The organism is Actinoplanes palleronii, assembly GCF_016862315.1.
Taxonomy (GTDB): Bacteria; Actinomycetota; Actinomycetes; order Mycobacteriales; family Micromonosporaceae; genus Actinoplanes; species Actinoplanes palleronii.
In genome coordinates this window covers 1-52,292 of record NZ_BOMS01000166.1, presented here as the reverse complement: position 1 = coordinate 52,292, position 52,292 = coordinate 1, and the positions used below count along the sequence as shown (strand labels likewise).

Annotated in this window: 46 protein-coding genes; 29 read left to right on the top strand and 17 right to left on the bottom strand. The window is 71.8% G+C overall.

Going from position 1 to position 52,292, the window contains the following annotated elements:
* Positions 1–49 precede the first annotated feature (49 nt).
* The 4 genes from Apa02nite_RS46410 to Apa02nite_RS46395 form a co-directional block, all read right to left on the bottom strand.
* Positions 50–832 carry an ABC transporter ATP-binding protein gene (locus Apa02nite_RS46410; RefSeq protein WP_203830847.1) on the bottom strand — a complete coding sequence of 261 codons (783 nt, stop codon included), beginning with the start codon at positions 830–832 and terminating at the stop codon, positions 50–52.
* Between the two features lie 10 nt (positions 833–842).
* Positions 843–1,574, bottom strand: coding sequence for an ABC transporter permease (locus Apa02nite_RS46405; RefSeq protein ID WP_239165048.1), 732 nt, complete (start codon positions 1,572–1,574; stop codon positions 843–845).
* 133 nt (positions 1,575–1,707) lie between these two features.
* Positions 1,708–2,493: an ABC transporter permease gene (locus Apa02nite_RS46400; protein ID WP_067699009.1), complete on the bottom strand. Its 786-nt coding sequence runs from the start codon at positions 2,491–2,493 to the stop codon at positions 1,708–1,710.
* The gene (locus Apa02nite_RS46395; protein WP_203830845.1) at positions 2,490–3,458 is read right to left on the bottom strand and encodes an ABC transporter substrate-binding protein; all 969 of its coding nucleotides are present in this window, start codon (positions 3,456–3,458) and stop codon (positions 2,490–2,492) included. The genes Apa02nite_RS46400 and Apa02nite_RS46395 overlap by 4 nt, the downstream gene beginning before the upstream one ends.
* A 102-nt stretch (positions 3,459–3,560) precedes the next feature.
* On the opposite strand from Apa02nite_RS46395, the gene Apa02nite_RS46390 reads away from it, so the two are divergent.
* From Apa02nite_RS46390 to Apa02nite_RS46375, 5 genes are all read left to right on the top strand, one after another.
* Positions 3,561–4,343, top strand: a complete 783-nt coding sequence (locus Apa02nite_RS46390) for an IclR family transcriptional regulator domain-containing protein (RefSeq protein ID WP_203830844.1) — start codon at positions 3,561–3,563, stop codon at positions 4,341–4,343.
* Between the two features lie 32 nt (positions 4,344–4,375).
* The gene (locus Apa02nite_RS46385) at positions 4,376–5,572 is read left to right on the top strand and encodes a hypothetical protein (RefSeq protein WP_203830843.1); all 1,197 of its coding nucleotides are present in this window, start codon (positions 4,376–4,378) and stop codon (positions 5,570–5,572) included.
* A gap of 72 nt (positions 5,573–5,644) precedes the next feature.
* A complete protein-coding gene (locus tag Apa02nite_RS46380; protein WP_203830842.1) occupies positions 5,645–7,039 on the top strand; it encodes an OFA family MFS transporter in 1,395 nt (464 codons plus the stop codon).
* The gene (locus Apa02nite_RS52575; RefSeq protein WP_425548456.1) at positions 7,036–7,131 is read left to right on the top strand and encodes an MFS transporter small subunit; all 96 of its coding nucleotides are present in this window, start codon (positions 7,036–7,038) and stop codon (positions 7,129–7,131) included. The genes Apa02nite_RS46380 and Apa02nite_RS52575 overlap by 4 nt, the downstream gene beginning before the upstream one ends.
* 811 nt (positions 7,132–7,942) lie before the next feature.
* Entirely contained in the window at positions 7,943–8,740 is a 798-nt protein-coding gene (locus Apa02nite_RS46375; RefSeq protein ID WP_203830841.1) for a CPBP family intramembrane glutamic endopeptidase, read from the top strand.
* Here Apa02nite_RS46375 and Apa02nite_RS46370 read toward each other — a convergent pair.
* Entirely contained in the window at positions 8,703–9,386 is a 684-nt protein-coding gene (locus tag Apa02nite_RS46370; protein WP_275412911.1) for a response regulator, read from the bottom strand. The genes Apa02nite_RS46375 and Apa02nite_RS46370 overlap by 38 nt on opposite strands.
* On the bottom strand, positions 9,383–10,690 hold the full coding sequence (locus Apa02nite_RS46365) for a sensor histidine kinase (RefSeq protein WP_203830840.1): 1,308 nt from the start codon (positions 10,688–10,690) through the stop codon (positions 9,383–9,385). The genes Apa02nite_RS46370 and Apa02nite_RS46365 overlap by 4 nt, the downstream gene beginning before the upstream one ends.
* 203 nt (positions 10,691–10,893) lie before the next feature.
* Here Apa02nite_RS46365 and Apa02nite_RS46360 point away from each other — a divergent pair, with 203 nt between their 5' ends.
* From Apa02nite_RS46360 to Apa02nite_RS46340, 5 genes are all read left to right on the top strand, one after another.
* Positions 10,894–16,296 (top strand): GH92 family glycosyl hydrolase, encoded by a 5,403-nt coding sequence (locus Apa02nite_RS46360; RefSeq protein WP_203830839.1) that lies wholly within the window; start codon positions 10,894–10,896, stop codon positions 16,294–16,296.
* A gap of 112 nt (positions 16,297–16,408) precedes the next feature.
* On the top strand, positions 16,409–16,978 hold the full coding sequence (locus Apa02nite_RS46355; protein WP_203830838.1) for a carboxymuconolactone decarboxylase family protein: 570 nt from the start codon (positions 16,409–16,411) through the stop codon (positions 16,976–16,978).
* Positions 16,979–17,102: 124 nt separating this feature from the next.
* Positions 17,103–19,172, top strand: a complete 2,070-nt coding sequence (locus Apa02nite_RS46350) for a DUF4153 domain-containing protein (protein WP_239165046.1) — start codon at positions 17,103–17,105, stop codon at positions 19,170–19,172.
* A gap of 194 nt (positions 19,173–19,366) precedes the next feature.
* Positions 19,367–20,134 (top strand): DUF3152 domain-containing protein, encoded by a 768-nt coding sequence (locus Apa02nite_RS46345; protein WP_203830837.1) that lies wholly within the window; start codon positions 19,367–19,369, stop codon positions 20,132–20,134.
* A gap of 68 nt (positions 20,135–20,202) precedes the next feature.
* Positions 20,203–20,955, top strand: a complete 753-nt coding sequence (locus Apa02nite_RS46340; RefSeq protein WP_203830836.1) for a hypothetical protein — start codon at positions 20,203–20,205, stop codon at positions 20,953–20,955.
* On the opposite strand, the gene Apa02nite_RS46335 is transcribed toward Apa02nite_RS46340, so the two are convergent.
* Both Apa02nite_RS46335 and Apa02nite_RS46330 read right to left on the bottom strand, forming a co-directional pair.
* Positions 20,945–22,114: a 4-hydroxybenzoate 3-monooxygenase gene (locus Apa02nite_RS46335; protein WP_203830835.1), complete on the bottom strand. Its 1,170-nt coding sequence runs from the start codon at positions 22,112–22,114 to the stop codon at positions 20,945–20,947. The two genes, Apa02nite_RS46340 and Apa02nite_RS46335, sit on opposite strands and share 11 nt — an antisense overlap.
* Positions 22,115–22,135: 21 nt before the next feature.
* Positions 22,136–22,894 (bottom strand): IclR family transcriptional regulator, encoded by a 759-nt coding sequence (locus Apa02nite_RS46330; protein WP_203830834.1) that lies wholly within the window; start codon positions 22,892–22,894, stop codon positions 22,136–22,138.
* A 76-nt stretch (positions 22,895–22,970) separates the two neighbouring features.
* Between Apa02nite_RS46330 and pcaH the strand changes: the two genes are divergently transcribed.
* From pcaH to pcaDC, 4 genes are read left to right on the top strand one after another with little or no spacing between them, the layout of a single operon-like run.
* On the top strand, positions 22,971–23,711 hold the full coding sequence (gene pcaH / locus Apa02nite_RS46325) for a protocatechuate 3,4-dioxygenase subunit beta (protein ID WP_203830833.1): 741 nt from the start codon (positions 22,971–22,973) through the stop codon (positions 23,709–23,711).
* Positions 23,708–24,271 carry a protocatechuate 3,4-dioxygenase subunit alpha gene (gene pcaG, locus Apa02nite_RS46320; RefSeq protein WP_203830832.1) on the top strand — a complete coding sequence of 188 codons (564 nt, stop codon included), beginning with the start codon at positions 23,708–23,710 and terminating at the stop codon, positions 24,269–24,271. Before pcaH ends, pcaG begins: the two co-directional genes overlap by 4 nt.
* Entirely contained in the window at positions 24,268–25,485 is a 1,218-nt protein-coding gene (locus Apa02nite_RS46315; protein ID WP_203830831.1) for a lyase family protein, read from the top strand. The genes pcaG and Apa02nite_RS46315 overlap by 4 nt, the downstream gene beginning before the upstream one ends.
* Positions 25,470–26,600: a bifunctional 3-oxoadipate enol-lactonase/4-carboxymuconolactone decarboxylase PcaDC gene (pcaDC, locus tag Apa02nite_RS52570; protein ID WP_239165045.1), complete on the top strand. Its 1,131-nt coding sequence runs from the start codon at positions 25,470–25,472 to the stop codon at positions 26,598–26,600. Before Apa02nite_RS46315 ends, pcaDC begins: the two co-directional genes overlap by 16 nt.
* Positions 26,601–26,654: 54 nt before the next feature.
* Here pcaDC and Apa02nite_RS46305 read toward each other — a convergent pair whose 3' ends face one another.
* From Apa02nite_RS46305 to Apa02nite_RS46295, 3 genes are all read right to left on the bottom strand, one after another.
* Positions 26,655–27,290 (bottom strand): DUF3159 domain-containing protein, encoded by a 636-nt coding sequence (locus Apa02nite_RS46305; RefSeq protein WP_203830848.1) that lies wholly within the window; start codon positions 27,288–27,290, stop codon positions 26,655–26,657.
* A 21-nt stretch (positions 27,291–27,311) separates the two neighbouring features.
* Entirely contained in the window at positions 27,312–29,126 is a 1,815-nt protein-coding gene (locus tag Apa02nite_RS46300; RefSeq protein ID WP_203830830.1) for a putative bifunctional diguanylate cyclase/phosphodiesterase, read from the bottom strand.
* Between the two features lie 186 nt (positions 29,127–29,312).
* Positions 29,313–30,404, bottom strand: coding sequence for a lytic polysaccharide monooxygenase auxiliary activity family 9 protein (locus tag Apa02nite_RS46295; protein WP_203830829.1), 1,092 nt, complete (start codon positions 30,402–30,404; stop codon positions 29,313–29,315).
* Positions 30,405–30,609: 205 nt separating this feature from the next.
* On the opposite strand from Apa02nite_RS46295, the gene Apa02nite_RS46290 reads away from it, so the two are divergent.
* Together Apa02nite_RS46290 and Apa02nite_RS46285 are read left to right on the top strand one after the other, a co-directional pair.
* The gene (locus Apa02nite_RS46290) at positions 30,610–31,167 is read left to right on the top strand and encodes a DUF2087 domain-containing protein (protein ID WP_203830828.1); all 558 of its coding nucleotides are present in this window, start codon (positions 30,610–30,612) and stop codon (positions 31,165–31,167) included.
* A gap of 10 nt (positions 31,168–31,177) precedes the next feature.
* On the top strand, positions 31,178–32,047 hold the full coding sequence (locus Apa02nite_RS46285; RefSeq protein ID WP_203830827.1) for a helix-turn-helix transcriptional regulator: 870 nt from the start codon (positions 31,178–31,180) through the stop codon (positions 32,045–32,047).
* Between the two features lie 1,352 nt (positions 32,048–33,399).
* Here Apa02nite_RS46285 and Apa02nite_RS51705 read toward each other — a convergent pair.
* Positions 33,400–34,791 (bottom strand): MFS transporter, encoded by a 1,392-nt coding sequence (locus tag Apa02nite_RS51705; RefSeq protein ID WP_239165044.1) that lies wholly within the window; start codon positions 34,789–34,791, stop codon positions 33,400–33,402.
* A 115-nt stretch (positions 34,792–34,906) separates the two neighbouring features.
* Entirely contained in the window at positions 34,907–35,839 is a 933-nt protein-coding gene (locus Apa02nite_RS46270; RefSeq protein ID WP_203830826.1) for a LysR family transcriptional regulator, read from the bottom strand.
* A 110-nt stretch (positions 35,840–35,949) separates the two neighbouring features.
* On the opposite strand from Apa02nite_RS46270, the gene Apa02nite_RS46265 reads away from it, so the two are divergent.
* The 6 genes from Apa02nite_RS46265 (at position 35,950) to Apa02nite_RS46240 (ending at position 41,764) form a co-directional block, all read left to right on the top strand.
* Positions 35,950–37,080, top strand: a complete 1,131-nt coding sequence (locus Apa02nite_RS46265) for an FAD-dependent monooxygenase (RefSeq protein ID WP_203830825.1) — start codon at positions 35,950–35,952, stop codon at positions 37,078–37,080.
* Positions 37,081–37,168: 88 nt separating this feature from the next.
* Positions 37,169–38,110, top strand: a complete 942-nt coding sequence (locus tag Apa02nite_RS46260) for a VOC family protein (RefSeq protein ID WP_203830824.1) — start codon at positions 37,169–37,171, stop codon at positions 38,108–38,110.
* A complete protein-coding gene (locus Apa02nite_RS46255) occupies positions 38,110–39,030 on the top strand; it encodes a fumarylacetoacetate hydrolase family protein (protein WP_203830823.1) in 921 nt (306 codons plus the stop codon). Before Apa02nite_RS46260 ends, Apa02nite_RS46255 begins: the two co-directional genes overlap by 1 nt.
* Complete coding sequence (locus Apa02nite_RS46250; RefSeq protein ID WP_203830822.1) at positions 39,031–40,173, top strand: alpha/beta hydrolase family protein; 1,143 nt, start codon at positions 39,031–39,033, stop codon at positions 40,171–40,173. It abuts the gene before it with no gap.
* Positions 40,170–41,126: a cyclase family protein gene (locus tag Apa02nite_RS46245; protein ID WP_203830821.1), complete on the top strand. Its 957-nt coding sequence runs from the start codon at positions 40,170–40,172 to the stop codon at positions 41,124–41,126. The genes Apa02nite_RS46250 and Apa02nite_RS46245 overlap by 4 nt, the downstream gene beginning before the upstream one ends.
* A 77-nt stretch (positions 41,127–41,203) precedes the next feature.
* Positions 41,204–41,764 carry a hypothetical protein gene (locus Apa02nite_RS46240; protein WP_203830820.1) on the top strand — a complete coding sequence of 187 codons (561 nt, stop codon included), beginning with the start codon at positions 41,204–41,206 and terminating at the stop codon, positions 41,762–41,764.
* Positions 41,765–41,771: 7 nt separating this feature from the next.
* On the opposite strand, the gene Apa02nite_RS46235 is transcribed toward Apa02nite_RS46240, so the two are convergent.
* Positions 41,772–42,083: a DUF3817 domain-containing protein gene (locus tag Apa02nite_RS46235; protein WP_203830819.1), complete on the bottom strand. Its 312-nt coding sequence runs from the start codon at positions 42,081–42,083 to the stop codon at positions 41,772–41,774.
* A gap of 132 nt (positions 42,084–42,215) precedes the next feature.
* Here Apa02nite_RS46235 and Apa02nite_RS46230 point away from each other — a divergent pair, with 132 nt between their 5' ends.
* A complete protein-coding gene (locus tag Apa02nite_RS46230) occupies positions 42,216–42,785 on the top strand; it encodes a helix-turn-helix domain-containing protein (protein ID WP_067686226.1) in 570 nt (189 codons plus the stop codon).
* Between the two features lie 79 nt (positions 42,786–42,864).
* Positions 42,865–43,047, top strand: a complete 183-nt coding sequence (locus Apa02nite_RS46225) for a hypothetical protein (protein ID WP_232343946.1) — start codon at positions 42,865–42,867, stop codon at positions 43,045–43,047.
* Here the strand turns inward: Apa02nite_RS46225 and Apa02nite_RS46220 are convergent.
* Positions 43,019–43,807 (bottom strand): SAM-dependent methyltransferase, encoded by a 789-nt coding sequence (locus Apa02nite_RS46220; RefSeq protein WP_203830818.1) that lies wholly within the window; start codon positions 43,805–43,807, stop codon positions 43,019–43,021. The two genes, Apa02nite_RS46225 and Apa02nite_RS46220, sit on opposite strands and share 29 nt — an antisense overlap.
* Before the next feature lie 80 nt (positions 43,808–43,887).
* On the opposite strand from Apa02nite_RS46220, the gene Apa02nite_RS46215 reads away from it, so the two are divergent.
* The 3 genes from Apa02nite_RS46215 to Apa02nite_RS46200 all read left to right on the top strand — a co-directional run bounded on the left by Apa02nite_RS46215 (position 43,888) and on the right by Apa02nite_RS46200 (position 48,624).
* Complete coding sequence (locus Apa02nite_RS46215; protein WP_203830817.1) at positions 43,888–46,206, top strand: PAS domain S-box protein; 2,319 nt, start codon at positions 43,888–43,890, stop codon at positions 46,204–46,206.
* A 553-nt stretch (positions 46,207–46,759) separates the two neighbouring features.
* A complete protein-coding gene (locus Apa02nite_RS46205; RefSeq protein ID WP_239165043.1) occupies positions 46,760–47,557 on the top strand; it encodes an SAM-dependent methyltransferase in 798 nt (265 codons plus the stop codon).
* Between the two features lie 80 nt (positions 47,558–47,637).
* The gene (locus tag Apa02nite_RS46200) at positions 47,638–48,624 is read left to right on the top strand and encodes a malate dehydrogenase (RefSeq protein WP_067686213.1); all 987 of its coding nucleotides are present in this window, start codon (positions 47,638–47,640) and stop codon (positions 48,622–48,624) included.
* A gap of 54 nt (positions 48,625–48,678) precedes the next feature.
* Here the strand turns inward: Apa02nite_RS46200 and Apa02nite_RS46195 are convergent, their stop codons facing one another.
* Positions 48,679–49,020 carry a cupin domain-containing protein gene (locus tag Apa02nite_RS46195; RefSeq protein WP_203830815.1) on the bottom strand — a complete coding sequence of 114 codons (342 nt, stop codon included), beginning with the start codon at positions 49,018–49,020 and terminating at the stop codon, positions 48,679–48,681.
* Positions 49,021–49,142: 122 nt separating this feature from the next.
* On the opposite strand from Apa02nite_RS46195, the gene Apa02nite_RS46190 reads away from it, so the two are divergent.
* Positions 49,143–50,213, top strand: a complete 1,071-nt coding sequence (locus Apa02nite_RS46190; RefSeq protein WP_067686208.1) for a sporulation protein — start codon at positions 49,143–49,145, stop codon at positions 50,211–50,213.
* Between the two features lie 124 nt (positions 50,214–50,337).
* Positions 50,338–51,234: a TauD/TfdA dioxygenase family protein gene (locus tag Apa02nite_RS46185; RefSeq protein WP_203830814.1), complete on the top strand. Its 897-nt coding sequence runs from the start codon at positions 50,338–50,340 to the stop codon at positions 51,232–51,234.
* Between the two features lie 73 nt (positions 51,235–51,307).
* Here Apa02nite_RS46185 and Apa02nite_RS46180 read toward each other — a convergent pair whose 3' ends face one another.
* A complete protein-coding gene (locus Apa02nite_RS46180) occupies positions 51,308–51,925 on the bottom strand; it encodes a hypothetical protein (protein WP_067686250.1) in 618 nt (205 codons plus the stop codon).
* Between the last annotated feature and the right edge of the window lie 367 nt (positions 51,926–52,292).

Genomic DNA, 52,292 nt, shown 5'->3' with positions numbered 1-52,292 from the left:
TCAACGACGTGGGGAGTTCGGGTGCGCAGTGCACCCGAACTCCCCACCGTCATTTCTGGACCGCAGCGCCCTTCTTGGCCAGCTGGATCTGCTCGTAGACCCGGGTCCGCAACGCGACGAACTTCGGATCCGCCCGGGTGTGCAGCTGGTCCCGCTCGGCCGGCAGGTCCACCACCAGCTCGTCCTGCACCACGGTCGGCGACGACGACAGCATCACCACCCGCCGGCCCAGGTACACCGCCTCGTCGATGTCGTGCGTCACGAACAGCACGGTCACCTTGAGCCGCTGCCACAGCGACCGGACCAGGTCCTCCAGGTCGGCCCGGGTCTGCGCGTCGACGGCCGCGAACGGCTCGTCCATCAGCAGGGTCTCCGGTTCGTACGCCACCGCGCGGGCGATCGCCACCCGCTGCTGCATGCCACCGGAGAGCTGCCACGGGTACGCCTTGCCGGTGCCGGTCAGCCCGACCGCGTCGAGTGCCTCCTCGACCAGCTGGGTGCGGCGCGCCTTCGGCACCTTCTTCTGCTTGAGCGGCAGCTCCACGTTGTCCCAGACGCTGGCCCACGGGAACAGGCTGCGGCCGTACTCCTGGAAGACCACCGCCATCCCCGGCGGCGGACCGGTGACCGCGTTGCCGTTGACCTTGACCGAGCCCCCGGTCGGCGTCAGCAGACCGGAGATGCACCGCAACAGCGTGGTCTTGCCGCAACCGGACGGGCCGACCAGGCAGACCAGGTCGCCGTTGTCGACGGTGAAGGTGAGGTCGCGCAGCGCCTCCACCTCCCGGTTGCCTGAGCTGTAGACCTTGCGCAGGCCTTTCACTTCGAGCATCGTGGCCCTCCTAGCCGGCCCGGCGCTGCGCCGCGCGCAGCCCCTCGTACCACCGCAGCGCCCGCCGTTCGGCGAGCCGGAACAACAGCGAGAGAGCGAAACCGAGCAGGCCGAGCAGGATGATCCCGCTCCACATCTCCGGGATCGCGAAGCTGCGCTGGAACTGCACGATGGTGAAGCCCAGCCCGTTGCTGGACGCGAACATCTCGCTGATCACCATCAGGATGATCGCGATGGAGAGCGCCTGCCGCAGGCCCGCCGCGATCCGCGGTGAGGCCGACGGGAGGATCACCCGGGTCAGCCGGGCGGGCCCGGTCAGCCCGTAGGCGCGGGCGGTGTCCAGCACCACGCTGTCCACCGCGCGCACCCCCTCCACCGTGTTGAGCAGCACCGGCCAGACGCAGCCGAACACGATCACGATCACCTTCATGCCGTCGCCGATCCCGGCGAACAGCATGATCACCGGAACCAGCACCGGCGGCGGGATGGCCCGGAAGAACTCCAGGACCGGTTCCATGACCGCGCGCAGATTCCGGTTCAGGCCGATCGCCACGCCCAGGGCGATGCCGATCAGCGAGGCCAGCAGGAAACCGGCGAACAGCCGGAGCAGGCTGGGCACCACGTCGGCGAGCAACCGGTCCGGCTTCCAGGTGTCGCCGAACGCGGTGAGGATGGTCCGCAGCGGCGGCGAGTAGAAGCTCTCACTGCCCTCGCTGAGGAAGAACCATCCGGCGAACAACACCGCAGGCAGCCCGACAACAAACAAGATCCTTTTTAGTACGACCATCAGGCTGTGCCTCCTTGGGCATGCCCTCGTGGCCCTCGCCTGCGAGCCCGTGGGGGCGCTCCACGCGGGTGCCGCTCGGTGCAGTCGGTCATACCGCTACCTCGCCCCTGATCGACTGGTGCCAGGCGAGCAGGCGGCGCTCGCCGGTACGAGTCAGCAGGTTGATCACGACACCCAGGGCGCCGGTCACCACGATCAGGGCGTACATGGTCGCCACCGCGTCGGAGTTCTGCGCGGTCGCGATCTCCTTGCCCAGCCCCGGCGCGCCGATCACCAGCTCGGCGGTGACCGCCAGGACCAGGGCCACCGAGGCCGCCAGCCGCACGCCGGTGAAGACGTACGGCAGGGCGGTCGGCCAGAGCACGTGGCGAACCCGGCCCCAGGTGGAGAACCGGTAGCTGCGCGCGGTCTCCTCGGCGACCGGGTCGACGTCCGCGACGCCGTACAGGACCTGGACCAGGACCTGCCAGAACGCGGCGTAACAGACCAGGATCAGGGTGGAGCCCAGCTCGGTCCCGTAGAGCAGCACGGCGAGCGGGATCAGCGCCACCGACGGGATCGGCCGCAGGAACTCGACGGTCGAGGCGGTCAGCGCGCGCAGCACCGGCACCGACCCGATCACCAGGCCGGCCAGCACGCCGGCGACCACCGCGATGAGCAGGCCGATCGCCCAGGCGTACAGGGTGTCGCCGAGCGACTGCCAGAACGTCGCGGTGGCCGCCTCGTCGGCGAGCGCGGCCGCGATCCGGCTGGTCGGCGGCAGGTACCGCTCGTTCACCAGGCCGAGTCGCGGCAGCAGTTCCACAATGAGGAGCAACCCGGCCAGCCCGGCGGAGCCGAGCAGGACCGGGTTGCCACGGTGAGCCGTCGTCACGGCAGCAGCTTGTCCAGGTCCGGAGCGCTGGCGAAGATGCCGTCGGTGGTACCGAGTTCGGCCAGCTTCTGCACCGACGCCTTGTTGATCTCGGTGGGCCACTTCGGCAGGACCACCTGCGCGCGGGCCTTGTCGTCGATCTTGGTGTAGGTGGACAGGATCTGCCGCACCTCGTCCGGGTGGGCGTCCGCGTAGGTCAGCGACTCGTTCATCGCCTCGGTGAAGCGCTTGACCAGGTCGGGCTTGTCGGCGAGCAGCTTCTGCGAGGTGAAGTACGCCGCGATGGTCAGCTTCGGGTCGGTGTCCACGAACGTCGAGGCCACCTCCCGGCCGCCGGCCGCCTTGATCGTGCTGAGCTGCGGCTCGACCACCCAGGCCGCGTCGATGTCGCCCTTGTCCAGCGCCGCCGGCATGTTCGGGAACGGCATCTCGACGAACTCGATCTTGCTGGGGTCGCCGCCGGCCACCCGCACCGACTCGCGGGTCACGGTGTCACCGATGTTCTTCAGCGTGTTCACCGAGATCTTCTTGCCGGCCAGGTCCTTGGCGGTCTTGATCGGGCTGGCGCCCTTGACCACCACGGCGCCGAAGTCCTTGCCCTGCACGCCGGTCGTGGAGACGCCGGCCGCGACGGCCTTGATCGGCACGTTCTTGGTCTGCGCGATCATCAGCGAGGTCAGGTTGCTGAACCCGAACTGGAACTGGTTGCTGACCACACCGGGCACGATGGCCGCGCCGCCCTGGCCGGCCTCCATCTTCAGCTCGATGTTGCGGGTCTTGAAGAAGCCCTTGGACTGGCCCAGGTAGATCGGCGCGACGTCGATGATCGGGATGACCCCGACCGTCACGTTGTCCACGCCACCCGACGAACCGCCGGAATCGCCTGAGCCCTTGTCCGAACCACAGGCCGTGACCGTGCTGGCCACCATGGCCAGTGCCACGCCCGCGATCAAACGCCGCCGCATATCCCATCCTCCAGTAAATGTGTGCGCATAACGAACGGAAGTTCTCATGCAGAACGCTAAGATGTGGCTCGTGTCACGTCAATCATTTGTGTCGATCATCCGATGACGCGGGAACCGTACTACGTCCAATCGCTCGAGCGGGGGCTCGCGGTGATCCGTGCATTTGACGCGGAACACCGCGAATTGACCCTCAGTGACGTGGCTCGGCAGTGCGGTCTGACCCGGGCGGCGGCCCGCCGGTTCCTGCTCACGCTGACCGATCTCGGCTATGTCCAGACCGACGGCAAGCTGTTCTCGCTGACCCCTCGGGTGCTCGAGCTCGGGTACGCGTTCCTCGGTGGCCTGACCCTGCCCGAGGTGGCCGAGCCGCACATGGAACGCCTGGTCGGCGAGGTGCGCGAGTCGTGCTCGCTCTCCGTGCTGGACGGCGACGACATCGTCTACGTGAGCCGGGTGCCGACCAGCCGGATCATGCGAGTGGCGATCAACGTGGGCACCCGGTTCCCGGCGTACGCCACCTCGATGGGCCGGGTGCTGCTCGCCGCGTTGCCCGCGCCGGAGCTCGAGGCGTACCTGGCCCGGGCGAAACTGGAGCAGCTCACCGACCGCACCGTCTGCTCAGCCGCCGAGCTGCGCGCCGAGCTGGACCGGGTCCGGGCGACCGGCCACGCGGTGGTCGACCAGGAGCTGGAGGAGGGGCTGCGGGCGATCGCCGCGCCGATCCGGGACCGCTCCGGCGCGGCCGCGGGGGCGCTGAACATCTCGGTGCACGCGGCCCGGGCGACGATCGAGACCGTACGCGAGCGCCTGCTCCCGCCGCTGCTCGCCGCGGCCGCCGCGATCGAGGCTGACCTGCGGATCGCGTCACCGCGCCGCTCCGGGTAGTCACCTTGCGGAGCGCCACGATGATCATGGCCATGCGGAAGACCCTGGCAGCCCTGATATTCACAGGTGTGGTTTTCGCCACCGTGGTCCGGCTGGTGGACGGCGGGCCCGCGCCCGGCGACACCGTCCCGGACGGGCTGACCCTGCCGTGGATGTGGCAGGCGACCGTGCAGCAGGACCCACCCGGGCCGGCCTCGATGCTGGCCGGCGGGGACAGCCTGGGCTTCCGTGGCGTCGAGGACTACGACGCCGAGGGCAAGGTGGCCGCGGTCGGGCGCGGCGGCGACTACCGGATGCTGCTCTACGCCGGCTGGAGCACCGTCACCCCCGGCCAGGACGTGCTGCTCTCCCCGGACGGCCGGTCCGCGGCACAGGGGTACCTGGCCGGCTCGACCGCCGGCGAGTACGCCGAGGGCCTCGACGTCGTCGACCTGACCACCGGCCGCAGCACCAAGTACACCGGCGGGCTGCCGGCGGTCGCCATCGGGTACGGCCTCACCGCCGCGGGCTGCTGCGCGCCGGCCGCCTGGGCGCCGGACGGCCGGTCGCTGCTGGTCGAGACGACCGCCGCGGACGTCCGGAAACCGGGCACCGCCACGCTCGAGTCCCGCAGCCGCCTCGGGCTGCTCGACCTGGCCACGAACACGGTGCTGCCGATCGGTGCGGAGCGCCCGGCCGACCCGGTCCGCCAGGCGTCGCGCGGGGCGTTCGCCCCGGACGGGCAGCACCTGGTGGTCAGCGAGGGTGACCGGCTGCGGCTGATCGACCGTACCGGAAAGGAGAGCTGGACCACGACGCTCGGTGACCGGAGGTATCTCGCCGGCGCCGGCGCGTTCAGCGCGGACGGCGCCCGGATCGCGATCGCCGAGCTGACCGGCTGCCTGGACCGGTGCGACCGGGACGCCCTGGCGGCCCGGACCTGGGAAGTCTCCTATCTGGACGCCGCCACCGGGCAGCCGGCCACCGGCCCGGACCTGCCCGCCGTGACCGCGATGGCGATCCGCGCGCTCGGCTGGACCCGGTCCGGCGACGTGACCACCATGGACGTCGCCGCCGACCTGGTCCGGGCCGGCAGCTTCGGCGGGCCGGCGCCGCGAGCCGCGGCCTTCCCAGCGCGCCCGGTCGTCTGGTGGGTGGTGGCGCCGGCCGCGGTCCTGACCGCCGTGGCGCTGCTGACGGTGTGGCTGGTCATCCGCCGGCACCGACGTCCGGTTTTGATCAGCGATTGACGTTGCGTTGTCAATAGTTGCTTTGTAGATCGAATCTGTTCGATGATGGGCGCCTGAGGGGAGGCGTCCATCATGTCGCTTATGACCGCGCTCGACCGCGAGCACACCGTGGCCCCACCGGGGTTCAACCGCTGGCTGATCCCGCCCGCGGCGCTCGCCGTGCACCTGTGCATCGGCCAGGTCTACGCCACCAGCGTCTACAAGAACTCGTTCATCGCGCACTTCGGCGTCAGCCAGACCGCGATCGGGATCATCTTCAGCATCGCGATCGTGATGCTGGGGCTGTCCGCCGCGTTCGGTGGCACCTGGGTGGAGAAGAACGGGCCGCGCAAGGCCATGTTCGTCTCCGCGAGCTTCTGGACCACCGGCTTCCTGGTCGGCGCGCTCGGCATCGGCACCGGCCAGCTCTGGCTGGTCTACCTCGGGTACGGCGTGCTCGGCGGGATCGGCCTGGGCATCGGCTACATCTCGCCGGTCTCCACGCTGATCAAATGGTTCCCGGATCGGCCAGGCCTGGCCACCGGCCTGGCGATCATGGGGTTCGGCGGCGGCGCGCTGATCGCCAGCCCGGCCTCCCGGCAGCTGCTGTCGTTCTACGACGCGGATTACGACCCGAGCGTCTCCACCTCGGTCGCCGACGGCCACGCCCTGGTCCTGCTCTTCCTCACGCTGGGCGCCGGTTACTTCCTGATCATGATGTTCGGCGTCGCCAACATCCGGGTGCCCGCCCCCGGCTGGCGGCCCGAGGGCTGGGACCCGGCCACCGTCGCGGCCAAGCCACTGGTCACCACCGCGCAGGTGTCCGCCGCCAACGCGATCAAGACGCGCTCGTTCTGGCTGCTCTGGGTGGTGCTGTTCTGCAACGTGACCGCCGGGATCGGCATCCTCGAGCAGGCCAGCCCGATGATCCAGGACTTCTTCCGGACGTCGTCGGGCTCCGCGGTCACCGTGGTCGCGGCCGGCGGTTTCGTCGGGGTGCTGTCGCTGTTCAACATGGCCGGCCGGTTCGCCTGGTCGTCGACGTCCGACCTGATCGGGCGCAAGCCCATCTACCTGCTCTACCTGGGCGTCGGCATGGTCACGTACCTGCTGCTGGCCACCGTCGGTGACTCCGCGATCCCGCTGTTCGTGCTGCTGGCCGGGGTGATCCTGTCGTTCTACGGCGGCGGGTTCGCGACCGTGCCGGCATACCTGCGGGACCTGTTCGGCACGTACCAGGTCGGCGCGATCCACGGCCGGCTGCTGACCGCCTGGTCGGCAGCCGGCATCGCCGGACCGCTGATCGTCAACGGCTTCCTCGACAACGAGGGCAAACCCGGAACGCTGACGTCGTCGGCCTACCAGCCGGCGCTGCTCACCATGGTCGGCGTGCTGGCCGTCGGCTTCGTCGCCAACCTGCTGATCCGCCCGGTCCCGGTCCACCATCACGAGGCCACCGCCCCGTCCGAGAAGGAGAGCGTCGGATGAACGCCCGCCTGGCCGTCTCCTGGCTCCTGATCGCCGTCCTGCTCGGCTACGGCATCATCCAAACCGCCATCACCGCCGCCAAACTGTTCTGAGTCCCGGCGACCGGCGTGTGCGGTGGGGTTGCTCCCCGCGACGCCGGTCGCGACCGGCTCCCGGCCGCCGGCTTCCGATCGTCGGCTCCCACAAAGCGGACAATCGATCCCGGCAAGTGGTCCAGCGACAGCACGCACCCGACCCGGCTGGTGCTCAGGGGTGTCTCCGAGCGGTCGAGGCACCCCTCACTGCCAGCCGCGCGGTCTCGGCTGGTGCTCAGGGTTGTCTCAACGCCTTTGAGGCACCCCTCACTGCCAGCCGCGCGGTCTCGGCTGGTGCTCAGGGTTGTCTCGGCGGGCTTGAGGCAGCCGCCAGCGCCAGCCGAGGCCGGGACGCGGAACGGCTCGTGCTCACCGTCGTACCGTAGAAGTGTTCTGGTCTGAGGAGACCTCGCGCCGGATCGCCTGCCGGGACCGGACGCCTGCCTTCTGGGAAGCCGGCGACCAGAAGCGGTCAGCGCCGGGCGCAGCGGCCGTGACCGGCCGCGATCAGGCAGCGGACCGGCGCGCCAGAGCCGCCAGTACCGGGTCAGCCGTGCCCGCCGTCGGTGGCCGTCTCGGCACGAAGGATCGCCACGTCGACCGGTTCGTCCCGGTCGGCGCGGTTCAGCAGGGTCTGCGTCACGAACGCTGCCTCCTCGTCGTCGCTCCACCGACCCATCGGGAACTACCGGCTGGGCAAAAGCGGTCCCGGCCCCCGGTCCTAGTCCCGGGGGCGGAGAGCCGCCCGGAAGATCCGATCACAGGGGGAAGGCGGCGCGCCGCGACGTGCGAACACTGAGCGGACCGCTGACGAGGAAAGCAGGTTCCGTTGTTCCCCCATCTCTCCGGCCGTGCCACCGCGGTCACCTTCGTCGTGCTGGTCCTCGCGGTCTCCGCGGGCACCGCGACGATCGCCGAAGGTCTGGTCCTGGCGTTCTCCCCGCTGCTCGTCACGCTGCTGATGATGCTGGTGGTGACCCGCGAGGGGTATTCCCGGGCCGGGTGGCGCCGGCTCGGTCTGGCTCGGCTCGGGCTGCGCCACTGGCCGCTGGTGCTGCTCACGACCGCGGGCGTCTCGCTGGCCGCGGTCGCCACGACCGTTCTTCTGGGGTACGCCCAATGGACCGCCCCGGGCGCCGGCTGGTGGCGCGACCTGCTCGCGCTCGGCATCACCGGGCCGGTGCTCGCCCTGGGCGAGGAACTCGGCTGGCGCGGCTATCTGCAGCCCCGGCTGAGCTTCCTCGGCGAGCGGGCCGCGATGCTGGTCGTCGGCCTGGTCTGGGTCGCCTGGCACGTGCCGTACATCGTGTTCACGCCGTACTACGACGCGGACGGGAACCGATGGCTGGTGTTCGCGCTGTTCACCGGCTCGGTGCTGGCCTTCTCGGTCCTGTTCGGCCGGTTCCGTGCCGTGTCCGGCAGTGTCTGGCCGGCCGTGCTGGCCCACGTCGCGCACAACGTCACGTTCGCGGTGCTGAGCACGTACGCGATCAGCACCGACCGTCCGGTGCTGGTCAACGAGTACCTGGCCGGCGACACCGGGCTGCTGGTGCTGCTCGGCACCGCGGGGTGCGCGGCGCTGATCGGGCTCAGGGCGCGGGCCGGTGCATCGTCTGCGCCACGATGACCGCCTGCACCCGGTCACGCAGCGCGAGTTTGCGCAGCACCGATCCCAGATGGGTCTTGACGGTCGACTCGGCGACGCCCAGCCGGGCCGCGATCTCGGTGTTGGTCAGGCCCAGCCCGACCGCGGCCAGGATCTCCCGTTCCCGGGCGGTGAGCCGGTCCAGACCGGCCGGGAGCGCCGGGCGGGGGACCGGCTCCGGCGGCGGCGCGGCCAGGAACGAGTCGATCAGCCGGCGCACCAGCCGGGGTGAGACCGGCGCGTCACCGGCCGCGGCGGCCCGGATCGCGGCCACCAGCTCGGCCGGCCCGGCGTCCTTGAGCAGATAGCCGGCCGCACCGGCGCGCAGCGCGGCGACCAGCAGGTGGTCCGCGTCGAACGTGGTCAGCATGACCACCCGCGGCGGGTCCGGCAGGGCGAGCACCTGCCGGGTGGCCGCCACCCCGTCCAGGCCCGGCATCCGGATGTCCATCAGGACGACGTCGGCCCGGGTGCCGGGTTCGCGCAGGCGGGTGATCGCGGTGTGCGCGTCCCCGGCCGAGCCGGTGACGAGCAGGCCGGGGGTGGCCCGCAGGATCATCTCGAAGCCGGCGCGGACCAGTTCCTGGTCGTCGACCAGGAACACCCGGACGGGCTCGCCGCCGCTCACCGGTCACCGCCGCCCGGCTGGCTGTCGGGGGTGCCTCGAAGGTCTCGAGGCACCCCCGACGACCAGCCGGGGTCCGGACCGAACACGCCGGGGAGGGTGAGCGAGACCCGGAATCCGCGGTCCGGCGCCGGGCCGGTCTCCAGCACGCCGTCGAGCGCACCCAGCCGCTCACGCAGGCCGGCCAGCCCGTGGCCGGGGGCTGCCGGTCCGTGATCGGGGCCGGTGAGCTCGGAGCCGGGCACGGAGCGGCCGGGTGGTGGCGTGGCGTCGGGTCCTCGGCCGTCGTCCTCGACGGTGGCCCGGACGGCGTCGCCGTGGCGTTCGACCGTGAGCCGGGCGGTGGCGTCCCGGCCGGCGTGCTTGAGGACGTTCGTCAGTGCCTCGCGGACCGTGCGGAAGACCGCGAGCCGGACCGCGGCCGGCACCTCGTCGAACCAGGCGGGCGGGCCGGTCACCACGACCGGCAGCCCGGCGGCGCGCACCGCGTCGACCAGCCGCCGGAGGTCGTCGCGGTGCACCGCGTCACCGGGCGGCTCCTCGGCGGCGTCCGGCTCGTGCAGCATCGTGATCACCCCGCGCACCTCGGCGAGCGCGGTGCGCGCGGCGCCCGCGATGGTGTTGAGCACCGCCCCGGCGTCGGCCGGCCGCCACGACGGGGTGGTGCCGGCGGCGTACCCGCCCGCGTCGGCCTGCACGATCACGACGGTGAGCGAGTGCGCCACGATGTCGTGGATCTCCGCGGCCGCGAGCATCCGCCGCCGCTGCTCGGTCAGCCGGTCCCGCTGGCGCCGGGCCTCGTGCAGCTCCCGGACGTTGGCCCGGCCGCCGCGCACCAGCTCGCCGATCACCGCGATCAGTACCGAGCAGACCGCGAGCGTCACGCCGATGACCAGGGCATTGCGGGTCTGGTCCGGCGGGGTGCTCCAGCGGAGTCCGCCGGCCAGGCAGCCGGTCACGGCAAGAGCAAGAGCCAGCATGCGTACGACCGGCGAACCGACGTGCGCGGCCACCGTGTAGACGACGATCGCCTGCGCCGCGTTGGCCGGCAGCGGGATCGGCACGAGCAGCAGCTGACCGGCGAACGCGGCCGCCGACCAGCACAGCACGACGACCGGGAACCGCCGCCGGAGCACCAGCGGGGCGATCGTGACCGTGGCGACGAGCAGCCCGGTGACACCGGCCAGGGCGGCACCGGGCAGGCCCAGGACCAGCCAGGTCAGGGCGGTGAGCAGCAGGTCGAGGCGTACCGGGCGGGCTCGGAACCACCGGTCGGCGCGGGCCGCGAGGAACGTGCGCTGGTCCACTGTCCCCCTCGTCGCCGTACCCTCGCCCGGACCGTGCCCCGAGCGGCGCAGCCAGCCTAATGTCCGCCGAAATCCGCGATTCGGCACCCAAACCTTTGTTTCCAGTTGATTTCGATTCGGTCCTTGACAACGTTGTCATAGCGGGGTGAGGCTGACGATCTCTGATCCAGGTGTCCACTGTGCCTGCCTCCTTTGGAGTACGCATGACGTTGATCGGCGGCCCCCTCGCTGCCTCCCACCCGCCTCGACGATGGATCTCCGTCGCCGGTGCGCTGCTGCTGCCGCTCGGACTGCTCGCCGTCCCCTCGGCGGCCACCGCGGCGCCCCGGCCCGGCGACTTCCGCTCCTCGTTCGAGTCCACCGACCCGCAACCCGCGGCCAGCACCGCCGAGCTCGACGCGAAGGGCGCGCCGCTGCAGGGCAACCTGACCGGCTCGATCCGCACCGGGCTGCCCGGCAGCGTGCTCGACAAGGTCACCGCGGTGACCGCGAGCGCCGAGAACGCGCCGAACGAGACCGCGGTCAAGCTCAAGGACGGTGACAGCTCGACCAAGTGGCTGGTGTTCAGCCGGACCGGCTGGGCCGCCTACCAGCTGGCCGCGCCGACCACCGTGGTGAAGTACTCGCTGACCTCGGCGAACGACGCCGCCAGCCGCGACCCCAAGGACTTCGCGCTGCAGGGCTCGGCGAACGGCGCGGACTGGACCGACCTGGACAAGCGCACCGGCGAGAGCTTCAGCGGCCGGTTCGCGACGAACACCTACACGTTCACCAACACCACGGCGTACGCGTACTACCGGCTGAACATCACCGCGAACTCCGGTGACTCGCTGATCCAGCTCGCCGATTGGGACATCAGCGACGGTACGGACGTCCGCCCGCCGGCCACCCCGATGGTCAGCACGGTCGGCGCCGGACCGGTGCGGGGCTCCAACATGCTGCCGAGCGCCGGGTTCAGCGGCGTCGCGTCACTGCGGTACGCCGGTGGCGCCGACACCGCCGGGCGCTCGTACGCGACGAACCGGCTCTTCGACGTGAACATCCCGGTCGGGCCGAAGTCCCGGCTGAGCTACCGGATCTTCCCGGAGCTGACCGGGGAGAACCTGCAGTACCCGTCCACGTACGCGGCGGTCGACCTGCACTTCACCGACGGCAGCTACCTCAGCAAGCGGTCACCTGTCGACCAGCACGGTAACGCGCTCACCGGGTCCGGTCAGGGCACGTCGAAGGTGCTCTTCGCCGACGAGTGGAACGCGGTGCAGTCGGACCTCGGCGCGGTCGCGAACGGTAAGACGATCGACCGGATCCTGCTGGCGTACGACAACCCGGCCGCCACCGCGACCACCCGCTTCCAGGGCTGGCTCGACGACGTGACGGTCACCGGCACGCCCGCGCCGATCGACGGCTCGAGCCTGACCAACTTCGTCGACACGCGCCGCGGCACCAACGCCTCCGGCGGGTTCTCGCGCGGCAACAACCTGCCGATCGCGGCGCTGCCGAACGGCTTCAACTTCCTCACCCCGGTCACCAACGCGACCTCGAACTCGTGGGAGTACGTCTACCAGCGCGACAACAACGCGGCCAACCTGCCGCTGTTGCAGGGTCTCGCGGTGTCGCACGAGCCCAGCCCGTGGATGGGCGACCGCAACCAGATGTCGGTCATGCCGGTCCCGGCCGGGGGCAACCTCACCGGGGCGCCGGGCACCCGGGCCCTGGCGTTCAGCCACGACGACGAGATCGCCCGGCCCGACTACTACCGGGTCGGCCTGCAGAACGGCCTGGTCGCGCAGATGGCGCCGACCGACCACGGCGCGATCATGCAGTTCGGCTTCCCGGCCGGCGGCACGACCGGCAGCCTGGTCCTGCAGAACGGCACGTTTGTATTCGGCACAGGCACCAGCGGTACGGACGGCACCGTGACCGGCTGGGTCGACAACGGCAGCGGGCTGTCCGCCGGCCGGAGCCGGATGTTCGTGGCCGGCACGTTCGACCGCGCGCCGACCGTGACGGCGGCCGCCTCGGCCACCTTCGACCTCACGTCGAGCCCGCAGGTCACCCTGCGGTTCGCCACGTCGTTCCTCTCGGTGGACCAGGCTCGCAAGAACCTGGACCTGGAGGTCACCGGTCGCAGCCTGGACCAGATCCACGCCGCCGCGACCGCGGCCTGGAAGGACCGGCTGGCCCGGGTCGAGGTGCGCGGTGCGACCGAGACCCAGCAGGTCACGCTCTACTCGAACCTGTACCGGCTGAACCTCTACCCGAACTCCCAGTCGGAGAACACCGGCACCGCCGCGAAGCCGCACTGGCAGTACGCGAGCCCGGTGTCCGCACCGACCGGCACCTCGACCGCGACCACCACCGGCGCGAAGATCGTCGACGGTCAGATCTACGTGAACAACGGCTTCTGGGACACCTACCGCACGGTGTGGCCGGCCTACTCGCTGCTCTACCCGGACGTGGCCGCGAAGATCGCTGACGGCTTCGTCCAGCAGTACCGCGACGGCGGCTGGGTCGCCCGCTGGTCGTCACCGGGATACGCCGACCTGATGACCGGCACCAGCGCGAACGTCGCGTTCGCCGAGGCGTACCTGAACGGGGTCAAGCTCCCCGACCCGCTCGCCGCGTACGACTCCGCGGTCAAGGACGCCACGGTCGCCTCCGGGCGCAGCGCGGTCGGCCGCAAGGGCATCGAGACCTCGCTGTTCCTCGGCTACACGCCGACCTCGACCGGCGAGTCGGTGTCCTGGGCCCTCGAGGGTTTCATCAACGACTACGGCATCGGCAACATGGGTGCCGCGCTCGCCGAGGACCCGGCCACCCCGAAGGCCCGGCGCGCGCAGCTCAAGGAGGAGTCGAAGTACTTCCTCCAGCGGGCCCGCAACTACGTCAACCTGTTCGACCCGAAGTCGAAGTTCTTCCAGGGCCGGGACGCGGCCGGTACGTTCCTGAACGGTGACCCGCTGGACTGGGGCGGCGTCTACACCGAGACCGACGGCTGGAACTACGCGTTCACCGCCCAGCAGGACGGCCAGGGCCTGGCCAACCTGTACGGCGGCCGGAAGGCGCTGCAGGACAAGCTCGACGAGTTCTTCGCGACCCCGGAGAAGGCCGACCGCCCCGGCGGTTACGGCGGCACCATCCACGAGATGCTGGAGGCCCGCGCCGTCCGGCTGGGTCAGCTCGGCATGAGCAACCAGCCCTCGCACCACATCCCCTACATGTACGACTACGCCGGTGCGCCCGCCAAGACGCAGGCCATCGTGCGGGAGATCATGCAGCGGCTCTACGTCGGCGGCGAGATCGGCCAGGGCTACCTGGGCGACGAGGACAACGGCGAGATGTCCGCCTGGTACGTGCTCAGCTCGCTGGGCCTCTACCCGCTGCAGAACGGCTCGGAGAACTGGGTGATCGGCTCGCCGCAGTTCAGCCAGATGACCGTGCACCGCAAGACCGGTGACATCGTGGTCAAGGCGGAGAACAACAGCACGAAGAACGTGTACGTGCAGAGCGTCGAGGTCAACGGCCGGACGCAGCGCGGCGTGTCGATCGACTCGTCGGTCTTCACGCGCGGCGGCACCGTCGAGTTCCGGATGGGCCCGAAGCCGTCCTCCTGGGGCACCGGCAGGAACGACGTGCCGGAGTCGCTGACCAAGGGCACCGAGGCTCCCCAGCCGCTGCAGGACACCACCGGCCCCGGTCTGGGCACCGCGACCGCGACCGGCGGCCAGGACGCCGCGAAGCTGTTCGACGACTCGTCGTCCACCCAGCTGACGTTCGCCGACGCCACGCCGAAGGTCACCTGGGCGTACCGCGGCGGCAAGCAGGCGCCGACCTATTACACCGTCACCTCCGGCGCCAAGGCCGGCGACCCGGCGGACTGGAAGCTGCAGGGCTCCCGCGACGGGATCACCTGGACCACTGTGGACTCCCGCAAGGGTGAGGTGTTCACCTGGCGCAACCAGACCCGGCCCTTCAAGATCGACCGGCCGGGCCGCTTCAAGCAGTTCCGGCTGGCGGTCAGCAGGACCACCGGCGCCGAGCAGGCGAACCTCGCCGAGATCGAGCTGCTGGCCGGCGGCGACGTCCAGATCGGCGGCGGCTCGGTGACCGTGGACGGAGTGGCCACCGTACCGGCCCGCTCCGGTACCGCGGTGTCGGTTCCGCTGGCCACCGTCACCGGCGGCACCGCGGAGGAGTACCAGGCCACCGTCGACTGGGGTGACGGCACGCCGGCCACCACCGGCACGACGGTGCTGAGCTCGCGGGCGGTGTACCGCGTCAGCGGCACGCACACCTACGCCAAGCCCGGCTGGTACCAGGCCTCGGTCACCGTGGCCGACGGGACCAGCCAGGACTCGGCGACGGTCGGGGTCGACGTGGCCTACACGCCGGAGTCCGGTCTGACCGCCGCGTTCGACACCGTCTGCATCGGTGACGACGGGGTGCTCGGCGTCAACTGCGACGCGAAGACCTGGGCGTACTCGCGGGCCGCGCTCGCGGCGGCCGGAGTCACGCAGGGCAAGCCGGTGACCGTCCCCGGGACCGGGCTGCGGTTCACGCTGCCCGCCACCCCGGCCGGGCAGCCGGACAACGCGATCGGCAACGGCAGGACGATCGCGCTGAACCTGCCCGCCGACGCCACGAGCATCGCGTTCATCGGCGCCGGGACGCAGGGCAACCAGAGCACCACCGGCACGGCGACGTTCAGCGACGGGAGCACCGCGAGCATCCCGATCCAGATGAGCGACTGGACGCTCGGGGGCAACCCCAACGGCACTCCCTCGTACGGGAACGTCGTGGTGGCCAAGTCGGAATACCGGCTGCACGGCTCGGACCGGGACAGCGCGCAGCCGTTCCTGTTCGCGACGGCTCCGTACGTCGTCCCGGCCGGCAAGACGCTCGTCTCGGTGACCCTCCCGACGCAGTCCGGTGACCCCGGCTCGGCGGGACGGATCCACGTGTTCGCGGTCGCCGACGACGGCACCCCGCGTACCCCATTGGTCGTCTCGGCGGCGAAGGACCAGACAGCGACCGCGGGTCAACCGCTCACCGCGACCCTCGGCACGGTGACCGGCGGGGTCGCCGGGACCACCGGCTATCACGCCCGGGTCCAGTGGGGCGACGGCACGGTTCCGGAGGACGCCACGGTCGACGCGGCCGGAGCGATCAGCGGGACCCACACGTACGCCCAGCCGGGCACCTACCCGGTGCACGTCACCGCGTGGGACACGCTGACCGGCAGCACGGTGACCAGCACGGTGACCGTCGGCAAGGCCACCACGGCGTCCGCGAGGGCGGCCACCGTCGACCTGACCGGTGAATCCGCGCCGCCGGTGTACGCCCCGCAGGTGACGCTCTCGGTCACCGAGGGACCGCGCGGTACGGCGATCACCGTCGACGGCTCCGGTTTCGCGCCGAACGAGCCGGTTACCGGCAGCTTCGGCGCCGGGCTGACCGTCACCACCCTGCGGGCCAACGGCGACGGCGTCGTCTCCGGCGCGACGGTGAGCGTGCCGGGCGCGGCGACACCGGGCGCCACCGGGGTCACGCTGGCCGGCACCGACTCGGCGACCACGGTGGAGGTGCCGTTCACGGTCACTGACTGACGGTTTCCCCTGCCCGCCGATGGGCCAGCCATGATCATGGCTGGCCCATCGGCCTGTTCACCGAGCACGCTGGAAGATGTGGCTGACCTGGGGTGGCTGCCAGAGTCGGCGCATGGCATACATCGATCTCGGCGTGGACGAGAAGACCTTCCCTGGCATCACCGGACCGATGAGTTACCGGCCGGAGACGGCGAAGCCGCTCAACGAACTGGCCGAGGTGCTGCTGCGGGCGCCCCACTCGCTGCCGGCCGCGGACCGGGAGCTCATCGCGGCGTACGTGTCCGGCCGGAACGAGTGCGAGTTCTGCTGCAACTCGCACACCGCGTTCGCGGTCGCGCAGTACGCCGCGGCGGACACCGCCGACGGCGCCTCGATCGTGGCGCAGGTCCGCGCGGATCTCGACAGCGCGCCGGTCACGGCCAAGCTGAAGGCGCTGCTGCGGATCGCCGGCGCGGTCCAGCAGACCGGCCGCGCGGTCACCCCGGAGCTGATCGAGGCGGCGCGGGCCGAGGGCGCCACCGACCTCGAGCTGCACGACACGGTGCTCATCGCGGCCGCGTTCTGCATGTTCAACCGCTATGTGGACGGCCTCGGGACGTTCGCGCCGCCCGCGCCGGAGGACTACACGCCGATGGCCCAGCGGATCGTCGAGCAGGGCTACGGGATCCCGGTGCAGCTCTGACCAGGACTTGAACACCCCTGCTAGCCTCCCTCGAAAACGTCGCGGCGGAACGGACCCGTCCCAACGTAGAAAATCAGGCTCGCGCGCCCTACAGTGTGCGAACCGATCGATCGAGGAGGGTTCCGTGGCAGAGCCGCCACCCGAGCAACGTATTCCGACGGATGCCGCGAGACCCGCGGCGACCGAGGCGCCCCAGCTGCTGGTGATGCCCCCGACCGACGCGATCCCGTCGATGGTCTGGCCCGGTGCGGACGGGGAGACCGCGTGGGCGATCCCGGTGCAGATCCCGGCCGGGACTCGGGGGTATGCGCTGTTCGTACCGATGGTCGCGCTGCAGCCCGCGGCGGCGGCCGAGCCCGCGGCCGCCGCGCCGCCCGCCGCGGTGCCGCGGGTAACCGAGTCGGTGCCCGCGCCGTCGGTGGTGCCGGCGCCGGCTGCTCCCGAGGCCCCGGTTGTTGCCGAGGCCCCGGCTCCTCCTGAGGCCCCGGCTGCTCCCGAGGCCCCGGCTGAGGCTCCCGCTGCCGCTGCCGCTGCCGCCGCTCCTGCTGCTGCCGCTGAAGACGAAGTGGACGAGGCGAGGCCGGCTGTTTTCGCTCCGGTTCCGGCGCGGGTCTCCTCCGCCCCCGGCACCCGGCCGAACCCGGCCCGCGAGCCGGTGCACCCCTACCGCCGCTACGAGCCGGAGCCCACCGCCTGGCAGACGTTCCGGGAGAAGCACTGGCCCGGCCCGGTCGCGGTCAAGGGCTGGACCGTCCCGGCGGGCGTGCTCGCCGGCGCGCTCGGCGTCGCGGCGTTCGTGCCGCTGGGCCGGACCGGCATCGGCTGGTTCCTCGGTTTCCTGGTGCTCGCCGCCGGTGTCGTGGCCGCCGTCCGGCGCTCCGCGGACCTGCCGCACTCCGAACGCTGGATCCGGTCCGGATGGGCCGCGGCGGCGCTCGCCCTGCTCCTGGTCCCGGCGTTCCGCAACGCGTGGTGGCTGGTGACCTTCAGCGTCCTCGGCGCGCTCGGCTGCGCGGCCCTCGCGATCGTGGGCGGCCGGCTCGTCCGATCGATCCTGTTCAGCCTGGTGGCCGCACCGTACGCGGCGTTCCGCGGCCTGCCGTGGGTGCGCAAGCACGTCCGGGCCAGCCGCAACACCGGGATCGCCCGGCGGATCGGCTTCTCGGCCGGCCTCACCCTCGTGGTCCTGTTCGTCTTCGGCGCGCTGCTGTCCTCCGCCGACGCGGTGTTCTCGGAGTGGCTCGACGACGCGGTGCCGGACTTCAACGTCGGTTCGGTGTTCCAGTGGATCTTCCTGGCCGTGGTCGGTGGCCTGGTCGCGGTCTCCGGCATCTACACGCTGTCGGCGCCGCCCGCGACGTCCAGCCTGGACACTCCGGGCCGGGGCCGGTTCGGCCTGGTCGAGTGGGCGCCGATGGCGTCCGCGCTGGTCCTGCTGTTCGCCGGGTTCGTGGTCGTGCAGTTCACCTCGCTGTTCGGCGGTTCCGGGCACGTGCCGAAAACCTCCGGGCTCAGCTACGCCGAGTACGCCCGCAGCGGCTTCTGGCAGCTGGTCGCGGTCACGCTGCTCTCGCTGGCCCTGCTCGCCGCGCTGGCCCGGTGGGCCAAGCGGGACGAGCCGATCGAACGGATCCTGCTCCGCGTCCTGCTCGGCCTGCTCTGCGCGCTGAGCGTGGTCATCGTGGTGTCGGCGCTGTCCCGGATGTGGGAGTACCAGCGGGTCTACAGCTTCACCGGCGAGCGCATCTTCGTGATGTCGTCGGAGATCCTGCTCGGCGTCATCTTCGTGATGATCGCGGTGGCCGGGATCCGCTGGCAGGGCCGGTGGATCCCGCAGACCACCGTCGCTCTCGCCGTGCTGATGCTGCTCGGCCTCGCGGTCCTCGACCCGGAGGGCTACGCGGCCAGCCGCAACGCCGTCCGCTACGAGGCCACCGGCAAGATCGACGCCTGGTACCTGCGGGCCCTTTCCGCCGACGCGACCCCGGCTCTGACCCGCCTGCCCGACCCGGTCCGGCGCTGCACGCTGAGCTGGATCGCCGACGACCTGAAAGAGCCCGACCCCTGGTACGCGTGGAACCTCGGCCGCGCGCGGGCCCGGGAGGCCCTCGACAAGCTCGGCAAGTCGGCGATCGGCAATCACGCCGACTGCCGGGCCGCCGACCAGTTCGACCTGCCCAAGAAACGCCGCTGACCCACCCGCTCACCCTCGGCGAGCCCGGCCTCCGCTTTCAGCGGTCCGGGCTCGCCGCCTGTCCGGCCCGCGCTCCGGACGGTCACCCCGGTGATCTCATGCGGTCTCCAGGACGGCCGATTGTCGGGGGCATGACGTCGGCCACCTCGGGGGGCGTGATGCAACCGTGATCGGGTCGGGGACGTCAGGGAGTCGTGAAAACAAGTCGCGTATCGGCTCTGGCCGCGCTCTTCCTGCTGGCCGGCTGTGGCACGGCGGTGCAGGCGGGCGGTCAGCGGCCGCCCGGCCCGGCACCGTCGCCCGCGGTCGTCCCGGCGTCGGTCAAGCCGACCCCGCGGGCACCGGCCCGGATTACCTACCCGGCGTCCGGGAGCGGCAAGTTCACCGTCGCCGCGGGGGAGTCCGCGGCACCGGCCGGCAAGAAGGGTGACCTGCTCCGCTACCGGGTCGTGGTGGAACGCGACATCCGCGGGATCTCCGCCGCCCGGTTCGCCACCGTGGTCACCGCGACGCTGCGGGATCCGCGCAGCTGGACGGCGGGCGGTGAGTGGCGCCTGCAGCGGGTCGGTCCCGGCGCCGAGGCGGATTTCACCGTACGCCTGGTCACCCCGAAGACCCGCGACGCGATCTGTGCCGGCGCCCCGGACGGCTACACCTCCTGCCGCACCCACGACGACGTGGTGGTGAACGTCGCGCGATGGGCGAAAGGCGTGCCCGGGTACGGCGCGAGCCTCGACGCCTACCGCCAGTATGTGATCAACCACGAGGTCGGCCACCGGCTCGGTCAGGCGCACGAACTGTGCCCGGCAGACGGCGGCCCGGCACCGGTGATGCAGCAGCAGACCCTCGGCCTGCACGGCTGCACCGCGAACGCGTGGCCGTACCTGAACGGCGAACGGCACCGTGGCCGGATCGGTGCCTACGACGACGAGGTGCCGCCCCGCGACCGAGGCCGGGACTGACTTTCCCGCGCGGATCCGTGATGCTCCTAGGGGATCCACCGATATCGGTTTCGACCCGAGGGAGCCGCATGCATCCGATGCTGCAGCGTCTGGACGATCTCGCCGCCCACCTGGCCACCCGTGCCGACACCGTCGCGCTGCTCGGCCTCGGCTCGGCCGGTGCACAGCGGGGCCGCCTGGACGACCACTCCGACCTGGACTTCTTCCTGATCGTCGAGGACGGCGCGACCACCCGGTACGCGACCGCGACGGACTGGCTGGCGGTGCCCTGCCCGGTGGTCTACAGCTTCGCGAACGAGCGGCACGGCCGGAAGGCGCTCTACGCGGACGGCATCTTCGTGGAGTACGCCGTGTTCACCGTCGCCGAGGTGCACCGCGTCCCGTTCCGCGGCGCGCGGGTGGTGTGGCGCCGCGCGGACGCCCCGCCCGGCCTGACCGAGTCGGACGCCCCGGTGCCCCGCCCGCCGTACGACACCGTCGAGTACCACCTCAACGAGGCGCTCACCAACCTCTACGTGGGACTGCACCGGGAGTTGCGCGGCGAGCACCTGAGCGCGGCCCGGTTCATCCAGGGCCACGCGGTCGATCGGGTGATCGCGCTGTTGCGGCTCAGCGAGGGCGAACCGCCGTACCGTGATGCCTTTGATTCAAGCCGGCGCGTCGAGCGGACCTATCCGCCGCAGGTTCTTCCGCTCGCGGCGATGGTCCCGGGCTACCGCGGCAACGTCGCGGCGGCCCGGGCGATCCTGGACTGGCTCGGCGACCGGTTCCCGATCCCGGCACCGATCGGTACGGCCATCGACGGGCTGCTCAGTAGCTGATCGGCAGTCCGGCGTAGTTCTCCGCCAGGCCGGTCGCGCCGGCCTGGCTGGAGGCCACCCACCGCAGCTGGGACAGCTGCAGCTCGGCGTCGAACGGGTCACCCGAGGTGTGCAGCATGGTGGTCATCCACCAGGAGAAGTGCGTGCACCGCCAGACGCGTCGCTGCGCCGCGTCCGAATACGCGTCGGCGAGCGCGTCGTCACGCTCCTTCACCCGCGCGACCAGGGCCTTGCTGAGCAGCGCCACGTCGGCGATCGCCAGGTTGAGGCCCTTGGCGCCGGTCGGTGGCACGATGTGCGCGGCGTCGCCGGCCAGGAACAGGTTGCCGTGCCGCATCGGGGTCTGCACGTAGCTGCGCATCGGCAGCACGCTCTTGTCGGTGATCGGCCCGGGGTTCAGTTTCCAGCCGTCCTGCCCGTGCCCGAGCCGGGTGGCGAGCGCGTCCCAGATCCGGTCGTCGGACCAGGACGCCGGGTCGGTGCCGTTGGGCACCTGCAGGTAGAGGCGGCTCACGGTGGCCGAGCGCATCGAGTGCAGGGCGAAGCCGTCCGGGTGCCAGGCATAGATCAATTCGTCGGTCGAGGGAGCGACGTCGGCCAGGATGCCGAACCAGGAATAGGGATAGACCTTTTCGTACGCGGTGGCAGCCGGCACCGCCGCCCGGGACGGCCCGAACGAACCGTCACAACCGGCGATCACCGCGGCGTCCAGCCGTTGTTCGTGCCCGCTCGCGTCGAGAAACGTCACGTAGGGCCGGTCGGACGTCACGTCGTGCAGGGCGACGTCGCCGACCTCGTAGTGGATCTCCTGGCCGGCGGCGCGACGGGCCGCGATCAGGTCCTTCTGCACCTCGGTCTGGCCGTAGACCCAGACACTGCGCCCGGTCAGGTCGACGAAGTCGAGGTGCTTGCGTTCGCCCGGCCACTGGAGATGGATGCCGCGGTGCTCGTCGCCCTCGGCGCGCAGCCGGGCGCCCAGCCCGGCCGACTCGAGCAGCTCGACGCTGGAGTGCTCGAGGATGCCGGCCCGGATCCTGGCCGCCACATACTCCTCCGAGCGGGTCTCCAGGACCACGGAGTCGACGCCGCCCTGGGCGAGCAGATGGGACAGGAGGAGGCCGGCCGGGCCCGCGCCGATGATGGCGACCTGGGTACGCATGCCCCCAACCTGCCCCGGCGGTCAGCCGCGGGCAAGGCCCTGTTTCCACTGAACGGAAGCCAGCGTCCGGCCGATCCCCTGCGCGGCCACCTGCAGCGCGGACACCAGCCGGGGCAGCTGCCGGCGCAGGTCGGGCACCACGATCCCGAGCGCCGCCACCACCTCGTCGCCGTTGCGCACCGGCACGGCCACCGAGCACGCGCCCAGGGTCATCTCCTCGCCGGTCGTCGCGTACCCCTCGGCGCGGACCCGGCGCAGCTGCTCCAGCACCCGGGCCGGCTGCGTGATCGTGTACGCGGTGACCCGGCTCAGCCGGCCCAGCGCGGCCGTCCGCACCTCCTCCGGCGCGTACGCCAGCAGCACCTTCCCGACCCCGGTGGCGTGCAGCGGCAGCCGCGAGCCGATCTTGCTGATCACCGGCACCGACACGTGCCCGGCCAGCCGGTCGATGTAGAGCACCTCCACGCCGTCCCGGACGGCCAGGTGCACGGTGGCCAGGGTGGCGCCGTAGAGGTCGTGCAGGAACGGGCTGGCCACGGTGCGCAGGCCGGTCTGCACCGGGGCGAGCAGGCCGAGCTGCCAGATCCGGCGGCCGATCACGTACTCGCCGGTCGGCTCGCGGGCCAGGGCGCCCCACTCCCGCAGCTCGCCGACCAGCCGGTGGGTGGTGGCGAGCGGGGTGCCGGAGCGGCGGGCCAGCTCGCTGAGGGTGAGGGCGCGGTGCTCCGCGTCGAACGCGCCGAGCAGGTCGAGGGCGCGCGCTGTCACACTCTTCGCCACTCGCGCGGTCCCCCTTTTTCCACTCAGCGGAAGAACTGTATCGCCGTGGGGCGGCCGAGCGCCTAGCGTCCCGAGGGTGAACACGCAGTCGGACATCAACCAGGAGATCGCCGCGGCCGCGCAGCAGCCGGGCGGCCCGCAGCCGAAGATCGACTATCCGCCGTATCGCAGCAGCGCCCTGCGGCACCCCAAGCAGCCGCTCCAGCTGATCGACCCGGAGTCGGTCGAGCTGTGGGCGCCGGCCTTCGGGCACCGCGACGTCGCCGACGACGAGGCCGACCTGACCATCCAGCACGCCGGCACCCCGCTCGGCGAGCGGATCGTGGTCACCGGCCGGGTGCTCGACGGCGACGGCCGCCCGGTGGCGAACCAGCTCGTCGAGGTGTGGCAGGCGAACGCGGCCGGCCGCTACCGGCACCAGCGGGACCAGCACCCGGCGCCGCACGACCCGAACTTCACCGGGGTGGGCCGGATGCTGACCGGGCCGGACGGGACGTACCGGTTCCAGACCATCAAGCCGGGCCCGTACCCGTGGCGCAACCACCTGAACGCGTGGCGGCCCGCGCACATCCACTTCTCGCTCTTCGGGTCCGACTTCACCCAGCGCCTGATCACCCAGATGTACTTCCCGGGCGACCCGCTCTTCCCCTACGACCCGATCTACCAGTCGATCACCGACCCGAAGTCCCGGGAACTGCTGATCGCCCAGTACGACCACGACCTCACCACCCCGGAGTGGAACACCGGATACCGTTGGGACATCGTGCTCACCGGCACCCACCGCACTCCGCTCGACACCGAGGACAACGACTCATGAGCGCGGTTCCGGGCCAGACCGTCGGCCCCTTCTTCCACCTCGGTCTGGCGTACCCGCAGATGAACGAGCTGGTGCCGCCGGCGCATCCGCGCGCGGTCCGGCTGCACGGCCGGGTCACCGACGGCGCGGGCGCCCCGGTGCCGGACGCGGTGATCGAGATCTGGCAGGCCGACCCGCAGGGGCACGTGGTGCGCCGGCCGGGCTCGCTGCGCCGCGACGGGTGGACGTTCACCGGGTGGGGGCGGGCCGCCACCGACCCGGACGGGTTCTACTCGTTCGCGACGCTGGAGCCGGCGCCGACCGAGACCGGGAAGCCGGCGTTCTTCGCGGTGACCGTGTTCGCCCGGGGGCTGCTCGACCGGCTCTTCACCCGGGCGTACCTGCCGGACGACACGGACGCGCTGGCAGCCGACCCGCTGCTGTCCACGCTCGGCCCGCAACGCCGCGCCACGCTGGTCACCGAGCGGTCCGAGCAGTCACTGCTCTTCGACATCCGGTTGCAGGGCGACGGCGAGACGGTCTTCCTCAGCTATCCACGGCTGCGGGACGCCTGGGCGTGAGCGACCTCCTCTGGCCCGGTGACCACCGGGCCGGCGACCTGTTCACCGACGCGGCCGTGATCGCGGCCATGATCCGCGTCGAGCACGCCTGGCTCACCGCCCTGGCCACCCAGGGCCTCGCCGACATCACCGTCCCGGACGACCTGGCCGCCCTGATCACCCCGGACGACCACCCGGCCCTGGCCGTCGCCGCGGAATCCGGCGGCAACCCGCTGATCCCGCTGCTCAAGCTGCTCCGCTCCCGTCTGCGTGGGCGCAACACCGCCGCGGCCGGCTGGCTGCACAAGGGCCTGACCAGCCAGGACGTCGTCGACACCGCGCTGGTCCTGTGCCTGCGCGACGCCGTCACCCGGATCCGCACCGACGTGCGCGCCCAGATCGGCACGCTCGCCCGCCTGGCCGGCGAGCACCGGGAGACCCGGATGGCCGGCCGGACGCTCACCCAGCACGCGATCCCGATCACGTTCGGCCTGAAAGCGGCCGGCTGGCTCACCGGCGTCCTCGACGCGCGCGAGCAGCTCGCCGCCGCGGCGGCACTGCCGATCCAGGTGGGTGGCGCGGCCGGCAGCCTGGCCGCGCCGACCGCGGTGGCGGGTGACCCGGGCCGGGCGCGGGCGCTGGTCGCGGTCACCGCGGAGCACCTCGGCCTGCCGCTGCGCGAACCGTGGCACACCAGCCGGGCCCCGCTGACCCGGGTCGCCGACGCGTTCGTGACCTGCACCGACGCCTGGGGCCGGATCGCCAACGACGTGCTTGTCGGGTCGCGCCCCGAGGTGCACGAGCTGATCGAGGGCGGTGCCGAGGGCAAGGGCGGCTCGTCGGCCATGCCGAACAAGCAGAACCCGGTGCACGCCGTGCTGATCAAACGGGCGGCGCTGGCCGGCCCGCCGTTCGCGGCCCTGGTCCACGCGGGCGCGGCGGCCGCGGTCGACGAGCGCCCGGACGGCGGCTGGCACGTGGAGTGGGCCACCCTGCGGACGCTGGCCCGTCGTACCGTGGTGGCCGGCGCGCAGACCGCCGAGCTGCTGGCCGGTCTGCGGGTGGACACCGGCCGGATGCTGGCCACCCTGCACGACGCCCGGCCGGACATCGACGCCGAACAGCAGTCGATCAGCCCGGGAGCGCCGCCGGACCAGCCCTATCTGGGCGCCACCGACGAGATCATCGACGCGGTCCTGGCCCGCGCTAAGGAGACTCCGTGGAAATTGCACTGACCGCGACCGTCTTCACCGACGCCCCCGGCCGTCCGCTGCTGCTGCTCGGCTCGTCCGTCGGCACCTCGGCCGAGACGCTGTGGGCACGCTGCGCCGACCGGCTCTACGGCCGCTACCACGTGGTCGGCTTCGACCTGCCCGGTCACGGCCGCAGCGCACCGGCGAGCGGCCCGTTCACCATCGCCGACCTGGCCCGCGGCGTGCTCGCCCTGGCCGACGGTCTCCGGCCCGGCGAGAGTTTTCTGTACGCGGGCGACTCGATCGGCGGCGCGATCGGCCTGCAACTGCTGCTCGACGCGCCGGCCCGGGTCACCGCCGCGGCCGTGCTCTGCACCGGCGCCAAGATCGGCGAGGCGGACCTGTGGCACGAGCGGGCCGCGCTGGTGCGGGCCAAGGGCACCGACGCGGTGGTGGCCGGCTCGATCGAGCGCTGGTTCGCCCCCGGGTTCCTGGACCGCTTCCCGGCCGAGGGTGAGGCGCTGCTCGGCGCGCTGCGCGCGACCGACGACGAGAGCTATGCGCAGGCGTGCGAGGCGTTGGCCGATTTTGACGTACGGGATCGGCTCGCCGAAATCGCCGCGCCTCTGCTCGCCGTCGCCGGAGGTCAGGACCGCCCCACCCCGCCGGACGGTCTGCGCCTGATCGCGGACAGCGCCCTGCGTGGCCGCCTGGTCGTCCTCGACGAGGTCGCCCACCTGGCACCGGCCGAGTCCCCGGAGGTCGTGGCGTTCCTGCTCGACCAGCACTTCGACGAGTCCCGCGCGGCCGGCATCGCGGTCCGCCGTGAGGTCCTCGGCCCGGCCCACGTCGACCGGGCGACCGCCGCCACCACGGCCTTCACCCGCGACTTCCAGGACCTGATCACCCGGTACGCCTGGGGCGAGATCTGGACCCGCCCCGGCCTGGACCGCCGTAGCCGCTCCCTGGTGACGCTGACCGCGCTCGTCGCTCTCGGCCACCACGAGGAGCTGGCCATGCACGTCCGCGCCGCCCGCACCAACGGCCTGACCGTCGAGGAGATCCAGGAAGTCCTGCTGCAGACCGCGATCTACTGCGGCGTCCCCGCCGCCAACACGGCCTTCCGCATCGCCCAGTCCGCCCTCACCGACGTCTGATTAGTAGCGCCGGCGATACTATCGGCGGCGATAGTATCGCCGCCGATAGTAATGTCAGGCGGGTTGTTCGGCGACCGGGTGGCGCAGGCCCGGGTGGCCGGCCGGGAGGGTGCGCTGGATGACCCACCAGCTGACCGCCAGGCACGCGGCGACCAGTGGCCAGCTCAGCACGATCCGTGCCCCCGCGAGGGCCCCGGTCTGGCCGGCGGCGTAGAGCGGCAGGAAGACCGCGACCCGGATGACGTACTGCAGCACCCAGACCCAGCTGGCCCGGGAGTACGCCTTGAGCAGCTCCGGGTCCCGGCGCCAGCGGGTCCGCTGGCCCAGGACCGCGCCGACCACCAGGCCGAGCAGCGGCCAGCGGACCACGATGCTGAGCACCCAGACGAGCACGCTCGCGCCGTTGCTGAGCAGCTGGAGCAGGAAGAAGTCCTCGGCCTTGCCGGTGTGCAGCGCGATCAGCGCGGCGACGCACACGCCGAGCAGACCGATCAGGACCGCGCGGGGCTTGTCACCACGCCGCAGCCGCCAGGCGACCACGCCGAGCGCGCAGATCAGCGCGCCGGCCGCACCCGCCCCGATCGAGTGGAAGAGCAGCCAGCCGGCCAGGTAGCCGACGGCCGGCCACGACGCGTCGACGGCGGCGCGCCGCCCGTTGAGCAATTCCGCCAGTGATTCCGGCTGCGCCATCTCCACCCGCCCGTTCCGAAGTTAGGCGAGCCTAACCCCCGGTCGTGTTCCGGAACCAGACCGGGGTTCCGGCGCGTCGCGCAGGTACGCGTCCAGATCGCCGTCCGGCATCGGCGCACCGACGTGCCGGCCCTGCGCCAGACCGAATCCGGCTTCCCGTACGCCTCGGGCCTGCGCCGCGGTCTCCACCCCCTTGGCGACGGCCTCGATGCCCAGGCTGCCGGCCAGTCGCGCGACGGCCCGCGCCACCGTGGCGTGCCGGCCGTCCTCGGTGATCCGGGCGGTGAACGCCGGGTCCAGTTTGATCACGTCCACCGGCGCGTTCACCAGCAGCGACAGCGACGATCGGCCGGTGCCGAAGTCGTCAAGGGCGATCCGGACGCCGAGCGCGCGCACCCGGTGCAGGGTCGCCAGCACGGTCTCGTCCTCGACCGCTGCCGACTCGGTGACCTCGATGATCAGCCGGCTCGGCGCCAGGCCGGTCGTCGCGAGGGCGGCGGCCACCCGGTCGGCGAACCGGGGCTCGCGCAGCTCGTGCGCCGAGGTGTTGAGGTAGGTCGCCGGCGGGCCGGTGCGGCGGCAGACGGCGCCGAGCATCCACTCGCCCAGCGCCGCGATCAGGCCACCGCGCTCGGCGGCCGCTACGAACTCGGTCGGCGGCACCCATCCCCGAGCCGGGTCCCGCCACCGGGCGAGCGCCTCCACCCCGCTGACCTGCCCGTCGTCGAGCCGGACGATCGGCTGGTAGTGCACCGACAGCCGACCGGCGGTGAGCGCCTGGCGCAGCGCGGTGAGCATCGCCGACTGGTCCACGACCCGGGTCCGCATCCCGGGCCGGTGGTACGCGTACCGCCCCTTGCCGCCGTCCTTCGCCTCGTACAGCGCGATGTCGGCGTGCCGCAGCAGGTCGTCACCGCTGTCGCCGGGCCGGGCCTGTGCCACCCCGATGCTGGCGCGCGGGGTGAGCGGGTGCCCGCCGGCGTCGACGGTACGGCCGAGCGCCGCCGTGATCCGCCGTACCGTGCGTGCCACCTGCCAGCGGCTGCTGTCCTCGAGCAGCACGGCGAACTCGTCGCCGCCGAGCCGGGCCACGGTGTCGCCGTCGTCCAGCCCGTCGTGCAGCCGGGCGGTCACCGCGATCAGGAACTGGTCGCCGACGTCGTGGCCCAGGCTGTCGTTCACCGCCTTGAAGTCGTCGAGGTCGATCAGGAGCACGGCCGGCGGGTGGGTGCCGGCCCGCGCGACCGCCTCGGTCAGCCGCCGGGTGAACAGGGCCCGGTTGGCCGCGCCGGTGAGCGGGTCGGTGTCGGCGAGGACCCGGAGCCGGTCCTCCAGGGCGCGCCGCTCGGTGATGTCCAGCATCGCGCCGGCCAGCCCGCGGACCGCGCCGTGCTCGTCGGTGAGGATGCCCTTGTAGAACGTGACGTCGTGCAGGGTGCCGTCGGCGTACCGGACCTGGGCCTCGTAGACCTGTTTGCCGCCCGCGTCGAGCAGGGCCTGGTCGGCGGCGGCGTACACGTCGGCCATCTCGGGTGACCAGATCTGGTGCACGGTGCGCCCGATGATCCGGTTGCGGGGCACACCCACGTACGCCTCGAAGGCCGTGTTGCACGCGCCGTAGGCCCCGTCGGCGTCCTTGCTGAAGATCGGCGCGGGGATGTTGTCGATCGCGGTCTGCAGCTGCTGCACGGTCCGGGCGGCCTGCCGGGCGGCGTCCTCGGTGAGCAGCACCCCGGCGGTGCCGGTGAACCCGGCCGCGCGCAGCCCGGCGAGCTTCTCACCGGCCTGGCCGAGGTCATCGGCCTCGACCACGACGTGCTCAGGCGCGTGTGTCATGGGCCGCCCATCGGCGCGGCACCGGGGCACATGAGGGGAGTGGTGGGTGAGGAACGAGGCTGGGCGGCCCCGTTCCCCACCCTGGGGATTCACTACAGCACTGCGCGGGGAAACGGTTGTAGGGGACGGATGGGAGCGCTCCCAGTTAACAAGACTGTAGCAATGGTCACCGGTCTCCGCGAGGGGTCACACCGCCGCGCAGGTCACCGCGGGGGTGCTGGGCGTCCCGCCGGCGATGAAGCCGAACGTGGTCGACCCGCCGGCGGACAGGGCCCCGTTGTAGGCCGCGTTCGACGCCTGGATCTGGCTCCCGCTGGTCAGCACGGTCGCGTTCCACGACTGCTGCACGGTCTGCGCCGCGCCGTAGGTGAGCGTGACCGCCCAGCCCTTGACCGCCGCGCTGCCCGCCGTGACGGTCACCGTCGCCTGGTACGCGCCCGACCACTGCGACGCCACCGAAACCGCCGCGCTGCAGGCGCCCGACGGAACCGGCGGGGTCGACGACGGCGAGGTGGAGGGCGAGGCGGAGGGCGAGGTGGAAGGTGAGGTGGAAGGCGTGACGGAAACGGACGGCGTCGGCGAGCTGACCCCGCCGAAGTTCACGTCACTGCAGAAGTAGTAGGACTGGTCCAGGTGGCTGGCCTGCCAGATCGTGTAGACCATGGCCCGGCCGGACCGCCCCGGCACGCTCACCGGGATGTCCATCTGCACGCCGTTGCTCAGCTGCTGGGTCCACTGCGCCGCCGGGGTGTTGCCGACCGTGCTGACCAGCTCCAGGTCCGACCATTTCAGCGCGGTGGTGACCGGGTTGTAGGACGCCTTGGTCACGTACACCCGGATGTAGTCCGCGCCGTGCCGCGCGCCGTCGAACAGCCCGAGCGTGAACGAGTTGGCGACGGTGGTCGCCTTCCAGTCGCCGATCGTGTCCATCGCGGCGTACCGGCCGTTCTGCGTCTTCCCGGCACTGCACAGCTGCCCGTCCGGGATGGCGCCCTGGTGGTTTCCGGCGACACCCTCGCGGTACAGGCCGTTCCAGTTCCACATCGCCTGCGGATCGGCCTGCCACGCCTGGTAACACATCGGGTCCTCGGTCGCCATCTCCGGCGCCTGGAACTTGTCGCCCCAGCGCTCGAAGCAGCCGTAGTTGCGCGAGGCCGGGCTCAGGACGTTGCCGTGCGCCGCGGCGGGCGAGCTGGGCAGCGCGAACACGGCGAGAACAGCGGCCAGCAGGGCCACCAGAGCAGAGATCAAAAACTTTTTGGGTACGACGTTGAGCATGCGAAACCAGCACTCCTGAGCTGATGGCCGTGCGCGCGTGGCGACGGCCGGCTGTGGGGGACGGCGGAAGCTGCCCGGGCTTCCGTGGTGCCGCGTGACTCCGGCGGCAGTGCTGTGCCGCCCAGGGTGCCAATCCGATCGAGTTAAGTCAATGCGTACGCAAAAATGGGGTGCCTCGTCGTGCCGGGGTTCCTAGGTTGTGGGGATGTCCGCTGAAGCAGCCCGCGCCGCCGAGCTCCTCACCCAGCTGTCCAACCCCGCCCGCCTGCGCGCCTTCGCCGAGCTGGTCCGCCGCGGCAAGGAGGGGTCCTCGCTCGCCGAGATGTCCTTCCACCTGGACATCTCCAAACCGGAAGCCGGTGAGGCGCTGGGCCGCCTGGCCGGGCTCGGACTGGCCACCGGCAGCGGCGACGGGTATTACCGCGCGCAGCCGGACGTGCTGCGCGAGGTGGCCCAGGCGCTCACCGCGACCCTGCCGATCGTCCCGCTGCTCCGGGAATATCCCCAGCTCAAGAGCTATTTCGCGCACGGCCGGCTGACGAGTCTGCCGCCGACCATGAGCGAGCGGTACCAGCAGACCGCCGAGCTGCTGGCCCGGTTCCTGGCCGTCGAGGGCGTGCTCACCGAGGACGAGGTGAACCGGCGCCTGGCCGCGGTCACCGACGACGTGGCCGCGGTGCGCCGGATGCTCGTCGAGTCGGGCTGGCTGGAACGCGACCGGGCCGGCACCTCCTACGGCTCGGCCCGGAAACTGCCCGCCTAGATTTGACGGCATGGCGAATCGCAGCGAGGTCCGGGACTTCCTCACCGCCCGCCGGGCCCGGATCACCCCGGAACAGGCGGGCCTTCCCGCGTACGGCAGCCGCCGCGTCGCCGGCCTGCGCCGCGGTGAGGTGGCCGTGCTCGCCGGGGTGAGCGTCGAGTACTACACCCGGCTCGAACGCGGCAACCTCTCCGGCGTCTCGGACAGCGTGCTCGACGCGCTGGCCCGCGCCCTGCGCCTGGACGACCTGGAACGCCGCCACCTCTACGACCTGGCACACACGCCGGTCGCCCGCCGCCCGCGCCGCCCCGCCGCGCCCGAGGTCCGGCCCACCGTGCTGCGGCTCCTCGACGCGATGACCGAGGTCCCGGCGTTCGTCCGCAACGACCGCTTCGAGATCCTCGCCGCCAACCCGCTCGGCCGCGCGCTCTACGCGCCGATCTTCGCGAGCCCGCACCGCCCGCCGAGCACCGCCCGGTTCATCTTCCTGGAACCGCAGGCCACCGGCTTCTACCCGGAGTGGGACCGGGTGGCCCGCGACGCGGTCGGCGCCCTGCGGATAGCGGCCGGCCGCCACCCGGACGACGACCGCCTGATCCGCCTGATCGGCGAACTCTCGACGCGCAGCGACGCGTTCCGCACCTGGTGGGCCGAGCAGAACGTGTACCGCCACGGCGCCGGCGTCAAGCGCTTCCGCCACCCGGAGGTCGGCGACCTCGACCTGTCCCACGAGTCAATGTCCCTGGCCGACACCGCCGGCCTGACCCTGGTCACCTACACCGCCGACCCGAACTCACCCTCCGCCGACGCCCTACGCGTCCTGGCCAGCTGGTCCGCCACCCCCGCCACCCCATCGCCGGCCGGGCAACCCGGCCACTGACCCACCCCACAGACCCCGCCCCGCCCCGCGGACCACGCCCCGCCCCGCGGACCACGCTCCGGGTCGCGGACCACGCCCCGCCCCGCGGACGACGCCCCGCCCCGCGGACCACGCTCCGGGTCGCGGACCACGCTCCGCCCCGCGGACCACGCTCGCGGGTCGCGGACCACGCCCCGCCCCGCCCCGCGGACCACGCCCCGCCCCGGGCCGCGGACCACACCTCGGCCGGGCCCACGTTCCTGTCGTGTGACATGTCCAGGCCGCGGACCATGTCCAGGCCGCGGACCATGTCCAGGCCGCGGACCATGTCCCGGCCGTGGGACACGCCCCGGCTGCCGGACCCGCTAGGCCGCCGAGCGCCGGGTTGCGCCCAGCGAGCAGTTCCTGGTCGTGGTGCAGGGTCCGGCCCCGGCCGCGTATGGCTGGGGTTTGCTTGCCAGGCGGGGAGCCGTCGGGTCGCGGTCCGCAACGCCAGTCCCGGCCGCCACCAGTCCCGCCATCCCGCCAGGTGGTCCCCGCTCCCGGCAGGCGGTCCGCCCCGGCCCGCTTCGCCCAGCGCCACCCTCGTGTGCGCCCCAGTCACGCTCCCGGCCAGCAGCCGCCCGCGCTCCAACCCTGGCTGGTGCTGGTGGTGGTATCCCGCCTCCCGATACCACCACCACCACCAGCACCAGCCACTCACTGCCAGCTGGTGCCCATGGTGGTATCCAGCGCGCTGATACCACCACCAGCGCCAGCCGAGCCCGTCGGTCGGCTCCTGCCCGGACCTATAACGGCCGCCAGGACCAGCCGAGCCCGCCGGGCTGGTCCTGGCGGCCGTTATTCCGGTCCTATAAGGGCCCCTGTGGCCAGCTGGGGATGTCGGGCTGGTTCTGGTGGCCGTTTTGCAGCCTCTTAACGGCCGTCAGGCCCAGCCGAGCGGGTCGGGCTGGTCCTGACGGCCCTTATGCACCCCGGGGTCAGCGCCGGGCCGGGCTGGGCCGGGTCGGGGGTGGGCTGGGTTGGGGGCGCGGGGCGGTCCGGGGTGGCTGCGGTCTTGCGGGGGCACGGGCGGGACGTGGCTCGTAGCCTGCGGACGGGACTCCTTGTTCGTATCGGAAAGGGCTCGGACCGGCGTCGGTATTGCGCGTTCGGGGGTGGTCTTGATCTTGGAGGGCCTGGCGGAGCGGGCCTTGACCGATAAGGGCTGGCGTGGCGAGCGGGTCTTGGCCTTGACCGATAAGGGCTGGCGTGGCGAGCGGGTCTTGGCCTTGACCGATAAGGCCTGGCGCGGCGAGCGGGAGCGGGGCCTGGCCGCTGTGTAGTGCCCCGGTGCCAGGTCCCGGCTGAGGGGGTGGGGATCTGGGGTGGGGTCAGTCCTGGGTGATGTTGAGGGGGGTGGCGGAGCGGGGGACGATCAAGGGGGTGGCGGCGGCCAGGACGGCGGTGGCGAGGCCGAGGGTGCCCAGGGCTGGGCGGAGGCCGCCGGTGGCTGCGGACAGGGCGGTGATCAGGAGTGGGGAGAGGAATTCGCCGATGAACAGGGTTCCGGTCCAGAGGCCGGTGCCGCGGCCGCGTTCGGCGAAGGTGAGGCTGTTGGTGGCCCAGGTCAGCAGGGTGGGTAGGAGCAGGCCGGTGCCGGCGCCGGTGAGTACCGCGCCGGTGGTGATCACCGGGATCCGGTCGGTGGCGGCGAGGACCAGCAAGCCGGCGGCGGCGAGTCCGAAAGCGATCGGCAGCAGGCGGCGGGGGGTCTGCGCGGAGAGTCTGGCGAAGGAGCCGGCGGCGAGCGCGGTGGCCAGGGACATCAGGGCGCTGAGGGCGCCGATGGTGGCGGTCGCGGTGACGCCGACCTCGTCGAGGACGAAGGAGAGTTCCACGATCAGGGCGTAGAAGACCACGCCGCCGGCCAGGGTGACCAGGCACGGAGTCCGCAGCCGGCGCCAGGGGAGCGGCGGGAGCCGCCGCACCGGAACCGCACTCGCCGCACTCGCCGCACCGGCTGCACCGGCCGCACTGGCTGCACCGGCCGCACTGGCTGCACTGGCTGCACTGGCTGCACTGGCTGCGCTGGATGCGCCGGATGCGCCGGGTGTGCTGGATGCGCCGGGTGTGCCGGGTGTGGTGCTGTGGCCGGCCTGGGGGAGTGCGGTGGAGAGTGCAGGGGAGAGCGCGCCCGTGGTGCGGGACGGCTGCCAGATGAGCAGGGCCATCGGGACGGACAGGAGCAGGGCGACGGTGTACAGCCAGAACGGGGTGCGCCAGCCGGAGCTGCCGAGCGCGCCGCCGAGCCCGAGGAAGACGGTCGCGGACAGCGAGGCGAGCAGGGTCTGCAAGCCCAGGTAGCGGCTGCGCCTCGGGCCGGACCAGTAGTCGGCGATCAGCGTGGTGCAGCAGGTCATGATGGCCGCTTCGCAGAGTCCGACCAGGACCCGGCTCGCGATGATCGCCGGGAGGGTGGCCAGGTAGAGCGGGGCGGTGCCGCAGATCGCGTAGCCGACCATCGCGGCGATCAGTAGTCGTTTCCGGTCGACGGCGTCCACGATGTAGCCGGCGAACGGTGCGGTCAGGCCGATGATCAGCGCGGGCACGGTGAGGACGATCGGTACCAGGACGCCGGCGCCGGCGACGCCGGTGAAGTGGTCGGTCATCTGCGGCAGGACCGGCGCGATGAGCACCGCGCCGAGGACCGACAGGCAGCTGCCGGCCAGCAGCAGCACGAGTTGGCCGGCGCCGGCGCGGCGCAGGGTGGCGGCTTCGGGCATGGACGGGCCCTCCAGGGGAGTGGTCGGAGAAGCCGGTGGTCCAGGTCACATCCGGCGGCCTGACTATGTGCGGCCGCGGGGCATCACGGAAGACCGCATCCGCTGATGACCACCATCAGCCGGACTGATGGCGGAGCGGAGCGGCCGCGGCCACGATCAGGGTGCGGAGCCAGGCGTGGGCCGGGTCGTTGCGGTACATCGGGTTCCACCAGAAGGCCTCGGCGACCGGCACCACCTCGAACGGGCAGTCCAGGATCCGCACGCCGGTGACCGGGGCGAGCTGCCGGGCCAGCCGTTCCTGGATGAGCGCGACCCGCCGGGTCCCGGCGACCAGGAACGGCATCTGCGCGAACCCGTCCACCACCACGTCGACCCGGGCCTCGATGCCGAGCATCCGCAGCTGACGGGCGGCCGGCGCGAACGCGGTCGGCCGGTCGAAGATCGCCACCCAGGGGAGGGTGCCCAGCTGGTCGAGGGTCAGGGTGTCGCCGACCGACGGGTGGTCGTGGGACACGATGCACACCCAGCGGTCCTCGAACAGGTCCAGATAGGGCAGGTCGGTGACGAAGCCGTGCGGGATGATCAGCCCGTCCGCGGCGCGCAACGTGTCGGCCGCGTGGTCCACCGCGTACGGCGTGGTCTGTTCCAGCCGCAACCGGACGCCCGGCGCGAGCCGCCCGATCTCCCGGGCCACCAGCGGCGCCAGCACCGTCGCGGCGTAGTCCGAGATCACCAGGGTGAACTCGCGGTCGAGCCGGGACGGGTCGAACTCGGCGGTCGTTTCGAAGACCCGGCGCACCCCGGCGATGGCCGGCCCGGTCAGCGCCGCGACCCGGGCCGCGAGGGCGGTCAGCTCGTACCGGTTGCCGACCCGGGTGAGCAGCGGGTCGTCGAAGTGCCGGCGCAGCCGGGCGAGCGCGCCGCTGACCGCGGGCTGGCTGACCCCGAGGTGATCCGCGGTCCGGGTCACGTTCCGCTCGCGGAGCAGGGTGTCCAACGTGATCAGCAGGTTCAGGTCGAGGTTGGCCATCAGCCGGTCGATCGCCATGCGGCCACTATAAGCACGGCCGATGGCTGCCATCACCAAGTCGACCTTCCGTAATACCCGGGCCGGGCCGGACAGTGGTCCCAGTCACACGAAACGGGAGGGAAACCGCCGTGCCAGCAGTCCGTAACGTTCTGGTCGTCGGGGGTGGCGCGGCCGGCGCCGCCGCCGCGATCCGGCTCGCCGAGGGTGGTGTCGCGGTCGACCTCGTCGACCTCAAGCCCGACGTCGCCGCGCTCGGTTCCGGGATCACCCTGCAGGGCAACGCCTTGCGCGTGCTGCGTGAGCTGGGCGTCTGGGAGCGGGTCCGGGCGCAGGGCGCGGCATTCGACACGTTGGGGCTGCGCGCTCCGGACCCGGCCGGCACGCTGCTCGCCGAGCTCACCGACCTCCGCACCGGCGGTCCGGATCTGCCGGCCACCCTCGGCATGTACCGCCCCGCGCTCGCCCGGATCCTGATCGAGCGGGCCACCGAGGCCGGCGTCCGGGTCCGCTTCGGGACCGGACCGACAAGCCTGGTCCAGGACGGCGAGACGGTCGCGGTCACCTTCGGCGACGGTTCCCTTTTCCGGTACGACCTGGTCATCGGCGCCGACGGCATCCGTTCGTGGACCCGCGCCGCGATCGGCATCACCCTGGAGCCGCAGCCGGTCGGGATGGGCATCTGGCGCGCCTTCACCAGCCGTCCGGCGAGCGTGACCCGCACCGACCTGTACTACGGCGGCCCCTGCCACATCGCCGGCTACTGCCCGACCGGCCCGGACACGCTCTACGCCTACCTGGTCGAGGACGTCCAGGACCGGTCCGGGCTCACCCCGGAGCAGGCCCTCGCCACGATGCGGGACCTGAGCGGGGCGTACCACGGGCCGTGGGACGACATCCGCGAGGTGCTCACCGATCCGCGCCGGGTGAACTACACCGCGTTCGAGAGTCACGTGCTCGACGGCCCGTGGCACCGGGGCCGGGTGGTGCTGATCGGCGACGCCGCGCACAGCTGCCCGCCGACCCTGGCCCAGGGCGCCGCCCAGGCCCTCGAGGACGCGTCGGTGCTGACCGAGCTGCTGCTCCGCGATCACGAGGTGAACGACGACGCGTGGTCCGAGTTCACCGCCCGCAGGCTGCCCCGCGCGAGAGCGGTGGTCGAGGCGTCCCTGCAACTGACCCGCTGGCTGCTGGCCCGCGAGCGCGGCGACGTCCCCGGCCTGATGGCCCGGATCGCGCACCTGGTCGCCGACCCCGCCTGAGAAGCGGCCGGTCCGCCGGAGCGAAGAACCGAGAAGCGGCCGGTCCGCCGGAGAGAAGAACCGCTCCCGCCTGAGAAGAGAGGACACCATGACCGACGAACGACTCATCACCCACCTGCGGCACGTGGACCTGGCCGTGCCGGACTACGACCGGCAGCTCGGGTTCTACACCGGCATGTGGGGGCTGGACGCCGAGACCACCGACGAGGGCCTGGCGTTCCTGGCCGCGGCCGGGTCGCCCGAGCAGTACTCGGTGCGGCTGCGGCGGGCCGCCGAGAAACGGCTCGACCTGATCGCGTTCGGCGCGGCGAACCAGGCCGACGTGAACGCGCTCGCCGAGCGCCTCGGCCGGGCCGGGGTCACGCTGGTCACCGAGCCCGGGACCCTGCACACCCCGGGCGGCGGATACGGCTTCCGGTTCTTCGACCTGGACGGTCGTACCGTCGAAGTCTCCTGTGATGTCGCGGTCCGCAAGCACCGGAAGCTCGAAGAAGGCGAATCGGTCCCGGTCAAGCTCTCGCACGTGGTGATCAACTCGCCGAACCCGGAGGCGACCGTCCGGTTCTACGGCGAGCACCTGGGCTTCGCGCTCTCCGACACGCTCATGCATCCGCGGATGGGCGAGATGATGTGGTTCCTGCGGACCAACCGGTGGCACCACAGCCTCGCGGTCGCGCGCGGCCCGCACGTCGCGCTGCACCACGCGTCGTTCGAGCTGCGCGGCATCGACGAGTACATGCGCGGCACCGGCCGGCTGCTGCGCGGCGGGGTGGAGAAGGTGTGGGGGCCCGGCCGGCACCTGGCCGGGAACAACACGTTCAGCTACTTCCTCGACCCGCACGGGAACACCGTCGAATACACCACCGAGCTGGAGGAACTCGACGAGGACAGCTGGCACCCGCACCTGTACGACTTCTCCGACCCCACGGTCAGTGACCAGTGGGGGACGGCGAACCCGATGAACGAGTTCGTCGCCAAGCAGTCGTTCAACGACGTGGACCGCGGCGTGTTCGTCGCCCCGCCCGTCTGATGCGCCTGATCACTTACCGGCACGACGGCCGGATCGGAACGGGCATCCTGCAGAACGACCAGGTGCGACCGTTCGTCGGGGAACCTGCCATGACCCAGGTGATCGAGCAGGGGATCGGTGAGGTAGCGGACCAGGAAATACCCCTGGAGGACATCCAGCTCCTGGCGCCGCTGCGACCCACCTCGATCCGGGATTTCGTGGCGTTCGAGGAGCACGTCGAGGGCGTCCGGCGCAGCATCGACGGCGCGACCGGCGTGCCGGAAGCGTGGTACGACGCGCCGGCCTTCTACTTCACCAACCCGCACGCGATCTACGGCCCGGACGACGACGTGCCGTTCCCGGCCGCGTCGGTGGCCCGGGACTTCGAGCTGGAGGTGGCCGCGATCGCCGGCCCGGACCGGACGATCTTCGGGTACACGATCTTCAACGACTGGTCGGCGCGCGACCTGCAGAGCCGGGAGATGACGATCAATCTCGGCCCGGCCAAGGGCAAGGACTTCGCGAGCAGTCTCGGCCCGTGGATCGTGACCGCCGACGAGCTGTCGTCGTACGAAAAAGACGGTTTTCTCGATCTGTGGTGCTCGGCGTCGGTGAACGGGACCGAGGTGGGGCGGGACCTGCTCAGCAACATGGGCTGGACGTTCGAGGCGATGCTCGCGCACGCCGCCCGGGACAGCGTGGTGCGGCCCGGTGACGTGCTCGGCTCCGGGACGGTCGGCAACGGCGGGTGCCTGGCCGAGCTGTGGGGCCGTAACGGCCGCCAGGCGCCGCCGCCGCTGACCGACGGCGACGTGGTGACGCTGACGGTCGAGGGGATCGGCAGCCTGACCAATCGGATCATTTCCGGCCCTGAGCACGGTCCGGCGGTGCCCGCGCGGCGCCGCGACCCGGCCCGGGCGCGACACGAGAGGCAGCACTGAATGTTCGAGTACTTCCCCGGCAACTATGTCTGGAACCTGGGCGTGGTCGCCACCCTGAACAGCGGCGGCCTGATCGACGAGGTGGACCGGGCCTGCCGCCCGATCCGCGAACTCGCCGCACAGGGCGCGGATGTCGGCACGGCCGAGTTCATGGCCTCGTGGGCCGCGGTCGCGGAGGATCTGGCGGCGCAGGCGGCGGCCGACGAGGCGGCCGGGCACCCGCGCACCGCCGGGCAGAAATACCAGCGGGCCACCAACTACCTGGCGCAGGCCGAGCGGATGCAGAGTGCCAAGGCACCCGGTCGCCGGGCCTTCTACCAGCGACTTCTCGACCTGCAGCAGAAGGCGTTCGATCTGGTCGACCCGGCCACCACGCGCGTCGCGGTCCCGTTCGAGGGCGCGCTGCTCCCGGCGTACTTCACCAGGGCCGCCGTCGACGGGCCGGCGCCGACCGTGATCCTGTGGAACGGGCTCGACTCGACCAAGGAGCACATGTACGCGTCCGGTTTCGCCCACGAGATGGCCGCGCGCGGCGTGCACACGCTGATGGTGGACTGCCCGGGCAGCGGGGAGGCGCTGCGGTTCCTCGGCCTGACCGCCCGGGTGGAGACCGAGGACTGGGCCGCGGCCTGCGTCGACTACCTGCTGACCCGTGACGACGTGGCCGCCGGGAAGATCGGGCTGGTCGGGTGGTCACTCGGTGGCTACTACGCGCCGCGGGCCGCCGCGTTCGAGAAGCGGCTCGCGCTCTGCGTGGCCTGGGGCGCCAACCACGACTGGGGCGCCGTGCAGAAGCGCCGCCTGCAGCGCGAGGGCGAGAACCCGGTACCGCACTACTGGGACCACGTGCTCTGGGTGTGGGGCGAGAACGACGTGGACACGTTCATCACGAAGGCCGCGGCGGTCAACCTGGACGGCGTGGTCGAGCAGATCACCGTCCCGTTCCTGATCACGCACGGGGCGAACGACCGGCAGATCCCGGTCGAGTACGCGCACCGCTCCTACGAGCAGGCGGTGAAGGCGCCACGGCGGGACCTGCGGATCTTCACGGCGGCCGAGGGTGGGGCCGAGCACATCGGGCTTGACCACTTCGCGCACGTGCAGACGTTCATCGCGGACTGGATCGGGGACGTGTTCCGGTGAGGGACGCCGAAGCCGCCATCGCCGCGGCCGCCGGGCGCTGCTCGAACTGGGGCCGGTGGGGTGCTCAGGACGTACAGGGAACGATGAACTTCCTGACCCCGGACCTCCGCAAGCATGCCGCGGGCCTGGTGCGGCGCGGTGTGTCCTTCTCGTTGTCGCAGTCGTTCGACGCGAACGGCCCGCAGAAGGGCTGGCGGCGCCGGACCAACCCGGTGCACACCATGCTGGACACCGGAACCGACGCGGTCGCCGGCGTGCAGGGCTTCCCGCACGGGCTCGGCGGCGCCGACGACGTGATCACGATGCCGCTGCAGTGCTCCACGCAGTGGGACGGCCTCGGGCACATCTTCGACCACGGCCGTGCCTGGAACGGCCGGCCCGCCGAGACGGTGGTGACCAGCCTGGGCGACGGCGTCACCGGGATCGAGACGGTGGCGTCGGTGATCGCCGGGCGCGGCGTGCTGCTCGACGTGGGCCGGGCGTTCGGCACCGGCGGCGAACTGCCGGACGGCTTCGCCATCACGGAACAACACCTGGTGGAGACGATCGCCGCGCAGGGCCCGACGTCCGCTGTGGGTCGCGGTGACATCGTTCTGGTACGGACGGGCCAGCTGTCCCGGGCCCGCCGCGACGGGTGGGGCGACTACGCCGGTGGGCCGGCGCCCGGTCTCTCCTTCACCACTGCCGACTGGCTGCACCGCACCGAGATCGCCGCCGTCGCGACCGACACCTGGGGCTTCGAGGTGCGGCCGAACGAGTTCGACGACGCGTTCCAGCCGCTGCACCAGGTGGCGATCCCGCACATCGGCCTGTTCCTCGGCGAGATGTGGGACCCGGACGCGCTCGCGGCCGACTGCGCGCAGGACGGGGTGTACGAGTTCTGGCTGACCGCCGCGCCGCTGCCGATCACCGGGGCGGTGGGCAGCCCGGTGAACCCGATCGCGGTGAAGTAGCGCCCCCCTCGCGCCGGCCCGGTTCTGACAGGATGCTGGGCCTGACGACTGCGCCCGATCCCTCCGGAATCACGCGGATGCTCGCCGATGTCTCGGCGGCGCTCGGCTCGTTCCAGGCGCCCGCCGGTGTCCCGGCTGCCGACCAGGAGCCGGTCGAGGGGACGGGTGAGGCCCTCGACGGCGCGATCGTGGCCACCGCGGCCGCGCCCGGCCGGGTGACGTCGGGCGGTGTGCACGTCACGCCGGACAGCCTCGACGCGTCCGGGCAGCACCTGGCGGCGGTGGCCGAGCGGTTCGCGTCCGCGCTGACCGCGTTCCAGGCGGAGATCGCCGGCTACGGCCAGCCGTGGGGCGCCGACGACATCGGTTCGCTGATCGGGGCCGCGCACGACGAGGTGGCGTCGTTCGCGTTCGAGAGCTACCAGGACGCGCGAGATCGTCGGCAACCTGATCCAAGAGGTGATCTTCACCCTCCTGGAGGGCTGATCCCATCAGGGCCCCGCAGAGTGCTGTCGCCCCGGGCCCGGCCGAGCGCGGATTTCCACCGCCCGTGGCTGCGCGCGGTGCCATCGCCGGCCGGCTCACCGCGTACCGGGAAAAGGGCCGGCGGCGCAGCGCGGTCCGGAGCCGGGGAATGACGGCGGGTCAGGCGGGGGCGGGCTCGGCGATCGGGGCGCGGCGCCTGGTGACCCAGCGTTCGAAGAGCAGGGTGGTCAGCGGGGGGATCGAGGCGGCCAGGGCGAAACCGGTCCGCCACAGGGACCACCGCTCGGTGCGGGCCACCCACAGCGTCGCCGCCAGGTAGGCCACGAACAGCGCGCCGTGCACCCGCCCGAACAGCCAGACGCCCGCGTCGGTGGTGTGTGAGACGTGTTTGAGGTACATCCCGACCAGCAGGCCGGTCCACGAGAACGCCTCGGCGACCGCGGTCACCCGGAACACCCGGAACGCTTGCACCCGCGCCCCCTTTCGTTTGATCGGCCCCGGACGCTACCGGTCCCTGGTTGAGCGTTTCCTGGCAACGCGGGTTGTCCACAGGCGGTGCATCTATGGATCACTATCGGCCGGGGAAAGATCTACATTCCTGGCATGTCGCTGCAAACGCATCGAAGCCACACCGGGCCCGGCGGGAACCGCCCGGTGCTGGCGCCACATCTGCAAGAGGTCATTGAATCTCTTGCCGCCGGAGAGACCGCTCGGGAGATGGCAGCCCGTTTGTGCATCTCACCGAACACCGTCAAATCCCGGCTGAAGACGCTGTATCAGCAACTCGGCGCCCGCGACCAGGCACACGCGGTCGCGATCGGATTCCGGATCGGCGTGCTCGGAGCGACCGGCGGGGCTCCGCCGGTCCGTGAACGGCCGGACGACCGGAGACAGCCGGTGCTGATCGGCAGCCTCGACCCGGAGGGTCTCCGGGACACCATCGCCGACCTGTCGGCCCTGCTCCGGATCGTGGAGCGGGTCCGATTCCCAGGTGGGCCCGTTCCATCGGAGGAGGTGACCTCACCGGATGTGACCGAGCACCTGCTCCGGCAGGTGGGAGAGTTGGCCGGCCGCCCCGACGGCGACCCGCGCGACGCGCTGGCCCGGATCGCCGAGATCGCGGCGGCCGCTGTTACCGGCGCCGATCCGGGCGCCGGGTCGCGGCGCCGCTGATAATGGACGGGTGGGTGATCTTCCGGTGGATCGGATGCGTCCCTGTCGTCGTTGCGGTCACCCGACCAGGGTGGACCGGATGGTGCAGGGCTACGGGCGCAACTGTGCCGCCGCGCTGGGCCTGATCGGCGGCACGGTGGACACCGGCCACACCGGGCCGGACCTGCTCGATCTGCTCGAGATCGAGCCGGAGGACTGCTGCGACGGGTGGGACCGCCCCGCCGACAGCGACGTCACCGGCGGCCGACGCCGACCAGGGTGAGGAACGTGGCCGGGTTCTCGACCGGCTCGTCGTCCGGATCGGGATGCCACCTCGGCCCGTGAACCACCCCTGGCGCCACCAGCTCCCATCCGTCGAACAACGCGGCGAACTGCCGTTCGTCGCGCGGCACGAGCGGGGTACCGGTCCGGTTGTAGAGGTCGGCGACCCGGTCCACCGCCGCCGGATCGGCCCCGCCGGTCGCGTGCGAGACCGCCAGCAGGCTCCCCGGCGCGACCGCCTCGCGATAGCCGCTCAGCGCCGCGTCCAGAACCGCGCCGTCCGGTATGAAGTGCAGCACCGCGAACATCAGAATCGCGGTCGGCTGCCCGAGATCGATCACCGCTCGCAGCCCCGGATCGGCGAGCACCGCACCCGGCTCCCGCAGGTCGCCCAGCACCACCACGGTGCCCGGGTCGTCGCCGAGCAACTCGCGGGCGTAGAGCACCGCGGTCGGGTCGACGTCGACGTAGGCGACCCGGGCGCCCGGGTCGGCCGCGAGCGCGACCTCGTGGGTGTTGCCCTCGGTCGGGATGCCCGAGCCCAGGTCGACGAACTGGCGGACGCCGTGCGCCACCGCGTGGCGCACCACCCGGTGCAGCACCGCCCGGTTGGCGCGGGCGATGGCGCCGATCTCCGGCACGAACTCCATGATCCGGCCGGCCACCGACCGGTCGACGGCGAAGTTGTGCGTGCCGCCGAGGAGCGCGTCGTACACGCGGGCGGAGCTGGGCCGGTTGGGATCGATCGGCGGGGTGCGCATCCTCGGAAGATGCCCCGAATCGATCGGAGTCATACCCGGAATTACCGAAATGAGTTACTTTAGGGGTGGAGGGGACGGGTGTGGAGTCACGCAATGAGCTGCCGGGGCTCCTGATCGACACCGCCCCGGACGCGATCATCGTCAGCCGCTCGGACGGCGCCATCACGATGGCCAACCGCCGGGCACACGACATGTTCGGCTACCCGGCCGACACCCTCGTCGGCGTCTCCGTCGACGTGCTGGTGCCGGACGAGGTGCGCTTCAAGCATCCGGCACAGCGGGCCTCGTACCTCTCCGGTGGCCACCCGCCGCTGCGCCGCCTGCCGCTGCGTGGGCTGCGCCGCGACGGCACGGTCTTCCCGGTCGAGGTCTCGCTGTCCGCGGTCGCCGTGCCGCAGGTCGCCGGCGGCGCCGAGACGTACGTGACCGCCGTGCTCCGGGACGACACCGCGCACCGCCAGGCCGCCGCCACCCGCGCCCTGCTCGCCTCGATCGTCCAGTCCTCGCACGACGCGATCGTCACCACCGACGTCGACGGCCGGGTGCTGTCCTGGAATCCCGGCGCCGAGCTGCTCTACGGCTTCCCGGCCACCGCGATGATCGGGACGTCGATCGACGAGATCATCCCACCGGACCGGCGCGCCGACGAGGCGCAGATCCGTCTGCTGGTCCGGCTCGGCGGCCGGGTGGACCGCTACCGGTGCACCCGGGTCAGCGCGTCCGGCCAGCTGATCGCGGTCTCCATGCTGGTCTCCCCGCTGCTCGACGAGGCCGGTGCGCTGGTCGGCACGACCAGCACGGCCCGTGACATCAGCGAGCGTGAGCGGGCCGAGGCCCGGGTCCAGGCGATCCTCGACGCGGCCCCGGACGCGCTGCTCGGCGTCGCCGAGTCCGGCGAGGTGGTGCTGGTCAACGCGGAGGCCGAGCGGCTGTTCGGCCATCCCCGGCACGACCTGATCCACATGCTGGTGTCCCGGCTGCTGCCGGACGGGCTGCCGCCGGTCTCCGCGGTGCTGCGCACCGGCGGGGACTCCACGCCGCTGGACACCGTACGGACCGGTGACGGCGAGCAGCGCTGGGTCAAGCGCCGGGCGGTCCGCAGCGACGGCAGCACGTTGCCGGTCGACATCGCCTGCAGCGCCCTGCACACCGACACCGGCACGGTGATCGTGGCCGCGGTCCGGGACATCACCGACCGGCTGGCCATCGAGGCCGAGCGGCGCCGGCTGCGCGAGGAGACCGATCGGCAGAAGCTGGAGGCCCGGATGCAGCAGACCCAGCGGCTGGAGAGCCTGGGCCAGCTGGCCGGCGGCATCGCGCACGACTTCAACAACCTGCTCGCGGTGATCCTCAACTACGCGGCGTTCATCATCGAGGACGCGGCCGGCACCCCACCGGCCGCCGACGCCGAGCAGATCGCCCGGGCCGCCCGGCGCGGCAGCGACCTCACCCACCAGCTGCTCGCCTTCGCCCGGCGGGAGGTGATCCGGCCCCGGCCGCTGGACCTCAACGCCGTGGTCACCGAGGTGCACCAGATGCTTGACCGCTCGCTGGGCGAGCACATCACCCTGACCGTGCGCACGACCGACGCGCTGCCGGCCGTGATGGCCGACCCGGGCCAGCTGGAGCAGGTGCTGGTGAACCTGGCGGTGAACGCCCGGGACGCGATGCCGAGCGGCGGCCGGCTCACCGTCGACACCGCCGAGGTGCGCGTCGACGAGGAGCACTCGGCCGCCCGGGCCGGGCTCAGCCCCGGGCGGTACCTGCGGCTGCGCGTCTCGGACACCGGCACCGGCATGCCCCAGGACGTGATCGACAAGGCGTTCGAGCCGTTCTTCACCACCAAGCCCAGCGGCCAGGGCACCGGGCTCGGCCTGGCCACCGTCTACGGCATCGTCACCCAGGCCGGCGGCACCGTGCAGATCTACTCCGAGCCGGGCATCGGCACCACGTTCACGATCCTGCTGCCGGTCACCGACGTGCAGGCGCAGCGGATCGTCCCGGAGGAGGTCATCGCCGGGCTGGCCGGGCACGGCGCGACCGTGCTGGTGGTCGAGGACGAGGACGCGCTGCGCGAGGTGACCTGCCGGATCCTGCGCCGCGGCGGGTACACCGTGCTGGCCGCGAACGGCGGCGAGCAGGCGCTCCGGGTGGCCGCCGGGAACAGCATCGACGTGCTGCTCACCGACGTGGTCATGCCGGGGATGCTGGGCAAGGACCTGGCGGACGCGATAAGCACCCGGTACCCGCGGACCAAGGTGCTGTTCATGTCCGGTTATGCCCAGCCGGTGCTCACCGACCACGGCACCCTGTCGGCCGACGTGCACCTGCTGGAGAAGCCGTTCACCAGCGCCGAGCTGATGCGCGCGCTGCACGACGAGCTGCAGGCCAAGCCCTGAGGGCGGTCGTCGCGCCCGGCCGTGCCGACGATGCCCAGGCAGCCGCAGACCGCGAGCACCGCCGCGACCATCAGCAGCGCCACCGCCAGTGCCAGACCCGGGTACCGCTGCGGCGGCGGCCCGAGCGCGCCGTGCAGGAAGGCCAGCAGGGGAGCGCGGTACTCCAGCTCGGTGGTCCGGCCCGGCAGGGCGACGACGGTGGTCTCGGCCCCGCCGAGCCGGGACGGCAGCAGGTACGGCACGTGTACGTGCACGTGGTGCTCGCCGAGCGCCACCGGGGTGGACACCCGTCCCCAGCCGGCCGGCACGCCGCGCCCGTCGATCTCGAGCACCGGGGTGAAGAGGCCGAGCAGGAAGGCGGGCGGCGCGTACCGCAGGGTGACCGCGATGGTCGCGCCGCCGTCCCCGCGCGCCGGGTCGAGCGGCGGGAAGCCGGGGGAGGAGGGCCGGTACGGCGGCGCGAGGATGGCCACGCTGCAGGATAAGCCCGCGAGCCCGCTCCTCGTGTCCACAATGGAGATCGATCAAGGGTGATCCGGCTAGGATGGCCCGCGTGACGAGCGACCAGGTGGATCCGCACACCGTCTCCCCGGCCCGCCGCTGGAACTACTGGCTCGGCGGCAAGGACCACTACCAGGTCGACCGGGACTCCGGTGATCAGATCGCGGCGGTGTATCCGGCGGTCTGGACGGCGGCCAGACAGGGCCGGGCGTTCCACAACCGGGCGGTCCGGTACCTGGCCGCCGAGGCCGGGATCCGCCAGTTCCTGGACATCGGCACCGGCCTGCCCGCGCCCGGCAACACGCACGAGGTGGCACAGCAGGTCGCACCGGACGCCAAGGTCGTCTACGTCGACAACGACCCGATGGTGCTGGCGCACGCCCGGGCGCTGATGGTCGGCGGCACCACCACGTACGTCGACGCCGACCTGCGCGACCCGGAGAAGATCCTGCGGGCCGACGAGCTGACCGCCACCCTCGACCTGTCCCAGCCGGTCGGCATCCTGCTGATCAACGTGCTGCACTTCATCGCCGACGACGAGCAGGCCCGCTCCGCGATCGGCGCCCTGCTGGAGGCGGTCGTCCCGGGCAGCCACCTGGTCGCCACGGTCGGTACCCGGGACTTCGTGCCGCCGGAGGTGTCGGCGCGGATCCTGGCCGCACAGGACTCCGGCCGGGCCGAGCTCTGGCCGCGGGACCGGGCCGGTTTCGCCCGCTTCTTCGACGGCCTGGACCTGGTCGAGCCGGGCATCACCGCGGTGTGCGACTGGCGGCCCGACCGGGAGGACCGGCCGCAGCCGATCGAGGTGTCCTCGTACGGCGCGGTCGGCCGGAAACCGTCACACCGGTAGGCGTCCGCGTCATCGTTCCGTAACGCGAGGGATAGAGTCCGTTCGGGTGCCGATATGCCTCAACCTCGGGAGACAAACTCATGACTAAGACACCGGTCACCGTCACCGTGACGGGCGCAGCCGGCCAGATCGGCTACGCGCTGCTGTTCCGCGCCGCCTCCGGCGCTCTGCTCGGCCCGGACGTGCCGGTACGCCTGCGCCTGCTGGAGATCCCCGCCGCGGCCCGCGCCGCCGAGGGTGTCGCGCTGGAGCTCGAAGACGGCGCGTTCCCGCTGCTCGACGGCGTCGACGTGTTCGACGACCCGAAGGCCGCGTTCGACGGCGTCAACGTGGCGCTGCTGGTCGGCGCCCGCCCGCGCACCAAGGGCATGGAGCGGGGCGACCTGCTCGAGGCGAACGGTGGCATCTTCAAGCCGCAGGGTGCCGCGATCAACTCGGGCGCCGCGTCCGACGTGCGGATCCTGGTCGTCGGCAACCCGGCCAACACCAACGCCCTGATCGCGCAGAGCCACGCGCCGGACGTGCCGGCCGACCGCTTCACCGCGATGACCCGGCTCGACCACAACCGCGCCCTGGGTCAGCTCGCCAAGAAGCTGAACACGCCGGTCGGCGACCTGCGCAAGGTCACCATCTGGGGCAACCACTCGGCCACCCAGTACCCGGACGTCTTCCACGCCGAGGCCGCCGGCCGTCCGGTCAAGGACCTGGTCGACCAGGCCTGGATCGCCGACGAGTTCATCCCGCGGGTCGCCAAGCGCGGCGCCGAGATCATCGAGGTCCGGGGCGGGTCCTCGGTCGCCTCCGCCGCCTCGGCCGCGATCGACCACGTGCACACCTGGGTCAACGGCACCGCCGAGGGCGACTGGACGTCGGCCGCGATCGTCTCCGACGGTTCCTACGGTGTCCCGGCCGGCCTGATCTCGTCGTTCCCGGTCGTCGCGAAGGACGGCAAGTGGGAGATCGTCCAGGGCCTGGAGATCAGCGAGTTCTCCCGCGCCCGGATCGACGCCTCGGTGGCGGAGCTCCAGGAGGAGCGCACCGCTGTCCAGGGTCTCGGCCTGATCTGATTTTTTTGATCGTACGAACGGGCGGCTCCTCCGGCGAGGGGCCGCCCGTTCGGGTCAGACGCCGGTGACGTAGAGCTTGCGCAGCGGCTCGGTCACGGTCCAGACCGTCGCCGTGCCCTCGGCCAGGCGCACCAGGTCACCCGGCCCCACCGGGTACGTCTCGCCGCCGGTCGCGATCGTCGCCCGGCCGGACAGCACCAGGAACGCCTCCTCGGCCTCCACGTCCCGGACCGCGCCGGCGCTCATCTCCCAGATCCCGGCCTCCACGCCCAGACCGTCGAGTGTGGTGACGGTGACCGCCCCGGTGGTCGGCGCGCCGGCCACCACCTCGTCCGGGTGAACCGGCTCGTGGGGGACGACGACATCGGCGAGGCTGTAGACCGTTACTGGCTCCATGACCTTGCACGATAGTCGTACGCTGCCTGGCAAGATCGCCTGGCTGAAGGCCTTCTCAGCGTTCATTCAGGCGGCGTTGTTAGTTTTCCGAGGAAATCGGGCTGACGCACAGGAGAGGCATCGTGGTGTTCAAGAAGTTGCTGGGCGCGATGGGAGTCGGTGGCCCCACCGTCGACACCGTGCTGGCCAACCCGAGCACATATCCGGGCGCTCCGCTGACCGGTCAGGTCAACCTGGTCGGGGGCACGAACGACGCCGACATCGAGCACATCACGCTCGCCCTGGTCACCCGGATGGAGGTCGAGGGCGGTGGCGGCGACTACTCGGCCACCGGTGACTTCTACCGGCTGACCGTGAGCGGCCCGATGCGCCTGCACGCCGGCCAGCAGCTGGCGATCCCGTTCCGGATCGACATGCCGTGGGAGACCCCGGTGACGACGGCGTACGGGCAGCAGCTGCGCGGCATGGTGATGGGCGTGCGCACCGAGGTGTCGATCGCGCGGGCGCTGGACAAGGGCGACCTCGACCCGGTCTACGTGCACCCGCTGCCGATCCAGCAGCGCATCCTGGACGCGTTCAACCAGCTCGGCTTCCGCTTCAAGTCGGCCGACCTGGAGCACGGTCAGATCTACGGCGTGCACCAGACCCTCCCGTTCTACCAGGAGATCGAGTACTGGCCCGCCTCGCAGTACGCGCACGCCGTCAACGAGGTCGAGCTGACGTTCGTGACCAGCCCGCACCAGGTCGAGGTGGTGCTGGAGTTCGACAAGCGCGGCGGCCTGTTCCACAGCGGCCAGGACACGTACGGGCGGTACACCGTCTCCCACAACGACGCGGACACCACCGACTGGCGTTCCGTCGTCGACGGCTGGGTCCGCCAGGCCGTCGACCAGCACAAGTCCCGCCCGGGCTACGGCGCCCCCGGCGGCCACGGGGCGTACGGCGCCCCCGGCTACCCGCCGCCCCCGCCGCCCGGCTACGGCCAGCCGGCCTACGGGCACGGTGGCGGCCATGGCGGCGGTCACGGTGGTGGGTACGGGCACCACGGCCACTACCGCGGCGGTCACGGCCACGGCGGTCACGGCAGCGGCCTGGGCGGCGCGGCGCTCGGCGCGGTCGGTGGCCTGGCGGCCGGCTACTTCATCGGCGAGGCGGTCGAGGACGTCTTCGAGGACTTCGGCGGCGACGACTGACCGGTAGGTCCTGAAAAGGGCGGGAGCGCCACGGTGCTCCCGCCCTTTTTCGCTCCCATATCCCACTCGCTCGATGGGAAATGTATAAACTGAGGGGACTGACGTAGCCAGAAGGGATCTCGACATGAGCATCGACATCACGCGCATCGGTGGCCGGATCGGAGCCGAGGTGTCCGGCGTCGACCTCACCGCCCCGGTGGACGAGGTCGCCGCCAAGGAGATCCACGACGCCCTGGTCGAGCACAAGGTGCTGGTCTTCCGCGGTCAGCACCTCGACGACGACCAGCACCAGCGCTTCGCCGCGATCTTCGGCACGTTGACCCTGGCCCACCCGACCGTCCCGTCCGTCGACGGCCAGGCCAACGTCCTCGAGGTGGCCGCCGGCCCCGGCGCCCGGGCGAACGCCTGGCACACCGACGTCACGTTCGTGGTCGCCCCGCCCAAGGCCACCACCCTGCGCAGCCTGGTCATCCCGCCCTACGGCGGCGACACGCTGTTCTCCAACACCGCGGCCGCCTACGCCGATCTCCCCGACCACCTGCGGTTCCTGGCCGACCGGCTGTGGGCCGAGCACTCCAACGAGTACGACTACGCCGAGCACCCGCAGTTCCGCTCCGCCGAGGTCGACGACTACCAGAAGGTCTTCGCGTCCGTCCGGTACCGCACCGCCCACCCGGTGGTCCGCGTCAATCCGGATTCCGGCGTGCCGAACCTGTTCATCGGCAATTTCGTCACGAGCCTCATCGGCCTTTCCAAAACCGAGTCCCGGGACATTCTGCGACTCCTGCAGTATTACGTCACCCGGCCGGAGAACACGCTGCGCCACTCATGGCAGGTCGGCGATCTGGTGGTCTGGGACAACCGCAGCACCCAGCACTACGCCGCCGACGACTACGGCGACCTGGCTCGCAAGCTGCACCGGGTCACCGTGGCCGGCGACGTCCCGGTCGGACCGGACGGCACCAAGAGCTACATTCTCGAAGGCGACGAGGCGACCCACTACACGCCTCAGATCCAATAACAAAACATTTTCATGGTACGAATACGAAGTCGCCGCCCGTGTCATGCGCCCCCGGGCGGCGCCTTCCCGGCGGTCAGAGGATCGCCTGGGCGCTGCTCTGCTCGGACAGTTTGCGGGCCTCGTGCACGCCGGCCATCAGCTCGTCCCACTCGGGATCCTCGCGGAACCGGGCCATCGTGATCCGGCTCGCCGAGCGTGCCGACGTGTACTCCCACCACGCCGCCACCCGGACCGGCCAGAGACCGACCCGCACCGCGCCGGCCAGGAAGCAGCGGTGCGCGGTCAGCGTGGCGGCGAGCACCTCCGGCCCCAGCTCGATGTCCGGGTCGTCGAGCGCCGCGCCGAGCGCCCGCACGTCCCGGTGCATCTCGGAATACCCGATCAGGCTGGGCATGGCCGGCACCAGCAACTCGTCCTCGGGGTCGATCAGATCGTCGGCGTAGGCCGGGGTGAAGACCACGTCGTCCACGGTCACGATGAGCGGGAGCGACTCGTGCTTGCGCCGCAGATCGATCTGGACGGCCGGGGCGCCGGTCGGCACGTGCACCCAGTCCGCGTCCAGCACGTCGCGGAACGGGATGCGGAGGGTGTCGCCGAGAGCGGGCATGTGCACCGTGACGAGTCCGGGGCCGGCCTCCACCTCGGTGCCAGGGATCTCCCGCAGCATCTCGGCCAACTCGTATGTGCGCATGTGCTGGTTATACGCCAGCGGCGCACCCGGCGCGCGCCCGTCCAATCCGGCTCGTTCCGGCCGGTCCCACGGCCCTCCGCAGGCTTCACCCTTTGGTGTGACCGCCGTCTCAGTGTGTCGGCTTGGTGTTGTCCGGGTGGCCGGGTAATGTTTTCCGAGCCGCCAGGGTGACGGGCGAGCGAACGAGACCTGCGAAGGGCTCGGAGCGGCCGTCCTGACGGAAATCCTCCAAGATCTGACGATCTAGCATCGTGTGCTTTTTGGGTGGGTGCTGCTCACTATTTCTCGGTGTCGGTTGAATTCGGGTTGCGAAACGCGGATTTGACGAAACGAGAATGGCGAGTAAAGTAGTCCAAGTGCCCCGGGG

Bases quoted from the DNA above. Each gene is read 5' to 3' on its own strand.
- Apa02nite_RS46410 (WP_203830847.1), bottom strand. From the start codon at position 832: ATGCTCGAAGTGAAAGGCCTGCGCAAGGTCTACAGCTCAGGCAACCGG.
- Apa02nite_RS46395 (WP_203830845.1), bottom strand. From the start codon at position 3,458: ATGCGGCGGCGTTTGATCGCGGGCGTGGCACTGGCCATGGTGGCCAGC.
- Apa02nite_RS46390 (WP_203830844.1), top strand. From the start codon at position 3,561: ATGACGCGGGAACCGTACTACGTCCAATCGCTCGAGCGGGGGCTCGCG.
- Apa02nite_RS46385 (WP_203830843.1), top strand. From the start codon at position 4,376: ATGCGGAAGACCCTGGCAGCCCTGATATTCACAGGTGTGGTTTTCGCC.
- Apa02nite_RS46380 (WP_203830842.1), top strand. From the start codon at position 5,645: ATGTCGCTTATGACCGCGCTCGACCGCGAGCACACCGTGGCCCCACCG.
- Apa02nite_RS52575 (WP_425548456.1), top strand. From the start codon at position 7,036: ATGAACGCCCGCCTGGCCGTCTCCTGGCTCCTGATCGCCGTCCTGCTC.
- Apa02nite_RS46360 (WP_203830839.1), top strand. From the start codon at position 10,894: ATGACGTTGATCGGCGGCCCCCTCGCTGCCTCCCACCCGCCTCGACGA.
- Apa02nite_RS46355 (WP_203830838.1), top strand. From the start codon at position 16,409: ATGGCATACATCGATCTCGGCGTGGACGAGAAGACCTTCCCTGGCATC.
- Apa02nite_RS46340 (WP_203830836.1), top strand. From the start codon at position 20,203: ATGCATCCGATGCTGCAGCGTCTGGACGATCTCGCCGCCCACCTGGCC.
- Apa02nite_RS46335 (WP_203830835.1), bottom strand. From the start codon at position 22,114: ATGCGTACCCAGGTCGCCATCATCGGCGCGGGCCCGGCCGGCCTCCTC.
- pcaG (WP_203830832.1), top strand. From the start codon at position 23,708: ATGAGCGCGGTTCCGGGCCAGACCGTCGGCCCCTTCTTCCACCTCGGT.
- Apa02nite_RS46305 (WP_203830848.1), bottom strand. From the start codon at position 27,290: ATGGCGCAGCCGGAATCACTGGCGGAATTGCTCAACGGGCGGCGCGCC.
- Apa02nite_RS46300 (WP_203830830.1), bottom strand. From the start codon at position 29,126: ATGACACACGCGCCTGAGCACGTCGTGGTCGAGGCCGATGACCTCGGC.
- Apa02nite_RS46295 (WP_203830829.1), bottom strand. From the start codon at position 30,404: ATGCTCAACGTCGTACCCAAAAAGTTTTTGATCTCTGCTCTGGTGGCC.
- Apa02nite_RS46290 (WP_203830828.1), top strand. From the start codon at position 30,610: ATGTCCGCTGAAGCAGCCCGCGCCGCCGAGCTCCTCACCCAGCTGTCC.
- Apa02nite_RS46285 (WP_203830827.1), top strand. From the start codon at position 31,178: ATGGCGAATCGCAGCGAGGTCCGGGACTTCCTCACCGCCCGCCGGGCC.
- Apa02nite_RS51705 (WP_239165044.1), bottom strand. From the start codon at position 34,791: ATGCCCGAAGCCGCCACCCTGCGCCGCGCCGGCGCCGGCCAACTCGTG.
- Apa02nite_RS46270 (WP_203830826.1), bottom strand. From the start codon at position 35,839: ATGGCGATCGACCGGCTGATGGCCAACCTCGACCTGAACCTGCTGATC.
- Apa02nite_RS46260 (WP_203830824.1), top strand. From the start codon at position 37,169: ATGACCGACGAACGACTCATCACCCACCTGCGGCACGTGGACCTGGCC.
- Apa02nite_RS46255 (WP_203830823.1), top strand. From the start codon at position 38,110: ATGCGCCTGATCACTTACCGGCACGACGGCCGGATCGGAACGGGCATC.
- Apa02nite_RS46250 (WP_203830822.1), top strand. From the start codon at position 39,031: ATGTTCGAGTACTTCCCCGGCAACTATGTCTGGAACCTGGGCGTGGTC.
- Apa02nite_RS46240 (WP_203830820.1), top strand. From the start codon at position 41,204: ATGCTCGCCGATGTCTCGGCGGCGCTCGGCTCGTTCCAGGCGCCCGCC.
- Apa02nite_RS46230 (WP_067686226.1), top strand. From the start codon at position 42,216: ATGTCGCTGCAAACGCATCGAAGCCACACCGGGCCCGGCGGGAACCGC.
- Apa02nite_RS46225 (WP_232343946.1), top strand. From the start codon at position 42,865: ATGGTGCAGGGCTACGGGCGCAACTGTGCCGCCGCGCTGGGCCTGATC.
- Apa02nite_RS46220 (WP_203830818.1), bottom strand. From the start codon at position 43,807: ATGCGCACCCCGCCGATCGATCCCAACCGGCCCAGCTCCGCCCGCGTG.
- Apa02nite_RS46200 (WP_067686213.1), top strand. From the start codon at position 47,638: ATGACTAAGACACCGGTCACCGTCACCGTGACGGGCGCAGCCGGCCAG.
- Apa02nite_RS46195 (WP_203830815.1), bottom strand. From the start codon at position 49,020: ATGGAGCCAGTAACGGTCTACAGCCTCGCCGATGTCGTCGTCCCCCAC.
- Apa02nite_RS46185 (WP_203830814.1), top strand. From the start codon at position 50,338: ATGAGCATCGACATCACGCGCATCGGTGGCCGGATCGGAGCCGAGGTG.
- Apa02nite_RS46180 (WP_067686250.1), bottom strand. From the start codon at position 51,925: ATGCGCACATACGAGTTGGCCGAGATGCTGCGGGAGATCCCTGGCACC.